Annotated in this window: 62 protein-coding genes and 1 riboswitch (1 of these 63 cut by a window edge); of the genes, 43 read left to right on the top strand and 19 right to left on the bottom strand. The window is 50.8% G+C overall.

The genetic code is table 11. The features are described from left to right. Both FH749_02900 and FH749_02895 read right to left on the bottom strand, forming a co-directional pair. Positions 1 to 248, bottom strand: partial view of a hypothetical protein gene (locus FH749_02900; protein MTI94425.1) — the 5' portion only. It extends 301 nt beyond the left edge of the window; the window shows 248 of its 549 coding nt (coding positions 1-248); its start codon is at positions 246 to 248; its stop codon lies off the left edge, out of view. 32 nt (positions 249 to 280) lie between these two features. After that, on the bottom strand, positions 281 to 526 hold the full coding sequence (locus FH749_02895; protein MTI94424.1) for a nucleotide pyrophosphohydrolase: 246 nt from the start codon (positions 524 to 526) through the stop codon (positions 281 to 283). A gap of 497 nt (positions 527 to 1,023) precedes the next feature. Here FH749_02895 and FH749_02890 point away from each other — a divergent pair, with 497 nt between their 5' ends. The 5 genes from FH749_02890 to FH749_02870 are packed head-to-tail and all read left to right on the top strand — an operon-like array spanning position 1,024 to position 3,857. After that, a complete protein-coding gene (locus tag FH749_02890; protein MTI94423.1) occupies positions 1,024 to 1,482 on the top strand; it encodes a GNAT family N-acetyltransferase in 459 nt (152 codons plus the stop codon). Next, on the top strand, positions 1,479 to 1,973 hold the full coding sequence (locus FH749_02885) for a nucleotide kinase (protein ID MTI94422.1): 495 nt from the start codon (positions 1,479 to 1,481) through the stop codon (positions 1,971 to 1,973). Before FH749_02890 ends, FH749_02885 begins: the two co-directional genes overlap by 4 nt. 19 nt (positions 1,974 to 1,992) lie before the next feature. Further along, the gene (locus FH749_02880) at positions 1,993 to 2,586 is read left to right on the top strand and encodes a GNAT family N-acetyltransferase (GenBank protein MTI94421.1); all 594 of its coding nucleotides are present in this window, start codon (positions 1,993 to 1,995) and stop codon (positions 2,584 to 2,586) included. Between the two features lie 4 nt (positions 2,587 to 2,590). After that, the gene (locus FH749_02875; GenBank protein ID MTI94420.1) at positions 2,591 to 3,364 is read left to right on the top strand and encodes a hypothetical protein; all 774 of its coding nucleotides are present in this window, start codon (positions 2,591 to 2,593) and stop codon (positions 3,362 to 3,364) included. 10 nt (positions 3,365 to 3,374) lie between these two features. Next, positions 3,375 to 3,857 carry a flavodoxin gene (locus FH749_02870; protein MTI94419.1) on the top strand — a complete coding sequence of 161 codons (483 nt, stop codon included), beginning with the start codon at positions 3,375 to 3,377 and terminating at the stop codon, positions 3,855 to 3,857. Positions 3,858 to 3,880: 23 nt separating this feature from the next. Here the strand turns inward: FH749_02870 and FH749_02865 are convergent, their stop codons facing one another. The 3 genes from FH749_02865 to FH749_02855 form a co-directional block, all read right to left on the bottom strand. Then, positions 3,881 to 4,255, bottom strand: coding sequence for a hypothetical protein (locus FH749_02865; GenBank protein MTI94418.1), 375 nt, complete (start codon positions 4,253 to 4,255; stop codon positions 3,881 to 3,883). Between the two features lie 164 nt (positions 4,256 to 4,419). Continuing rightward, positions 4,420 to 4,956 (bottom strand): nucleotidyltransferase domain-containing protein, encoded by a 537-nt coding sequence (locus tag FH749_02860; protein ID MTI94417.1) that lies wholly within the window; start codon positions 4,954 to 4,956, stop codon positions 4,420 to 4,422. Continuing rightward, positions 4,913 to 5,713: a DUF1189 domain-containing protein gene (locus FH749_02855; GenBank protein ID MTI94416.1), complete on the bottom strand. Its 801-nt coding sequence runs from the start codon at positions 5,711 to 5,713 to the stop codon at positions 4,913 to 4,915. The genes FH749_02860 and FH749_02855 overlap by 44 nt, the downstream gene beginning before the upstream one ends. A gap of 120 nt (positions 5,714 to 5,833) precedes the next feature. On the opposite strand from FH749_02855, the gene FH749_02850 reads away from it, so the two are divergent. From FH749_02850 to FH749_02830, 5 genes are all read left to right on the top strand, one after another. Then, positions 5,834 to 7,708, top strand: coding sequence for a PAS domain S-box protein (locus FH749_02850; GenBank protein ID MTI94415.1), 1,875 nt, complete (start codon positions 5,834 to 5,836; stop codon positions 7,706 to 7,708). Between the two features lie 155 nt (positions 7,709 to 7,863). Continuing rightward, positions 7,864 to 9,657 (top strand): aldehyde ferredoxin oxidoreductase, encoded by a 1,794-nt coding sequence (locus FH749_02845; GenBank protein ID MTI94414.1) that lies wholly within the window; start codon positions 7,864 to 7,866, stop codon positions 9,655 to 9,657. A 54-nt stretch (positions 9,658 to 9,711) separates the two neighbouring features. Further along, positions 9,712 to 10,776: a radical SAM protein gene (locus FH749_02840; GenBank protein MTI94413.1), complete on the top strand. Its 1,065-nt coding sequence runs from the start codon at positions 9,712 to 9,714 to the stop codon at positions 10,774 to 10,776. A gap of 11 nt (positions 10,777 to 10,787) precedes the next feature. Continuing rightward, complete coding sequence (locus FH749_02835) at positions 10,788 to 11,012, top strand: MoaD/ThiS family protein (GenBank protein MTI94412.1); 225 nt, start codon at positions 10,788 to 10,790, stop codon at positions 11,010 to 11,012. Beyond that, positions 11,012 to 11,698, top strand: a complete 687-nt coding sequence (locus FH749_02830; GenBank protein ID MTI94411.1) for a HesA/MoeB/ThiF family protein — start codon at positions 11,012 to 11,014, stop codon at positions 11,696 to 11,698. Before FH749_02835 ends, FH749_02830 begins: the two co-directional genes overlap by 1 nt. A gap of 40 nt (positions 11,699 to 11,738) precedes the next feature. Here the strand turns inward: FH749_02830 and namA are convergent, their stop codons facing one another. Then, entirely contained in the window at positions 11,739 to 12,746 is a 1,008-nt protein-coding gene (namA, locus tag FH749_02825) for an NADPH dehydrogenase NamA (GenBank protein ID MTI94410.1), read from the bottom strand. Positions 12,747 to 12,832: 86 nt separating this feature from the next. Between namA and FH749_02820 the strand changes: the two genes are divergently transcribed. The 3 genes from FH749_02820 (at position 12,833) to FH749_02810 (ending at position 15,703) form a co-directional block, all read left to right on the top strand. Further along, positions 12,833 to 14,593 carry a M3 family oligoendopeptidase gene (locus FH749_02820; GenBank protein MTI94409.1) on the top strand — a complete coding sequence of 587 codons (1,761 nt, stop codon included), beginning with the start codon at positions 12,833 to 12,835 and terminating at the stop codon, positions 14,591 to 14,593. Positions 14,594 to 14,676: 83 nt separating this feature from the next. Further along, positions 14,677 to 15,375: a hypothetical protein gene (locus tag FH749_02815; protein ID MTI94408.1), complete on the top strand. Its 699-nt coding sequence runs from the start codon at positions 14,677 to 14,679 to the stop codon at positions 15,373 to 15,375. A gap of 13 nt (positions 15,376 to 15,388) precedes the next feature. Next, positions 15,389 to 15,703: a hypothetical protein gene (locus tag FH749_02810; protein MTI94407.1), complete on the top strand. Its 315-nt coding sequence runs from the start codon at positions 15,389 to 15,391 to the stop codon at positions 15,701 to 15,703. A 31-nt stretch (positions 15,704 to 15,734) separates the two neighbouring features. Here the strand turns inward: FH749_02810 and FH749_02805 are convergent, their stop codons facing one another. Together FH749_02805 and FH749_02800 are read right to left on the bottom strand one after the other, a co-directional pair. Beyond that, entirely contained in the window at positions 15,735 to 15,989 is a 255-nt protein-coding gene (locus tag FH749_02805; protein ID MTI94406.1) for a spore coat protein, read from the bottom strand. Positions 15,990 to 16,000: 11 nt separating this feature from the next. Beyond that, entirely contained in the window at positions 16,001 to 16,186 is a 186-nt protein-coding gene (locus FH749_02800; GenBank protein ID MTI94405.1) for a hypothetical protein, read from the bottom strand. On the opposite strand from FH749_02800, the gene FH749_02795 reads away from it, so the two are divergent. The 3 genes from FH749_02795 (at position 16,130) to FH749_02785 (ending at position 19,401) form a co-directional block, all read left to right on the top strand. Continuing rightward, positions 16,130 to 18,214 carry a hypothetical protein gene (locus FH749_02795; GenBank protein MTI94404.1) on the top strand — a complete coding sequence of 695 codons (2,085 nt, stop codon included), beginning with the start codon at positions 16,130 to 16,132 and terminating at the stop codon, positions 18,212 to 18,214. The genes FH749_02800 and FH749_02795 overlap by 57 nt on opposite strands. Positions 18,215 to 18,360: 146 nt before the next feature. Further along, positions 18,361 to 18,888, top strand: a complete 528-nt coding sequence (locus tag FH749_02790; protein ID MTI94403.1) for a serine hydrolase — start codon at positions 18,361 to 18,363, stop codon at positions 18,886 to 18,888. Between the two features lie 39 nt (positions 18,889 to 18,927). Beyond that, a complete protein-coding gene (locus FH749_02785; protein MTI94402.1) occupies positions 18,928 to 19,401 on the top strand; it encodes a serine hydrolase in 474 nt (157 codons plus the stop codon). A 142-nt stretch (positions 19,402 to 19,543) separates the two neighbouring features. On the opposite strand, the gene FH749_02780 is transcribed toward FH749_02785, so the two are convergent. Beyond that, positions 19,544 to 19,954 carry a hypothetical protein gene (locus FH749_02780; GenBank protein MTI94401.1) on the bottom strand — a complete coding sequence of 137 codons (411 nt, stop codon included), beginning with the start codon at positions 19,952 to 19,954 and terminating at the stop codon, positions 19,544 to 19,546. Positions 19,955 to 20,029: 75 nt separating this feature from the next. Next, positions 20,030 to 20,148, top strand: a riboswitch (molybdenum cofactor riboswitch). A gap of 341 nt (positions 20,149 to 20,489) precedes the next feature. Here FH749_02780 and FH749_02775 point away from each other — a divergent pair. From FH749_02775 to FH749_02730, 10 genes are all read left to right on the top strand, one after another. Beyond that, positions 20,490 to 21,002 carry a hypothetical protein gene (locus FH749_02775; protein MTI94400.1) on the top strand — a complete coding sequence of 171 codons (513 nt, stop codon included), beginning with the start codon at positions 20,490 to 20,492 and terminating at the stop codon, positions 21,000 to 21,002. A gap of 55 nt (positions 21,003 to 21,057) precedes the next feature. After that, on the top strand, positions 21,058 to 21,561 hold the full coding sequence (locus FH749_02770; protein ID MTI94399.1) for a hypothetical protein: 504 nt from the start codon (positions 21,058 to 21,060) through the stop codon (positions 21,559 to 21,561). After that, a complete protein-coding gene (locus FH749_02765; GenBank protein ID MTI94398.1) occupies positions 21,558 to 22,286 on the top strand; it encodes an ABC transporter ATP-binding protein in 729 nt (242 codons plus the stop codon). The genes FH749_02770 and FH749_02765 overlap by 4 nt, the downstream gene beginning before the upstream one ends. A 14-nt stretch (positions 22,287 to 22,300) precedes the next feature. After that, entirely contained in the window at positions 22,301 to 22,954 is a 654-nt protein-coding gene (locus tag FH749_02760; protein MTI94397.1) for an ABC transporter ATP-binding protein, read from the top strand. Further along, complete coding sequence (locus tag FH749_02755) at positions 22,947 to 23,687, top strand: energy-coupling factor transporter transmembrane protein EcfT (GenBank protein MTI94396.1); 741 nt, start codon at positions 22,947 to 22,949, stop codon at positions 23,685 to 23,687. Before FH749_02760 ends, FH749_02755 begins: the two co-directional genes overlap by 8 nt. Continuing rightward, complete coding sequence (locus FH749_02750; protein MTI94395.1) at positions 23,687 to 24,436, top strand: molybdopterin-guanine dinucleotide biosynthesis protein; 750 nt, start codon at positions 23,687 to 23,689, stop codon at positions 24,434 to 24,436. The genes FH749_02755 and FH749_02750 overlap by 1 nt, the downstream gene beginning before the upstream one ends. A 52-nt stretch (positions 24,437 to 24,488) precedes the next feature. Then, positions 24,489 to 24,716: a DUF2892 domain-containing protein gene (locus FH749_02745; GenBank protein MTI94394.1), complete on the top strand. Its 228-nt coding sequence runs from the start codon at positions 24,489 to 24,491 to the stop codon at positions 24,714 to 24,716. A 104-nt stretch (positions 24,717 to 24,820) separates the two neighbouring features. Next, on the top strand, positions 24,821 to 26,041 hold the full coding sequence (locus tag FH749_02740) for an MFS transporter (GenBank protein ID MTI94393.1): 1,221 nt from the start codon (positions 24,821 to 24,823) through the stop codon (positions 26,039 to 26,041). A gap of 15 nt (positions 26,042 to 26,056) precedes the next feature. Further along, positions 26,057 to 26,944, top strand: a complete 888-nt coding sequence (locus tag FH749_02735; protein ID MTI94392.1) for a winged helix-turn-helix transcriptional regulator — start codon at positions 26,057 to 26,059, stop codon at positions 26,942 to 26,944. Further along, on the top strand, positions 26,944 to 28,218 hold the full coding sequence (locus FH749_02730) for an MFS transporter (protein ID MTI94391.1): 1,275 nt from the start codon (positions 26,944 to 26,946) through the stop codon (positions 28,216 to 28,218). Before FH749_02735 ends, FH749_02730 begins: the two co-directional genes overlap by 1 nt. Before the next feature lie 23 nt (positions 28,219 to 28,241). On the opposite strand, the gene FH749_02725 is transcribed toward FH749_02730, so the two are convergent. Further along, positions 28,242 to 30,551 carry a DEAD/DEAH box helicase gene (locus FH749_02725; protein MTI94390.1) on the bottom strand — a complete coding sequence of 770 codons (2,310 nt, stop codon included), beginning with the start codon at positions 30,549 to 30,551 and terminating at the stop codon, positions 28,242 to 28,244. A gap of 112 nt (positions 30,552 to 30,663) precedes the next feature. On the opposite strand from FH749_02725, the gene FH749_02720 reads away from it, so the two are divergent. The 3 genes from FH749_02720 (at position 30,664) to FH749_02710 (ending at position 32,457) form a co-directional block, all read left to right on the top strand. Continuing rightward, entirely contained in the window at positions 30,664 to 31,362 is a 699-nt protein-coding gene (locus FH749_02720) for a M48 family metallopeptidase (GenBank protein ID MTI94389.1), read from the top strand. Beyond that, a complete protein-coding gene (locus tag FH749_02715) occupies positions 31,347 to 31,793 on the top strand; it encodes a hypothetical protein (protein ID MTI94388.1) in 447 nt (148 codons plus the stop codon). The genes FH749_02720 and FH749_02715 overlap by 16 nt, the downstream gene beginning before the upstream one ends. Before the next feature lie 109 nt (positions 31,794 to 31,902). Then, positions 31,903 to 32,457, top strand: coding sequence for a GNAT family N-acetyltransferase (locus FH749_02710; protein ID MTI94387.1), 555 nt, complete (start codon positions 31,903 to 31,905; stop codon positions 32,455 to 32,457). Between the two features lie 38 nt (positions 32,458 to 32,495). On the opposite strand, the gene FH749_02705 is transcribed toward FH749_02710, so the two are convergent. Both FH749_02705 and FH749_02700 read right to left on the bottom strand, forming a co-directional pair. After that, positions 32,496 to 33,080: a hypothetical protein gene (locus tag FH749_02705; GenBank protein MTI94386.1), complete on the bottom strand. Its 585-nt coding sequence runs from the start codon at positions 33,078 to 33,080 to the stop codon at positions 32,496 to 32,498. Between the two features lie 110 nt (positions 33,081 to 33,190). Beyond that, a complete protein-coding gene (locus FH749_02700) occupies positions 33,191 to 34,264 on the bottom strand; it encodes a GNAT family N-acetyltransferase (protein ID MTI94385.1) in 1,074 nt (357 codons plus the stop codon). A gap of 107 nt (positions 34,265 to 34,371) precedes the next feature. Between FH749_02700 and FH749_02695 the strand changes: the two genes are divergently transcribed. The 3 genes from FH749_02695 (at position 34,372) to FH749_02685 (ending at position 36,843) form a co-directional block, all read left to right on the top strand. After that, complete coding sequence (locus FH749_02695; protein ID MTI94384.1) at positions 34,372 to 34,770, top strand: response regulator; 399 nt, start codon at positions 34,372 to 34,374, stop codon at positions 34,768 to 34,770. A gap of 355 nt (positions 34,771 to 35,125) precedes the next feature. Next, a complete protein-coding gene (locus FH749_02690; GenBank protein ID MTI94383.1) occupies positions 35,126 to 36,022 on the top strand; it encodes a hypothetical protein in 897 nt (298 codons plus the stop codon). After that, on the top strand, positions 36,004 to 36,843 hold the full coding sequence (locus tag FH749_02685; GenBank protein ID MTI94382.1) for a hypothetical protein: 840 nt from the start codon (positions 36,004 to 36,006) through the stop codon (positions 36,841 to 36,843). Before FH749_02690 ends, FH749_02685 begins: the two co-directional genes overlap by 19 nt. A 61-nt stretch (positions 36,844 to 36,904) precedes the next feature. Here the strand turns inward: FH749_02685 and trpB are convergent, their stop codons facing one another. Further along, on the bottom strand, positions 36,905 to 38,113 hold the full coding sequence (gene trpB, locus FH749_02680; protein ID MTI94381.1) for a tryptophan synthase subunit beta: 1,209 nt from the start codon (positions 38,111 to 38,113) through the stop codon (positions 36,905 to 36,907). Between the two features lie 721 nt (positions 38,114 to 38,834). On the opposite strand from trpB, the gene rnhA reads away from it, so the two are divergent. The 6 genes from rnhA (at position 38,835) to FH749_02650 (ending at position 44,472) form a co-directional block, all read left to right on the top strand. Beyond that, on the top strand, positions 38,835 to 39,275 hold the full coding sequence (rnhA, locus tag FH749_02675; GenBank protein MTI94380.1) for a ribonuclease HI: 441 nt from the start codon (positions 38,835 to 38,837) through the stop codon (positions 39,273 to 39,275). A gap of 541 nt (positions 39,276 to 39,816) precedes the next feature. Further along, positions 39,817 to 40,734, top strand: coding sequence for a GNAT family N-acetyltransferase (locus FH749_02670; GenBank protein ID MTI94379.1), 918 nt, complete (start codon positions 39,817 to 39,819; stop codon positions 40,732 to 40,734). A gap of 72 nt (positions 40,735 to 40,806) precedes the next feature. Continuing rightward, positions 40,807 to 41,244, top strand: coding sequence for a hypothetical protein (locus FH749_02665; protein ID MTI94378.1), 438 nt, complete (start codon positions 40,807 to 40,809; stop codon positions 41,242 to 41,244). Between the two features lie 57 nt (positions 41,245 to 41,301). Next, positions 41,302 to 41,502, top strand: coding sequence for a cold-shock protein (locus FH749_02660; GenBank protein MTI94377.1), 201 nt, complete (start codon positions 41,302 to 41,304; stop codon positions 41,500 to 41,502). 50 nt (positions 41,503 to 41,552) lie between these two features. Next, entirely contained in the window at positions 41,553 to 42,098 is a 546-nt protein-coding gene (locus tag FH749_02655) for a hypothetical protein (protein MTI94376.1), read from the top strand. A gap of 730 nt (positions 42,099 to 42,828) precedes the next feature. Beyond that, positions 42,829 to 44,472: a methionine--tRNA ligase gene (locus FH749_02650; GenBank protein ID MTI94375.1), complete on the top strand. Its 1,644-nt coding sequence runs from the start codon at positions 42,829 to 42,831 to the stop codon at positions 44,470 to 44,472. 30 nt (positions 44,473 to 44,502) lie between these two features. On the opposite strand, the gene FH749_02645 is transcribed toward FH749_02650, so the two are convergent. From FH749_02645 to FH749_02635, 3 genes are all read right to left on the bottom strand, one after another. Further along, complete coding sequence (locus tag FH749_02645; GenBank protein MTI94374.1) at positions 44,503 to 44,931, bottom strand: hypothetical protein; 429 nt, start codon at positions 44,929 to 44,931, stop codon at positions 44,503 to 44,505. 148 nt (positions 44,932 to 45,079) lie between these two features. Next, positions 45,080 to 45,664, bottom strand: a complete 585-nt coding sequence (locus tag FH749_02640; protein MTI94373.1) for a hypothetical protein — start codon at positions 45,662 to 45,664, stop codon at positions 45,080 to 45,082. Continuing rightward, positions 45,665 to 48,241 (bottom strand): RecQ family ATP-dependent DNA helicase, encoded by a 2,577-nt coding sequence (locus FH749_02635; GenBank protein ID MTI94372.1) that lies wholly within the window; start codon positions 48,239 to 48,241, stop codon positions 45,665 to 45,667. A 195-nt stretch (positions 48,242 to 48,436) separates the two neighbouring features. On the opposite strand from FH749_02635, the gene FH749_02630 reads away from it, so the two are divergent. After that, positions 48,437 to 49,297 carry a hypothetical protein gene (locus FH749_02630; protein MTI94371.1) on the top strand — a complete coding sequence of 287 codons (861 nt, stop codon included), beginning with the start codon at positions 48,437 to 48,439 and terminating at the stop codon, positions 49,295 to 49,297. Positions 49,298 to 49,369: 72 nt separating this feature from the next. Beyond that, entirely contained in the window at positions 49,370 to 50,350 is a 981-nt protein-coding gene (locus tag FH749_02625; protein ID MTI94370.1) for a hypothetical protein, read from the top strand. Positions 50,351 to 50,376: 26 nt separating this feature from the next. Here FH749_02625 and FH749_02620 read toward each other — a convergent pair whose 3' ends face one another. From FH749_02620 to FH749_02610, 3 genes are all read right to left on the bottom strand, one after another. Next, a complete protein-coding gene (locus tag FH749_02620) occupies positions 50,377 to 50,649 on the bottom strand; it encodes a zinc-binding protein (protein ID MTI94369.1) in 273 nt (90 codons plus the stop codon). Positions 50,650 to 50,829: 180 nt separating this feature from the next. Beyond that, positions 50,830 to 52,920 (bottom strand): ATP-binding cassette domain-containing protein, encoded by a 2,091-nt coding sequence (locus tag FH749_02615; GenBank protein ID MTI94368.1) that lies wholly within the window; start codon positions 52,918 to 52,920, stop codon positions 50,830 to 50,832. 772 nt (positions 52,921 to 53,692) lie between these two features. Continuing rightward, a complete protein-coding gene (locus FH749_02610; GenBank protein MTI94367.1) occupies positions 53,693 to 53,980 on the bottom strand; it encodes a hypothetical protein in 288 nt (95 codons plus the stop codon). 129 nt (positions 53,981 to 54,109) lie between these two features. On the opposite strand from FH749_02610, the gene FH749_02605 reads away from it, so the two are divergent. From FH749_02605 to FH749_02595, 3 genes are read left to right on the top strand one after another with little or no spacing between them, the layout of a single operon-like run. After that, positions 54,110 to 54,763 (top strand): 3-oxoacid CoA-transferase subunit A, encoded by a 654-nt coding sequence (locus tag FH749_02605; GenBank protein ID MTI94366.1) that lies wholly within the window; start codon positions 54,110 to 54,112, stop codon positions 54,761 to 54,763. A gap of 1 nt (position 54,764) precedes the next feature. Next, on the top strand, positions 54,765 to 55,427 hold the full coding sequence (locus FH749_02600) for a CoA transferase subunit B (GenBank protein MTI94365.1): 663 nt from the start codon (positions 54,765 to 54,767) through the stop codon (positions 55,425 to 55,427). A gap of 15 nt (positions 55,428 to 55,442) precedes the next feature. Next, a complete protein-coding gene (locus FH749_02595) occupies positions 55,443 to 56,618 on the top strand; it encodes an acetyl-CoA C-acetyltransferase (protein ID MTI94364.1) in 1,176 nt (391 codons plus the stop codon). The last annotated feature ends 155 nt before the right edge of the window (positions 56,619 to 56,773 follow it).

The raw sequence follows: 56,773 nt of genomic DNA, 5'->3' as shown, positions 1-56,773 counted from the left end.
ACCCCGGGGACCTGAATTGTGTCCCAGCCGGAGGCCTCCTCATTGACTGCTTGGTCTTTATCGAAGCCACTCAACCCTCGCAGCCACTTAAAATGCCATTCCCCGTTCAGATTCAGTTTGTTGGACTGCTTGTCCGCTTGTTGCTCCAGTAGGGAATCGTAGCCAATAGCCGGCGTCCGGCCGGCAAGCTTGTTCACGGCAAAAACATTGGGGTTTTCCCATTCGTGCAGATACCGTTTGGTGGCCATCTATTCTCCCCTCCAATGGAAATTATTTGATTCTAGAGCTCTGAGCGCAGTTTGGTCGTGGGTGGAAAGCGTCGCTGATTGCGCTCCATTTTTTCCCCTATCACCTCTGTGATGTCGATATCCAGCTGGTTGGCAAGGGCCAGGCAATAAATCATCACGTCCGCCAACTCATCTTGGACGGCTGCTATGGATTCGCTGTCTTTGACTTTCCAGGCGGTGTCTGTTGTCTGCCACTGAAATACTTCCATCAGCTCAGCTGCCTCGATGGCTATACTCATGACGAGATTTTTGGGACTGTGATGTTGATTCCAGTTGCGCTCATCGACAAATTTGCGCACTTGTGCCTTGAGATTTCCAACAGGGGTTATTGAATCAGTCACGGGCACCACTCCTTATAGACTGATTATACAATATTTTCCGGAGCATGGGGACAATCTTTTGCCTCTGGCCTGGCTTACACGCAATGGGAGCAAAAGAACCGTCCCCATGCTTCCCATGCTTCCATGATTTACAAATGATTCTTAGTTCGTTACAATTACGGTGGGTTGTTATCTGATTGAGCTAGGGGTGTAAGCATGAAAGTAATTCTAGATTTTTGAGATTCGGGTAACAGTATATCGCGGTCGCTTACTTGGCGTGCCAAACGGCCATGCTTTGTTGGTGTACCGATGTTGAGTAACCTGGGCTGAACATGAATACTTAGACATCCTGCAGGGTTAACTGTGGGATTTTTGTGTTTTGGTCGTTGGATTTTTACTGGAATAAGGAGGAGAAAATGTCACATAAATTTACAATCCAACAAGTTGCAAGCGACAATTACCATTTGTTTCGGGATTTGGTGCACTGGCGTGTGACAGGCGAGCGTAAACCTGCAGCTGGCGAGCCAACGGGCCCTGAGTTGGAGTTTCTCAAGTATGAAGATTTCTGGGTCTATGCGGCCCAGATTGGCAATGCCTTTGTCGGTTGGATTAATGCAGTACTGATTCCCAAACCTGATCGACGCCGGGGCCTGCTCTATGTAGATGAATTATGGCTGGCTCCAGAGTACCGGGGGAAGGGCATTGCCGATGCTCTGATGGAAAAGGTGTTTTGCCTGGCCCGGGAAAGGGAGCTTTGGAAGGTGCGGCTTTACGTAGGCGCAGATAACCCCAGCGCCCGGTCTTTTTATCGCCGCATGGGCTTTGTGGAGGATGATGAACTGGCGGTATTTTGTGAGTGGGAAGTGGTAAAATGAAATCATTGCTTATCGTTAATGGCCCGCCAGGAGTGGGGAAAACGGCTGCCTGCGAACGGTTATATCGGCAGATAGAAAACTCAGTCTGGTTGGATGGAGACTGGTGCTGGATGATGAATCCGTTTACGGCAAACGAAGAAAACAAGCGTATGGTAGAGGACAACATCACCCACCTGCTGCGCAACTTCCTTACCAACTCTAAGTTGGAGATGGTGATTTTCAGTTGGGTAATCCCCCGCGCGGAAGTATTTGATATAGTTCTTGGGCCCTTGGCAGACCTGAGCTTTAACCTTCAGCGTATTACTTTGGTTTGCAGTCCTGAAGAGCTGCGTCGACGGATGATAGCTGGTGGCCGGGAAGAGCATAAAGTTCAAAAGAGCACCAGTACTTTGCCTGGATACCTGGATATGGACACATTTCAGTTGGACACAACTGTACTGTCGCCGGATGAAGCAGCGACAGCAATTTTGAAGTTATTAACCGCACAATAAGTTTGACAACCCGTTACTCATACGGAGATTTTTAGCAAGAATTGATTGGAGTGGGGGAGTTAGGGTGTTCCGAGGAATCAAGACAGAGCGTTTGCTGGTGCGTCGGTTTCAGCGCTGGGATGGCAGGGCCTGCTTGCGGATGCTCTCGTCATCCGATGTTATGCGCTATATCCCAGAGGAACCGTATTCCATCCTCGATGTGCAACGGCTGATTGCTTCTGCCCGCAGGGAAGTCTTCCCCAGCCGACTTGCGGTCAGTTTACGGCCAGGGGTGACGCTGGTGGGCGCTTTGATGTTGGCGCCGGCGCGAAAACAACCAGCAACACGGGAGCTTGGTTATATCATCGCACCGGGATACCAGGGGCGAGGATTTGCTACTGAGGCAGTAACGGCAGTTCTTGATTACGGCTTTAGAGAATTGAACCTAGAGCGCGTTATAGCCTGTTGCACTGCTGAGAACACCGCTTCGATTCGGATCCTAGAGAAAGTGGGCTTTCAGCTAACCGAAACCGTTTCCCGGACTAACCAAAAAACAGGGGAGAAGTACGATGAGTGCAAGTACGAACTCCTGCCTCGGAAGCAGGGGAACCGTCCCTATATGGAGAGGAGATAATATTTTGATTAAGGTGCTATTTGAACGCTGGTGGTTTCTATTACTGTTGGTGTTGGTATTCTTTTTGCCCCCCTTGTCCCAGATAGAATTCACCGCTGTTGATACCCCGGCAGTGATTAAGGAGGTTCTGATTGCTCCTTACGTTTACCGTTTCCCGGAGTTGTTTGTTGTTTCCAAGTTGATTTTTATTGGCCTGGCTGTTGGGTTGGCCACTCGACCCCGCTTGTTTTGGCGACCGTTCGCCACCTTTGCAGCTTTGCTCTTGTTAGTTGTAGCAGTGTTTCAAAATATCGCCGATACCGCCAGTTATGGCCTCACTGTTTTGACGGGGAATTTGCTTTTGATGCTTATTGTTGCCGGCCTCTGGGCCTGGGAAGCGATTACACCAGGGAGTCAATTGGCTGCGCCAGACATGAAAAGACAGTTGGTATTGCCTCTGGCAATTCTTGCGTTTTGGATGCCTGTGGACTCGGTTACCGGCTCCCAGAATCTAGTCCTGGCCAAATTCTTGACCAGCGAATCGTTACTGACCTTTTGCATGCTTATCCCGATTCTGTTGGCAGTATTGATTCTCTATTATCCCAACGTTAACCGCACTTTGCTGAGGGGAACAGCTTTTATTGGGATTGTTTTCGGCATAACGAACATGCTTACCTGGTTTGTGTTGGACAGAGGGTTCTTGTGGATGGGGATTGTCCACTTGCCGTTGCTGATAAATTCATTGCTCGGGTTTAATCTCACACGACCAAAAAAGAAAAAAAAGCGGCGTGCCGCTTGATTGAGGGGTAATTGTTGTGGATGATAAATTGGTGGTTTATTTTTCGCTGACTGGCAACACCCGTCGGGCCGCAAAACTGATTGCCGCCCGAACCGGGGCCAAGGTTTTGGAGCTGCAACCGTTGAAGCCCTATTCTGAAGGGTTTTCTACCTATATTACTGGCGGGTTTGGCGCAATGTTTAAAAGACGGCCCCAATTGCGTCCGCTTGCGATTGACCCAGTTGATTTCCAAACCATCTTCATTGGCACACCGGTGTGGGCAGGCCGGATTGCGCCACCGCTGCGCACTTTTCTTAGCACCCATGACTTTAGCGGTAAAAAACTAGCTATGTTTTGCACTTGCCTGGATAATGCCGGCCGGACCTTCGCCAACATCCATGAGTTGCAGCCCGGGATGCTGCCGGCAGGGCAAATTGCCTTAAATATGAAAATGGCGGAAATGAGCCTAAAGAGTCTGGAAGTCTGGGCAGATGAAATCGGTAGCACTGAATAAAATAACAGGCGTTTTGACGCCTATTATTTTGTACCCTTCCATACGGTTTTTACGCTACCTCGGGCCTCACTGACAGTGACCACCAGTGTCCATTCTCCAGGGATTATATCGAATTTTTCCCGCACTCGCAATTTACTATCAGTGTCGCCGGACCAGACATCTTCACCGTTGGGATTGGTGGCCACTAAGCTTGCCTGCCCCTCTTTTATGTCAACGTCGATTTCCAGTTGGAGATCTGTCAAATTTCTCATCGGGTCAGCTTCAAAAACGAAGGATTCCTGAAAGGATTCAGCAGACCCCATGTTCCATTGACTGCGTTTGACGCTTTGGCTGCCGGAACAGGCACTTAGCGTAAACAGACTCAACATAATCGCGACGAATAGAACTCGTTTAAACACAGGTATTCACTCCTAGATGTTTCATTTACGGGTACGGGAGCAGGAGAACCGTCCCCGTGCTCCGCCAGTGCTTCGGAGGCTCGCAACGCCCTTGGGTAAGCTGGGGCCGGTACAGTCTCGCCTCCGGTTCGTAAATATGCCTTAGGACTGTTCCAGATTGCCGCTCATATGGCTGGCCAGGCGCGTGGCCCAGCAAATATCGCCCCGCTGCCACGCGGCTTCGAATTCCAGGATGCAGAAGCTGAACTCATGGAACCATTCTTCAACTTGTCGGGCTGAAACGGAAAAATCCCTTGGGAGCTGAATCTGGCCAGGATATTTTCTGGGTCATACAACACCTTGAATTGACCTTGCCGGGGAAAATTGGTTTCGGTTACGGTATAGAGGTCGAAATGTAGGCCGTCAGCAAAGACGGCTACAATCTGGGGACCGACAAAATTCTGCTCGCTCCAATAAACAACGGGCTTATAGTTCGCAAGAATGGGCAGGCGGTCCTGCAAAAACCCTGCTTGCTTATTTTCGTCGACGAGACAGTAGAAATCCACGTCCGAATACTGGTCTCCGTTGCTGGTGGCCAGCGAGCCCTTGAGGAATACCGCTCGCACCGCCGGATGCTCGCACACTGCGGCCAGGATGGCCGAAATTGCTTGTTTCTGTTTACTCACCGGGCTCAGTTCCCGCCAATTCAGAACCGTCCTCAATTGGTGTTTTGGTTATTTTCAAGAGGGCAAGTACCATATACAGCCCGGCTACACTGAAGAACACTATGTTGAAGTAGAGGCCGGGGATTGTAAATGGCAGCCAGCTGTGGAATACACCGATTATCGCCGGCAAGGTGAGGGCATAGATTGACATTGCCAAGACATTGCCAAAGCCCAGCCCTGCTTTGAGAATTGCTGCTAAAATTACCGCTACCACTGCAACAAGCAACGCCTGGACCAGACGGACGACCAAAGTGATTACAAAGCTGAATATCACCACCAATGGTATCGCCCATTTAAAGAACTGGAAAAAAGTCGCCAGAAACCGTGTGCTCAAGGAAATATTAGGTAGCGCCTGAAAGCTGACCTCTGCGGTTGAATTTCCGTCTTTAATCAACATACGGGTGGCAGTAAACAGGACTGCTTTATCGTAGTCCTCCAGCACAGAAGCGCTCGTTCCTCCGCTTGTATCGATAATTGTTGTGCTGTCTTCATATGTGTGGTAGAAGGGCATATCCACGTTAACACTTAACTCTCCGTTTTGGAGACTGAAATCCAAGGGCGTTTCCTCAAACAGGCCGGCAACCTGATTGATACCCCTGTTAAACTGGATAATTCCCGGCATGATGGCGGCTAACGATAGAATCAGGGTGGCAAGGATAAGGAAGCCGAAGGCACGACCAAAGGGCTCCTTGGCAAATTGTTGATATGCTTTAATGTCTGTAAAACTTTTAAAGAATTTAACAAAAAAGTTCATAGTAACACCCCTCTTATGATATAGGTGAATTATAGCATAATCTGGCTTGTAGGCAGTAAAATGATGCTTTTCACAATCGTTTCAAAATGATACAATGAGGCAAATGCAGGGGGTGAGCAGATGGCCAAAGGTTTTATCGAACGTTCACATCGACGCTGTCGAGAGATGGGTGTGGATTTTACCCGGATTTACAGTTCTCTGGTTCTTGAGGGTGCTGAACTGAGGCGCCGTTTGGAAGATTGCCAGGAGTTGATGGAGATTGCGGCTCCTTTTATGGAGCAGTTGCTGGATTTTGTGCGCGGCTCAAACTTTCTCGTTATCCTTACTGACGCCGAGGGCATAATTTTGAAAATCATCGGCGATGAGGAGATTTTGAACGATGCCCATAACTTGAAAATGATTCCCGGCGCCTCTATGAATGAGCGCCATATTGGCACCAATGCGATGGGTACAGGCTTGGTGGAGGGCAAGCCAATCCAGGTCACCGGCAAGGAGCATTTTGTTAGTGCTTATCATCGCTGGACCTGTTCCGTATCGCCGATCCGCAACCCCCAGGGGAAGATCATCGGTACCTTGGATCTGACCGGCAACATACCTCTCGTCCATTCACATACTTTGGGCATGGTCGTGGCGGCGGCACATGCCATTGAGAGTATGCTGGCTAATAAGCTCGCTCATAACAAATTGTTGGTGGCCAGCAAATATATCCAGACGATCGTCGATTCCATCGATGCGGGAATTTTTACGGTCGGTGCCCGGGGCTATATGAAGACCCTGAGCAAAAAGGCCGAGCAAATGCTGGGCTTTACTCAGCAGGAAGTCGTCGGGATGCGGGTGGAAAATTTTATTGAGGGTTGGGACTCGATCAAAGAGACTCTCACCCGGGAACAAACATATTACGAGGAAGAGGACTTTGTGCGGGGGCGCAGCGGTAAATTGCACTGTACTTTGAGCATTTACTACATTATCGATGACGAGCATGGGCACCATCAGGGCTATGTCTGTGTAATTAAGGATATCCAGAAAATTCGCAAGCTTGTGGACCGTATCTCCGGCAAGCAGAGTTTTTATACCTTCGACAGCATTATCGGCCGGGACAGCAAATTTCTCAAGGCGGTTCGCTTCGCCCGCCAAATTGCCGACGGCCCGTCCACGGTGCTGATTACCGGCGAAAGCGGTACAGGTAAAGAGGTGTTCGCCCAGAGTATCCACAACGCCAGCAGTCGTCGGGACGAGCCATTTGTCGCCGTGAACTGCGGCGCCCTTCCCCGAAACCTTATTGAGTCGGAACTGTTTGGGTATGCGGAAGGGGCGTTTACCGGTGCCAAGCGCGGCGGTAAGCCGGGCAAGTTTGAGTTGGCCGATGGCGGCACTTTGTTTCTGGACGAGATTGGCGAGATGCCCCTGGATATGCAGGCTAATTTGTTGCGGGTTCTGGAAGAGGGGCGCCTCTACCGGGTAGGAGGAAGTAAAGTAATAGAAGTTGATGTCCGGATAATCGCTGCCACCAACAAAGATTTAGTTCGGGAGGTGGAGGCAGGCAACTTCCGGGGCGACCTTTATTACCGCTTGAATGTGCTTGCCTTGCGCCTGCCGCCACTTCGGGAGCGAAAACTAGATATCCCCTTGTTGGCAGATTATTTTGCGCGTTCGAAAGCGGCAAAGCTTAATAAGCGGCCCCTGCAAATCAATGAACAGCTGCGTAGGCGGTTTCTCGATTACAATTGGCCGGGCAATATCCGGGAGTTGGAAAACGTGATTGAAAGTATGTTAAGCTCCCCGGACACAGTGCAGTTTCCGCCCCGCGTCCAGCCGATTGGCGCCAGATGCGCCGAACTGGAAGTGGAGGACTTGGCTACGGCAGAACTAAATCATATTCACCAGGTTCTGGCAAAGTATAATGGCAACATCACTGCAGCTGCCCGGGCATTGGGTATCGGTCGCACGACATTATATCGAAAGCTACAGTTGGATTGTTCCAATATGGAGCAGTGACCCGTTCTGAAACAAACTCTGCTTGTCCACCTGTACCAATTTGATACATTTGCCCCTGTCGGGGCTTTTTTGTTATGTCAGAGTAAATTGTTATCGGCGGCACAATTATTGCATATTAGATGGATGTATCAAATAAATGAGGGGGTAGAGATTGGATGTATGGAAGTAACGGAAAGATTCTGCGGGTTAATCTCACCGAACGGACGGTACAGACAGAGACGCTTGATTCGGAATTGGCAACCAAGTACATCGGGGGCCGCGGCGTGGCCGAAAAGCTTTTACGCGATGAGGTGGGGGCAGGTGTTGATGCCCTAAGTCCGGATAACAAAGTATTTATTGCTACTGGTCCGCTCACCGGCACGCCGACGCCGACGGGTGGTCGCTACATGGTCATTACCAAGTCTCCGCTCACCGGCACCATTGCTTGTTCCAACTCCGGTGGCTTTTGGGGCGCCGAACTTAAGTTTGCGGGCTATGACCTCCTGGTTTTTGAAGGTAAAGCCGAGAAGCCGGTCTATCTGAGCATAGAAGACGATAATGTGGAAATAAAGGATGCCGACCATCTTTGGGGCAAGGTGACTTCCGAAACAACAGATCTTCTGCAGAAGGAATATGGCGATAAGGCTAAAGTGCTGAACATCGGGCCGGCCGGCGAAAAGCTCTCGAAGCTGGCTGCCGTGATGAACGATCGATATCGGGCGGCTGGGCGTTCCGGTGTTGGCGCGGTCTTGGGCTCCAAAAATCTCAAGGCTGTCGTTGTCAAGGGCAGCAAGAAAGTGGCTGTGGCCAATCCGGAGAAGCTCAAAGAAATTACCGGTGCTGCGATTAAGAAAATCCGCGAGCATGGCGTCACCGGACAGGGTTTGCCCGCATACGGCACGGCAGTTTTGGTCAATATCATCAATGAGAACGGCGTCTTTCCCACCAATAACTTCCAAGAAGGCGTGTTTAAGGATGCCGAGGCAATTAGCGGTGAAACCCTGGCTGAGAAGTATCTGACCAAGAAGGACGTCTGTTATCGGTGCCCAATTGGCTGCGGCCGTTACTGCGTTGTCGATGATGTGGAGGGTGGAGGACCCGAATATGAAACAATATGGGCCTTCGGCGCCGATTGTGGGGTCAAAGACCTGGGTTCGGTTATCAAGGCCAATTATTGGTGTAATGAAATGGGCCTGGATACAATTTCCGCCGGCACAACGATTGCCGCTGCGATGGAGCTTTACCAACGAGGCAAGATTAAGGCCGATGAATTGAACGGCGCCGGCTTGGAGTTTGGTGATGCTGACGCGGTTATACACTGGACAAAGGCGATGGGTATGCGGGAAGGTTTTGGCGATAAATTGGCCGAAGGTTCCTACCGGTTGGGCGAGATGTACGGTATGCCAGAGGTGTCGATGAGTGTCAAGAAGCTGGAATTACCGGCCTATGACCCCCGGGGAATTCAGGGAATGGGCCTCCAGTATGCTACTACCAACCGCGGCGGCTGCCATGTCCGGGGCTACCTGATTTCGCCTGAGATTCTCGGTGTGCCCGAAAAACTGGATCGGTTCAGCTTGGAAGGTAAGGCTACCTGGTCCAAGATATTCCAGGACCTGACTGCGGCCATTGATTCCATGGGGCTTTGTCTCTTCACATCCTTTGCTCTGGGCGCTGAAGATTATGCAGAATTGTTGAATGCTGTTACTGGCAGCGAGCACACAGCGGAGAGCTTGCTTACCGCCGGTGAGCGGATCTGGAACGTGGAGCGTTTGTTTAACCTGGAGGCTGGCTTTACCAAGGCAGACGATACACTGCCTAAGCGACTGCTGGAAGAGCCGATGCCTGATGGCCCCGCCAAGGGCAAGGTTCATCAGCTAGCAGAGCTGCTGCCTGAGTATTATGAGCAGCGGGGCTGGGATGCCAATGGTGTACCGACCAGCGCGAAGTTGCAGGAACTAGATATCAGCTAAAAATATGGGAAGAGCTTCTGCAAAGAAGCTCTTCCTGCACTGCAGGTGATGTAGATGGAAAAACCGGGTTATGTGCCCAACTTTATAGATTCTGAACCTCGGCGCCTCTATTTGGAACTTACCAGTCGCTGTAATCTAAATTGCCAAATTTGCTACCGTCGCGCCTGGACAGAAGGAACAGGGGATTTGCCCGGGGAGTTGCTGGAGGCGCTGGCGCAGGAGGCTGCAAGGTTTAGCGAGCATCCAGAGGTGGTGTTGGGTGGAATTGGCGAACCGACCCATGCGCCACTGTTTGACCGTGCTGTAAAGTTGTTTGCTTCCTGTCGACTGACAGTGACCAGCAACGGAATCTCTTTGACCGAAGACCGAATCGCTAAACTAATTGCAGCCCATGTCAATAAATTGGTGATTTCCGTAGATGGCGGCGACGAGGAATATTACCGCATACGCGGCACAGATTTGCAGCAGGTGCGTGCGGGACTTGCAAATCTACGACGCCACTCTGGCGGTCCCACCCTCTGGCTGCAATTTGTCGCTTCCTGTGATAATATTGATTCGCTGCGCTCCGTGATTGATCTCGCTGCCCAAGAAAAAATCCACGGCGTAATCATATCCAATCTTGTACCCCAGACCGAGGAACACAGCGGTAAAATTCTTTATTCCCGATATCAGAATGAAGCAATGCGCAACTTGTTTAACCGGGTTCGCAATCACTCGTTTTTGCGCGGAGTGAATCTAGTTCTTCCTAATTATGAATTGAAGACCATCCGACGCTGCCGGTTTATCGACGAGGCGGCAATGATGATCAACTATCTTGGCGACGTGGTGCCGTGCTATCGTCTGGCCCATAATGGCCGGGAATATGTTTTTGAGCGACCGAAAGAAGTAGTACGTCATTCCTTTGGCTCAATTAAGAAGCAGACGCTTCGAGAGATTTGGAACAGCGAAGCCTACCGACGCTTTCGCTATACAGTGTTTACCAATCAGTACCCCTCTTGTATGGACTGTGAATTGGTGGATGGCTGTGAGATAATTAATTCAACAGTCTGGGACTGCGAAGGCAATATGCCCACTTGCGGGGATTGCTTGTGGGCCCGGAATTTTGTAATCTGTCCCTAGGGGGTGTGCCAATGCAAGTTAACGTACGGTTGTTTGCCACTTTGCGGGAAGGCAGGGGGAAGACTTTGACAATTGAACTCAAAGAGAGTGCGGTTGTGCGAGACGTGCTCGCTGTCCTTGCGATTGCGGAGCAAGATGCTGCAATATTGCTCCGCAATCGCCTCGATGTCACGTTGGATTCAGAACTGGCCCCGCAGGATACTATCTCAATTTTCCCGCCGGTGGGTGGCGGTTGATGGAACGTTATCGTAAAAATATCGGCATGCTCAGCGAAGCGGAAAATCTGCTCTTGCGCGAAAAAAAGGCCGCAGTTATCGGCTGCGGCGGGCTCGGCGGTTATATTTTAGAGATGCTAGCACGCCTGGGGGTAGGCGCCCTTACTGTTGTGGACGGTGATGTGTTTGCGGAATCCAACCTCAATCGGCAACTGTTGTGCCGGGTAGATAACCTGGGAAAGAGTAAAGCGTTGGAGGCGGCTGAACATATCCGCCAAATTAATCCCCATGTTCAGGTCACGACGATGGATATCTGGCTTTCCTCTGAGAATGCCCAGGGAGTGCTGCAGGGCCACGATGTAGTTGTCGATGCCTTGGATAATGTCTCCGGACGCAAACTATTGCAAGCGGAATGCGCCCGGCTCGGTATCCCTATGGTTCACGGCGCGATTGCCGGTTGGTATGGCCAGGTGGCGACAATTCTTCCCGGCGATGATACCTTGGACCGAATCTATACCGGGGAGCGGAATATGGGCTTGGAGGAGAAATTGGGCAATCCATCCTTTACTCCCGCCCTGGTGGCCAGCCTGCAAGTGGCAGAGGTGACCAAGCTGCTGATTGGCCGGGGAGATTTACTCTCCGGCGGAACGATGCTGTTTGTCGATACTTTATCCCAGGAATTTTACCGGTTACCTGGAGAGAGGTAAAGGGCCAGATCCCCGCTTACGCCGGACCTGGCCCCATCGTTCACCAGCCCCGCTGATATTGGCGGGGTATTTTTATTTCAGCGCCCAGTTCTCTGGCTGCATAGATCGGCCAGTTAGGATTCCGTAACAGCTCCCTGCCCAGCAATACCAGGTCGGCACGCCCATTTTGGAGAATTTCCTCCGCATGCAGAGGGGAGATAATCAGACCAACGGCGCCGGTGGCAATGCCGAACTCCCGGCGAAAGCGCTCTGCATAGGGCACCTGGTAACCGGGATAATGGGGGACCCGCGCCGGGTGCACGCCGCCGCTGGAGCAGTCAATCATGTCCACTCCCAGGGCCTGCAGGCACTCTACGTTGTAGGCAGTCTCATCGGGGCCGTTTCCTTCGCTATGGTACTCTTCCACCGAGAGCCGCACCATTAGCGGGCCGTCCCAGACTGCCTGGACAGCTTCTGTTATCTGCGCCAGTAGCCTGAAGCGTTTCTCCGGAGTGCTGCCGTACTCATCAGTTCGTCTGTTGGTCAGGGGCGATAGGAATTGATTCAACAGGTAGCCATGAGCGCCGTGGAGCTCGATAACATCGAATCCCGCTGATTTTGCTCGCCTGGCCGCTGCCTGGAACTGTCCGATTATCGTCTCTATTTGGTCGATGTTCAGCTCCTCCGGCCGAGGATAGTCCGTGCTGAACGCCAGGGGGGAGGGGGCAAGCCCCGGTTCACCGACCACGGCTTTGCGGCCGGCGTGGTTTAGTTGTACCGCAGCAACGCAGTTTTCGCTGTGGATTGTCGCGACCAGCTCCTGCATGCCGGAAATCTGACTATCATCCCACAGGCCCAGGTCATTGACGCTGATCCGTCCCCGTGGCGTGACTGCGGTTGCCTCGACAATGATCATTCCCGGCTGGCCGATTGCCCGGCTGCCGTAATGAACCAGATGCCAGGGAGCCACTTTCCCGTCTTCGGTCATGCAGGAATAGGTGCACATCGGCGCCATTACAATCCGGTTCTTGAGGGTTATACCTTTTAGCTGGTAAGGGGAAAATAACATGGTCATCTAACCACCTCTTTCTGCAGGTATTTTCTGTCAGGTGTCGAAACACTTACATAACCATTATATAACAAGGAGTGAAGCTAATGCTAACAAACCTCAAGCATGTCTGGGATCTGGAATCTATATTCCCCGGTGGCAGCGAGTCACCACAGTTGGCGGCTTACATAGAAGAAATTTCCCGGGATATCGATAAGTTGGCAAAGGATGTACAGGCTAAAATTGATGATTGGCCTGCCTTTGTGGAGCGGATGCAGAATCTCGGCGGTCGCCTCAGTGAAGCTGGCGCCTTTATTGGCTGTCTTAATGCCCAGAACGTAAAGGATACGCAAGCAAAATTGCTGGCCGGCAAGCTCCAGCAATTACGTGCGGCCTACGGCTCAGTACAAACTTCTGTAGACCGTCAGCTGTTGGCAATTCCTAATCAAGAATGGCAGGAACTATTGAAAGATCTCGCCCCGCTGGCCTTCAACCTGGAGGAGCGGCGCCAATGGGCCGCCGATGAAATGCCTGAAGCTCAGGAAAAGCTGGCAAATGATTTGGCTGTGGACGGCTACCACGGCTGGAGTGATTTGTACAACATCATAACCGGCCGGATGCAGATTCCCTTTAAGAAAGACGGCAAGGATCAAGAGCTTTCTGTTGGCCAGGCTCAGAACGTGTTCTCTGATGCCGACCCGGAAGTACGTCATGCCATGGCGGAAAAGTGGGAACAGGCCTGGAGTAAGGAGGCCGAACTCTGCGCCGGCGCCCTCAACCATCTGGCTGGATTCCGTCTCAACCTCTACCGGCACCGGGGCTGGGACAAAGTTCTTAAAGAGCCCTTGGAATACAACCGTATGTCCAACGCTACCCTTGATGCTATGTGGAGTACTATCGATGCAAACAAGGATATTTTTGTCAAATACTTGGAACGCAAGGGCAAACTGTTGGGGCTAGAAAAGCTGGGGTGGTTTGATTTGCATGCCCCTGTTGGGAAAAGTGCCAAAACATATAGTTATGATGAAGGTGCCACCTTTGTAATGGAGCAGTTCGGCAAAGTCAGCCCCAAGATGGCTGCATTCGCCGAAAAGGCCTTCCGCAACAGTTGGGTTGAGGTGGAGGACCGTTCCGGCAAGCGCCAGGGCGCTTTTTGCACTAGCTTACCCATGAGTGGCCAGACCCGGGTGTTTATGACCTATTCGGGGAGCGCCAATTCTGTGTCTACCTTGGCTCATGAACTTGGCCACGCTTTCCACCAGTCTGTGATGACCGACTTGCCCCTGATGTGTCAGCGCTATGCCATGAATGTGGCAGAAACTGCCTCTACTTTTGCGGAAATGGTGGTTGCCGATGCTGCCGTTCAGAACGCAACCTCAAAGGATGAAAAAATTGCCCTGCTTGGCGGCAAGGTTGGCAACAGCATTTCCTTCTTCATGGATATCCACAGCCGCTTTCTATTTGAAACCAGCTTCTACGAGGCACGGCGCCGTGGCCCGGTTAGCGTGGATCAGCTCAACGATCTGATGCTCACTGCCCAGAAGCAGGCCTTCCGGGATAGCCTTAACACCTGGCATCCCCACTTCTGGTGTTCCAAACTTCATTTCTACATCACAGCCGTTCCCTTCTACAACTTCCCTTATACCTTTGGTTATCTGTTCAGCGCCGGTGTATACGCCATGGCCCGACAGGAAGGGAAGAACTTTGAGCAAAAATATGTCGATTTGCTCCGGGATACCGGCCGGATGCGGGTGGAAGATCTGGCCCAGCGTCATCTCGGTGTGGACCTGACCAAAGCGGACTTTTGGCAGCAGGCGGTTGACCTGGCGGTTGCCGATGCCCAGGAGTTTTTGGACCTTACCGAATAAAATTTAGCCCCGCCTACGCGGGGCTAATTTCGTAAAGGAAAAAATTGCTTTAAAGCGAATATATCTAGCAAAGAGGTGAGTTTATGTTCAATGTCTCGACGCCCGCAGGGCAGCACATTGGGTTTATCGCCGGGTCCTTCCGCGGTGTGCTATTGGTGGCACTTACCGAAAGCAATTTGGAAACTAGCTGGCTCGACTGGCAGTCTATGGAGCAGGCGGTTGCAGACTATTTGGGCTGCTATGGATTCCTTGGCGGGATAAACCGAGACAAGTTGGAGCTTAAATTACGTGAAATATGGCAGCAAGAAAATATCTACAGTACAGATGATATGTGGGATCGGGAATTGCTTTTGCGCAAGCTGTACTTAGAGTGCTGTCCCAAGTCAAGGTTTGTTAACCTTGATTCTGTTGCTTACACTGGCTATGTCTTGATGTATAGAGAGGATTTGGAATTTCAAGATGAGCAGACAGTAATTCTGGATACAACACTGAATTATATAGCACCGGAGCAGGAAGTTTTGGGCCAGCCGCCAATTTATTTTGAAGTTATCGATTATCCTAATGTAGATATTTCCCGGTGGCAATCGAGCGTCAGTATAGAAGAAGTTAAGTACGCGACGCATCTACAAATTCGCTCAGGAAATGTAGTCAGGGATATATCCTTCGCTGTCCCTTTGACATGTAAAATGGGAGACAGTCTGCTTCTCTATCCTAAAGGCGACCAGTTCCGCGCATTGGTTACTGCCGGTATCGTCTATAATTTCCTTGACCAGGAGGTGTAGTTGTTGCCATTTAATGTATGCGACGCAAAGGGCCGGCATTTGGCTGCTAATCCGGCTTTTATTTGTCCGTAAGGCACAAACTATTGCTGAGGCGCTCATTATCTCCAAGGTTATTGAATATCATGGTTATATCTGTATGGACAAGAACAAGTTGTCCTTAAATCAAGATGGGCGTCTTATGGTCAGGGAAAACTTGGATTACCTGGAAACAGATGTCCGACTGGCTGGTAAAACACCACTATTTGCCAAGATTACTGAGCCGTCGGTAATCTATATGGAAACAATGGGTGTGGCCGAGGGACTAATACTGGGGGCGACTTTTAATTAAAAAGTGAACCCCTAAAGGGTTCACTTGGCAGTTATGACATGCCGCCGCCAACCTGCGATTTAACCTGTTGAATATCCTGCTGGTTAGCTTGTTGTGCTGGCTGGTAATAGCCCTTTTGCTCAGCAACCTGATAGAGTTGGAACTGGAACTGCTCATCAGAATTTCGCATTTGCTGGATTGTCTGCCGCAATTGCTGGTTGGAGCATTGAGAAATTACATTGGCGTAGCCGGTCAGGCTGCTGTTAATCATCGACAGGACATCATTTACCATGTCTTTTTCTTGCATTAATTTCCCTCCTAACTAAGGAATGAAACGAGCTTTTGTTTTGCGCTTCTAGCAGACTGGGCCGACTGTTGGAACATCTGTTTGATTTGCGGATCGTTACAAGACTGGGCATACGCTTCTAATTTTTGCGCAGCTGTGTCATGGGATCCAATCAAATGCCTGAGGTTTTGCAATTCCAGCTGATTCAGTTGGGACATTATGACCCTCCTTTAAAAAATCTTGTGCCATCAGTATTTTTTGATTGTGGCTTAAAATATATTCAACCCAATCACGGCAAAAACGTCAGGAGGTGGAAAGGAATAATGCGGAAATTTTTAATTTTAATTTTAATTTTTGGCATGTTTATACCCGGATGTAGTGGCGATTCATTTCCGACTCCCAGTGAAGTTTTGAGTCGATTTGTCGCATTATGGGAGGCGGGCGGCTACGATCAAATGTACGACATGCTTACAGAAACCGCGAGACAACGGACGGACAGAGATACATTTGTTGAGCGTTACAGACTGATTAGTGAGGGAATTGGTCTGGAAAGCCTCGGCGTGGCGGAGGTGGCTGGTGACGAGGACGGGGAGAGGCGTGAACTTACATACACACTGGCATTTACCACCAGCACTGTGCCTGAATTCACCCAGACTTACAGCGTGTTCATGGAGCAAGGGGAGGAGTCATGGCTTTTGGACTGGGACCATGAGCACATATTTCCTGTCCTCACCGCCGACTTACGGGTGCGAGTGGAAAGAGTGCGTCCGGAGCGTGGTAGTATCTATGACCGCAACGGTATGCCCTTAGCCTATAATGGGGAAGTGGTCCGGATAGGTTTGGAGCCCAGGTTCCTTAATGACGAAGACCTTCCCCGTCTGTCAGAGCTTGTGGGGCCCAGCGTTGACTCAATAGAACGCAGCTTGTCTGAGGGCTGGGTGCAGCCAGACAGTTTTGTGCCCATACGTACGATGCGGAAAGAATTAGCTGAGGAAATCAGGGACGAACTTGCAAGTATCCCCGGGGTGCATGTGCGTGCCAGCACGGGTCGGCTTTATGACATACCTGAGTCTTTGGCGACAACAATCGGATATATGGCGCCCCTGACTGCGGAACGATTGGCGCAGCTGGAACAGTATGGCTATCGCAGTTCCGACCAGGCAGGGATGCTGGGATTGGAGTATGTTTTTGAGCGGGAACTGGCCGGGGAGTTTGGTTACCGTATCTTTCTGGTCGATCCCAATGGCCGTGATATTGGCACAATTGTCGAGTTGCCTGTTGTCGGAGGTAAGGATATTCAAACAACCCTGGATATTGATCTTCAACTGATTCTGGACGAACAAATGGCGGGCCAACAGGGTAGTGCATTGGCGATGAATTATGCCAACGGCGAAATAATTGCCGTTGTGAGCAATCCTGGTTTTGACAGCAATCTATTTTCCCTTGGTATCAGCAGCGCCGAGTATAATGCTATTGTCGAGCAGGACTCTCCATTTTTAAACAGGACCTTTAATGGGATTTATGCCCCTGGTTCCACGTTTAAACCATTTACTGCCCTGATGGGGCTTGCTGCCGGCAGTTTGGATCCCACAGAGGCGTGGGATACACCAAGGGAATGGCAAACCATCAGGCGGGTTGAGCGCCCTGCCGGCGAAGTTGATCTCCGTGCTGCAATGAAATACTCGGATAATGTCTATTTTGCCAACGCAGTCGATGCAATTGGGTGGGATAAGTTTTTGCAGTACAGTGAAGAATTAGGATTTGGGATCGATTTTTCTTTTGCCCTTAATAGCCGCAGTTCCCAGATTAAGGCCGACGACCGCTCTCAGCGCCATCTCCGTGACTTGAGTTATGGACAGGGCCAAATGCTGGTTACCCCGTTGCATCTGAGCACGATGTACGCCCTGATTGCCCGTCAGGATGGCGCACTTCCGGCGCCGGTGATAATCCAGGGGGCCGTCTCGGAGCCATGGCTGACAACTGATTTTGCTGTGGAAGATCTTGCGCTTCTAGACGAAGTGTTGTTGGCGGCAGCTGCAGACCCCCAAGCTCTGGCCTGGGCCGGAAGCGAGGGTGTGCGGGGCAAAACCGGAACAGCGGAAGTAAGCGCCACCCGTCAATTGGGTTGGTATGTCAGTTATTTTGACGAACTTGTGCTCACAATTTGCCTGGAAGGGGAGCCACCTCTGGGCAGCCAGGAAGCGGTGTCTATCGCCCGGGGTATCATCGCCGAAATGAGAAATTAATCTGATTATAAACAGCATTGAGCGCCCTGATAACCGGGCGCTCTTTAAAATATCGATTCGGTGTATTCAACTCTTGACAGTTCCCATTCAGACAACACGGCAGTGGGCAGAAAATCTCCTCTGCTCGGTCCTTGGAAGTTGTAGCTTTGACGATGTTTATATATAATAAAAATATTAATACTATTTTGGAGGTTATTGTGAAACGACTAATTTTTGTTATATTTATTGTCCTCTTGTTGATTAATGGCTGTGCAGAAAAGGGTCCTGCAAAAATGAGTTATTGGCCGACAGAGCAATGGCAAGAAGCGACAGCGGTCTCTCAGGGGTTTGATGTCGAGCTACTGGAAGAAATGGAGGCAGATACAGACAATTACCGAATCACAAATATTATGATTGTGCGCAATGGGTTTAAGGTCTATCATTATTTCCAGCATGAGGACTATATGTTAGGGGCATACGATAATATTGTGCCAATATATTCGATTACCAAAAGTGTGATTTCGGCATTGACCGGTATTGCTGTTGACCAGGGTTATTTTGAACTTGATCAGCCCGTCTCTGAATTTTTTCCGGAATGGGACAACCTAGCCCCTGATGAGCGCCGGGATTCGATGACAATCAGACATTTGCTGGAGCTGACCACAGGTTGGGACTGGCCGGAGTTTACCACTTAGCAGGGGCGCCTCAATGAATTTAGGGACAGTGAAAACTGGGTGGAGTTCGTGCTCGGCAGAAGATTACTAGAGGAGCCTGGTGCAAGTTTCAATTATAATACAGGCGCATCCCATCTTCTTTCTGTGATTATTACCCGGGCAACTGGCCAAGATACATATTCATTCGCCCGGGAAAATCTGTTTAGCCCGATTGGAATTGGGGAAGTGGAGTGGAGAACTGACCCCCAGGGGTATTATGCCGGCGGAACTGATTTATGGATGTGCGCTGAGGACCTTGCCCGCTTTGGATTGCTCTATCTGCACAACGGGCGTTGGGATGAAGAACAGATAATTCCCGCTGATTGGGTAGAGCTGTCAACGACAAGTCATTCAAAAGGTTCCCGGATCGGAGGCGGTCAGTATGGTTTCCAGTGGTGGACGACAAGTCTTTTGGTTGGTACAGAGTTTGTAGAATGTTTCTACGGTTGGGCTTTGCGGGCCAGTATCTCTACGTGGTTCCCGAATATGATTTAGTGGTTGCGGCTACAAGCCAAAATATTGAGCTCCCAAACATAATTACAATTTATATGCAGAGCTATATTCTCAAACCGCTAGTTTAAACCAAAAACTCACCCTTGCAGGTCAGCCGGCAGACCAGTCTTTTGCTTCAAGTTTGCTAGCGCATTCGCGACACGCCCGTTGGGGAACGGCGTACACTGCCATCTTCGTTCCGGGCTACCCGTTCACTGTTTAGACGAACACTGCATAGCGGGCAGTGCGAATTAGGGAGTTCACCACTTAGGTTCTTTTCGTCCTGGATGTTTCTTTGAGTGAGGGTAGATCCATACTTTACAATCCATTCGTACAGGTCGTCATCCTGTCCAGCAATACTGTCAGCAAAGGTATGGATAAACTGGCTGTAATCATAAAATTCCTCTTTGGTTTCTGGGCAACGGCCTGTTTCAAGAAAGTAAAGATAGTCATTAAGCAATTTCCAGCCTAAGCCAAATGCCTTCTTTTTACCCCCGGCAATTTGCTCGACATCATAATGGCGTATCCAGTTTTTCACCAATTGCGTTTTATCCATCTTCCACCCCTCCTAAGTTTACCAGGTAAAAATACTTGTTTTTGCAGGAGAAACGAGAGTCTGTAGCGAAATAAAGCACTAACTCAACTCCGACCCCGAAAGGCTACAGCGATGGCCAGGCTGCTCGGGGCGACAGGGTGCGTTTGGAAACGGACGTGCCTCCCGGCGTGGAAAGGAGCCTGTCTGCTTGTTTAATGCTGCCATTCCATGGGAATGGTATTTTTTTATCCCGGTTGCTTTGCTAGGATAATGATATTTGTCAGGACAGCGGAATATGACTAAAATTAAGTGCTTTTGGGGTTTTAATTATCATTTGATTATTAGTATTAACTACTGATTTAATATAATCTTATCATAGCACGGGTATCACTAAAACTTTGAACTGTCAGCCGGCATATGTGCTTTGAGAAAGTAATACTAAGTGAGATTAAGAAGTATTGGAGCCGCTGCCATCCTGGCAGAGTGTTTCTAATGAGAGGTGATAATATTGTCCTTACTTAAGCGATTCTCGCTGCTTGATCTAGTTATAATTACAATGATGGCCGCCCTGGGTATCGCAATTAAGCCAATCGTTACTCCGCTGGCACAGATCATTACCGGCCCGCTTTTTATTCCGGGAGGAGTTGTCGCTGGTGGTTTCTACATGCTGTGGATTGTGTTGGGGTATGGACTCACCGGCAACAAGCCGGGGTCGGCAACACTGATTGCGCTTGTTCAGGCGTTAATGGTTTTAGTTTCCCCTTTCGGCAACCACGGCGCCTTCAGTCTTGTAAGTTACACCCTGCCCGGGATTGCTGTTGACCTGTTGTACTTGCTTGTGCGCCCCGGACCTACGTCGCCGCCCCGCGCTTTCGCTGGCGGTGTTGTCGCCAACTTTGCTGGCAGTTTACCGGTGCTGACAGTTGTAATGCGGGTGCCAATATTAGATGCACCCCTAGTGTTTTTGGCGCTCTTAACTGCCGTCCTTTCTTTGGCTGGTGGGCTTGGTGGATTGGTGGCTTTTGGACTTTTGAAGCAGTTGCGCAGATTTAAAATTGGCGTCGAGTGATAAGATGTTTTGCTGGATATAATAATTCGTTTTCTTATGGGAGGTAGATTGATTTATGGGTAACAAATTGTTAATCGCTGTGATAGTGCTGCTGGTCGTTCTGGTTGGTGTGCTGGCATATATCAACCGGCCGGATGTCGAGGGTTACGAAGACGCAAACTTCACTGTGACATACGGCGACGAAACCACAACGCTGGATTTGGCGGCGCTGCAGCAGCTCAATCAGTCCCAGTTTACAAAAACCCTGCGCTCCAGTGGCAAGGAGCCGGTGGACAACACCTATACAGGTGTTCCGTTGTCTACGGTGCTTCAGGCAACAGATGCGGATATACTCCAGGGCGTGGAGGTAGTCACCGTCAAAGCGATTGATGGTTACACGGTAGCGTTTCCTGTGGAAGAAGTTCTGCGTGAAGAGCATCTGTACCTGGTCTGGGAACGGGACGGTGAGCCGCTGGGCACCAAAGATTCGGGCGGCAGCGGACCTTTGTTGGTAATCCCCCGCCAGGATGAGTTCGGTCAGCGCTGGTGTAAATTCGCTGTCGAGGCCGAGGTGCGGTGACGGACGCACTTACCGTCAGGAACTTGTCTTACCGCTATTCCCCTGATGCATCACAGGTATTAAGAGATGTCAGCTTTTCACTGTCTGCGGGGGAAATGCTTGGGGTGGTTGGCCCTAGCGGTTGCGGGAAAAGCACTTTATGTTTATGTCTCAGCGGCATTATTCCCCACCAGCAAGGTGGTGACATGTCCGGGGAGGTCTTGCTGTTTGGCAAGGATACCCGGGAGATTACTTTGCCTGCTATTGCCACTCAGGTGGGGATTGTGTTTCAGGATCCGGAAAGTCAGTTGTTTTTGCCAGTGATTCGCAACGAGCTCGCTTTTGGCCCGGAAAACCTATGCCGCGAACCGGCGGATATTGCCCGGGTAATTGAAACGGTGGCAGCGCGAACAGGAATCTCCGCCCTATTACCCAATAATCCCAACCAGGTTTCCGGCGGCCAGCAGCAGATTGTGGCCCTGGCAGCGGTGTTGGCCATGGAGCCGAAGATTCTAATACTCGATGAGGTTACTTCGCAGCTGGATGCAGCCGGGGCGGAACGCATTCAGGCAATAATCGCCGATGTGCGACGCCGGGGAACGGCGGTAGTAATGGTTGAACACAATCTTGAACAGTTGCGCCAGGCTGACCGGGTGATCGCCATTAGTTCCGGCAGTATTGAAGTAGCGGCAAGTTACAATGAAGTGTTGAGTGCTTTGGAGCGCTACTATCGGCCCAGGCAATAAACGGAGTGAATGATATGGAGTTTTTAAGCTTAAATAAAGTTAATTTTTCCTGGCCTGGTGGCCGGCAAGTGCTTACAGACATTAGTTTGGCAATCCATCCCGGTGAAACTGTTGCCCTGGTCGGCGCCAACGGAAGCGGCAAGACAACGTTGGGTAAGATTATGGTTGGAATTCTGCAGCCTGCCAATGGCCAGGTGCACTTAGCGGGCAAACCATTGGGCCAATATTCTTTGGCCGAGGTGGGCCGGCGCATCGGCTATATATTTCAAAATCCGGAAAAACAGCTGTTTACCCCCTCGGTGAGGGAGGAAATTGGGTTCGGCCTTCGCCACCGACAGGTTGCTGATGGGGAGATCAAGCGCAGGGTTCAGGCGATGTTGGAGTTGTTCGAGCTGGAATATTGTGCTGATAGTTTCCCTTTTAATCTCAGCCAGGGTGAAAAGCAGCGTTTGGCGTTGGCCAGCGTCCTGATTTTGGAGCCGGAATTTGTGATCTTCGATGAGCCCACCACAGGCATGGATTGGTTTCGCAAACAGAGCTTTCGCGAGTTGTTGACGTTGGTTCGAAAAAGGGGCTGCGGTTATGTCCTGATAAGCCATGACCCCGATTTGAGCCAGGACAGCTGCTCTCGAATCCTCCGTCTGGAAGGGGGGCGTCTCCATGTTTAATCAGGAGCTTGATCCCCGTTCTGTTCTGACCTTTGTTCTGGTTGTTACAAGTCTGGCTATTTATCTGAATCAGGTTTTTTGGCTGGGGGGCTTGTTTTTATTTGTGTTGATATTGTTGGCCCTCGGCCGGGTGCAGTACATGCGGCTGCTTAGGCGCGCGCGCCGGTTCGCGCCGCTATTATTGGGTTTACTGGTAATCCAAAGCCTGGCTCATTCCGGCGGCAGCGTCCTTGTGCAGATTGGCGATTTCCGTTTGCTCACTGTAGAAGGTGTTTGGGCTGCATTTTCAGTGCTATTGCGCCTTTTGATTATTGTCGGCGCGGTGATGCTCTTAAATCGCAAAGACCCGCAGCAGATAGCCATGGGGCTAATCAAGTGGAAAGTCCCCTATGAGTTGGCCTTCATGGTCTTGCTGGCAATGCGTTTTCTGCCGGTCCTCACCGAGGAATTTCAGGACGCTCTCACCGCAGTGCAGCTCAGGGGCGTGGAGCTTGCCAACATTCCCCTGGGGCAGAAACTGCGTATATATAACTATATATTACTGCCGGTGGTTGCCGGGGCTGTGCTCCGGGCACGTCGGGTAGCCACAGCTATGGAAGCGCGGGCATTTCGCGCCTATCCCCGGCGCACCTACTTGGAACCACCGATTTTGCGAACTGTGGATTACCTAATAATTTTCGGCTCGTTACTTGGAGGTTTGACACTGATGTCAATTTACAGGGGGTGGCTGTAATGAGGGTGATTTCTGTAACCGGAATCACGGGCTCAGGCAAGACGACAACTGTGGAAACGATAATTTCCGGGCTGCGCCGGCAGAGATACAGCGTGGGCTCGGTGAAGGATATTCACTTTGAGAAGTTTGCTATTGATACCCCGGGGTCCAACACCGATCGCCACCGGTCAGCCGGCGCCCAGCTGGTAACGGCCCGGGGCATGCAGGAGACTGATGTTTTGTTCCCAGGCAAACTACCGATTCAGAAAATACTCAGCTTTTATGAACATGACTGGGTAGTGCTGGAGGGCGTACGTGACGCCAATGTGCCGCGGATAATCTGCGCTCATGATGAAGAGGGTATCGAGCAGCAGCTGGATGCTTATGTCATTGGGATTGCCGGTGTAATTGCCAACAGGATTGACAGCGAGTATAAGGGGCTGCCGGTATTTAATGTCCTCAGGGAATCTGAGCAACTGCTTAAGTTTGTCGAGGCAAAAGTGCCAAAGCTCTTGCCTGACTTCACCGCTGAGTGTTGCGGTCTCTGTGGGATGTCCTGTCGTGACCTCTTGGGGCAGATTAACCGCGGCCAGGCAAGCCGAGAAGACTGTGTCCTGGAGCAGCGGGTGCGCCTGAAAGTAGGCGAACAGGATATAACGATGGTGCCCTTTGTTCAAGAAGTGTTGGCAAAAACCTTAATTGGCCTGGTTTCGACCTTAGACGGTTACCAGGCGCATAAACCAATTGAAATTAAGATTAACAATGACTAAGGGCAGCGATTTTGCTTCAAACTAACAATACCACTACAGGGGAGCGATATGTTTGCGGCGAAATCTTGGTTACCGTGATCGGGTACTGCACATGGTTGGCGGAGGCATGTTGGCTGGCTATGCCCTGGCGCGGCGAGGCAACCCGAAGGTCAATGACTTGCTTTTTGCAACCGGCGTGATGGGCGTGATGGAGGGCTTGCATGGTTTTTCCGTCATGTACGACATGTTGGGTTGGTCATCAGACAACCCAAAACAAACAATTGAACTGGGTGAAAGCTAAAAAAGCTTTCATCTTTTTTTATTTTGTATTGCTTTTCCGGAGGGTTCGATTATTATAGAACTAGATACGTAGTTCGATAATATGCGAACGCTGGAGGGATTAAAATGAGTGACTTATTCAAAAACCGTTCGTTTGTTTTTATTTGGTTGGGGCAGGCAGTGGCCGGTTTGGGCGGCACGTTTTTTGCCTTCGTCATGTCCTGGTTGCTCCTGGAGCTGACAGGATCGATGGTGGCCATGGGCACGGCCTGGCTGTTGTTTTGGCTGCCAAGCCTTGCCGTTCAACTCTGGTCCGGTCCCTGGCTGGATCGCTGGGATCGCCGCAACGTGCTGGCCTTTAGCCAGTTTGCCTGCGCGACGATGCTTGTGGCGCCAATGATCTTGTTTTTTTCTGGTCATCTGCAGGCGTGGCATATCTACGCCGTGACCTTTGGCAACGGTCTGATGGAGCCCCTGTTCCGGCCGGCTAGCATGGCTGTTGTTGCTTCAGTCTTGCCCCGCAATCGCCTGGTAAAGGGGAACTCTTTGCTGGAAGGGACTCAGCAGATTATGTACCTGGTCGGGCCACCCCTGGGCGGAGGGCTGATCCGCTATCTGGGGGCAGGGCCAGTTCTGGTTCTGATGGTGGTGCTTACCGCAGTCGCCGCTACATTGCTGACAATGCTTCCGTCCTGCCGTTCCGGGAGCACTGGCCGTGAACCCTGGCTGACCCAGTTTCGTCAGGGGCTGGTGTTTTTCCGCCAAAATCCCGCTCTCTTCTGGGTGGGTATTTTCCTGGCCATTTCCAACACCTGTGCTTCAGCCACCAGCCCGATGCTATTGCCGCTGATTACCGAGCGCCTTGCCGGCGATGCCTTTCACTATGGCTTGTTTACCGGCGCTGGTTCCCTGGGTATGATTGCGGCCACCGTTTGGACCGGTTTAAGCCGGGAGCCTGGTGACCGTCGCTTGGTAATGATGGGCTTTCAGGTGGCCGGTGGCCTTATCTTGGCCCTAATTGGCCTGGTCACAAATCTCTGGGTGGCGATTATTTTAAACAGCATCTATGGTTTTACAATGATAATATTTAACATCCACAACAACACGATTTACCAGAAGCGGGTACCTGCAGACTTAATGGGGCGGGTCTTTGCTGTCCGCATTCTGCTTGCCCAGCTGGGCATGCCCGTGGGCGGCTTTGTCGGCGGCGTGGTGGCCGAGTTTTGGGGTTTACCACTGCTCTTCATTATAGCCGGCGGGATGGTTGCATTGGTGGCCCTGATTGCCCTGGTGTCCCCTGTGTTTCTGAATCTAAACGATGACAACATGGCAGAAGCAAGCATGTGATGGAGGTGTAAGCAGATGCAAGTAGAATACGATCCCCGTCCTTGTTATGAGCTGGTCATCAGTTTGCTCGCTTTCCTCGATAACAAAGGGAATAAAATTACGGATTTGGGACCGAAGTGGCTTAAATCAGTAACTAAGCAGGTACCGGACGGATATGGGGAGCGTTATCGCAAACTGTCTCCGTTGCCCCTGGTGTTGTGCCGCCTATCCCCGGCTCGGACAGCCGAGGACTTCTTGACTTGGTTCGCCGGCCTCAGTAAACAGGAGATAATTACACTATTGTTGCCCCGGGATGAGAAGGGACAGCTTTCTCGCCTAGATGTTGATGAACTCCACCAGCAGTGGTTAGAAGGGCTGAATATTTGGCAGCGAGTGTATTTCAGCAAAGTGGACCCTGAAATACTGGCACAGCTGACGGCAGATGCCCAGGAACGCTCTCGGCAGGATTGGACGTCTGAAGAGCAAATCGAGCGCGCCACCAACGGCGTCACATTGGAGTGGCCCGGGCTGGAGCGGGTTGTCCTCGTTCCTCAATATCACTACAGTCCGTGGAACTTGAACGACTGGGGGGCAGGAGAATACTGTATTTATTACCCCGTGGATGTCGCATCCACGGATTTGGCGAGTCCGGCACCGGCCTTGCTGCGGGGTGGGCGGGCGTTGGCGGATGAAAACCGCCTGCGGATTTTGCGGTTTTTGGGCGCTGGCACCCGTACCTTTACCGATGTGGTTAAATTTATTGGTCTCGCCAAAAGTACAGTTCATCATCACATGGTTATCTTGCGGGCCTCTGGGCTGGTCCGGGCGCATGTGACCCCAGACAACGACCGCTACAGTCTCCGCCCCGGGGGAATGCTTCGCCTTGCAGAGCAGTTCGAACGCTTTTTTGAAGGGGACTCATAATGCAAGCAGCTGAAAAAGTCCTGTCCCTGGAAGGGCCAGAGTTTGAGCGCCGGGCCCAGGCGAATATGGCATTGATGCTGGCAGGTAAACTAGTTTCCACCTTTGGCACTTTGATCTATAACTTCGCAATCGGCCTCTATGTCCTGCAGGTCACTGGTTCTGGGATGAGCTTCGCCACCACGTTATTGCTCAGTGTGCTGCCTCGGATCATCATCGGTCCGTTTGCCGGTGTCATCGCCGACCGATTGCCACGAAAATTAATGGTTGTTAGCATGGACCTGCTCAGCGGCGCCGTGGTTACGGGCTTGTTCATTCTATCCGGGTTCTGGGGCTTGCATTTATCCTATATTTATGTCGCAACAGTGCTGTTGTCACTGGTGAATACACTGTTTACAGTTACCCTCGATGCCGCCACCCCTGGTCTTGTCGATGATAAGCGCCTGATGCGAATAAACTCCCTTAGTCACAGTATTTTTTCGCTGGCGGAGATTGTTGCTCCGGCAGTCGGGGGAATGATTTTTGTTCTGGTGGACATCCGCATCTTTATGATTATCACCGGTATTGCCTTTCTTCTCTCGGGGATTACCGAACTATTTATCGATTTTCATCTAAACGTCAAGGGCGCAAAGAGCGAAGCCAAGAGTGTGCTGGCGGATTTGGCAGCGGGGCTGGGATTCCTCCGACGCCATGAGTTTTTATACGCCATCTGCTGCTATGCGGTGTTTATCAATTTCTTCACCGCCATGGGGTTTAGCGTGGCGCTGCCGTTCATCCTCAATAACGTAATTGGTTTCAGTGAGGCCCAGTATGGGCTGGCGATGGCGATTTTCCCGGCCGGGATCTTTATCAGTTCGCTGGTGCTCTCCATCAGGCCCGAGGCGAAAAGCAAATATCGGATGCTGATTATCGGCGCGCTGGTTCTTTCACTAGGGCAGCTTGCGCTGGGGATCCCGGCGCTTCCGGCGTTTTTGCCCCTGGATATCCGTGTGCTTCTGACGATATACATTGGCTTGCTTCTTGTTTCCGGCGTTACCAAGCCGATTATCAATGTACCGATTTTTGTCCTCATGCAAAGGGAAACCCCTGAAGAGTACCGGGGACGAGTGTTCGGCCTGCTGCAAACCGCGGCGATATCGATCTCGCCGGTGGGCTTCGTGCTCGCCGGGTTACTGATTGAAATCTGGCCAGCGTGGAGCATCCCCGTGCTCTCGGGACTCGGAATGTTGGGAATTGTGGTGTTGATGAAGCGCAATGACGTCCTAAAAAGTATCTAAAAAAAGGAGCCGTGGCTCCTTTTTTATCTGGACCAAAATTCTTCGATACGGCTTGGCCAGGCAGATGCAAACAGCCCTTCTGCCAGCCAGCTTTCCGGAAGCAGTTGCCGATAGCCCTCGCTGCGGAAGCGGTCGTCCATCAGGACAACAATTCCTCTGTCCTCCGGTGTGCGCAGCACCCGGCCGGCCGATTGAATCACCCGCAGGAGACCGGGAATCAGGTAGGCGTAGAGGAAACCACTTCCTTCTTCACTTTGGTCAAAATAGTCCCGAATCAGTTGTTGTTGTGCTGAGACCATTGGCAGACCGGGACCGACAATGATGGTGCCAATCAGCTGCTCGCCGGGCATGTCCACCCCCTCGCCAAACAGGCCGCCCATCACAGCCATGCCCAGATTGGCGCCGGCGCCGGTGAGGGCCGCCAGCAACTCCTGGCGGGCAGCAATGTCCATGCCTGCCTGCTGACAATGCAGCTTGAAGCCCGAGGGCAGGTATTCCGGCAGGTAAGCCGCAACCGCTTGCAGGTAGGTGTAGGAAGGGAAGTAGGCGATGTAATTGCCTGGGTTGAAACTTACCACCCTGGCGATGTTACGGGCCACCGCGGGGTAATATCTGTCCCGCACCACAAAGCGGGTTTGAATGCCCGGGATGTGGGCATAGAGTCTATTTTCCCGGGGAAAGGGCGAGGGCAGGTTCACATCCAGATATTGCTCCCGACAGCCCAACAACTCCCGGTAGTAAGGGCCGGGGTTGAGGGTCGCGGAAAAAAATATTGCTCTGTTTTGCCCCCGTTGTTGTTTTAGCAGCGGGCCGGGGTTAAGGCAAAATATCTGAAGCAAGGTGTCGCCCCCCTGCCGGGATACATAAACGGCGTGTTCCGGGCTTAGGTGTTGGCAGATGCGGTTGAAGCGGAGCAGGCGCTTGCTGAAATCGGCCAGTTCTACCGATTCTGATTCCATAAGCGCGATGGTTTCCGACATGCGCTCCAGTTTGGCGCGCATGCCCCAGGGCAGTTTGTCTAAGAGCAGCATCCCGCCCCCCTGGGCTTTAAGTTCTTTGTTCCATTGAATAAAGGATTTGTTCAGATCTCCAAACTGATCGGCCAGTTGGGGATTTTCAGTTTTCAGTGCCCGTTGCAGGTCAAGAATCTGCTTCTTTGCAAGCGTCGCGGAGAACATTTCTCGCCCCCGGCTCACCAGATTATGGGCTTCATCCACCAACAGGGCCGCCGGGACATTTTGCCCCGGACCGAAAAAACGTTTGAGCTGGACTAGGGGGTCAAAAACATAATTGTAATCTGCCACCACCAAATCTGCCAGGGAGGCGGCCTCAAGACCCAGTTCAAAAGGGCAAAGTTTGGCCGTGTCTGCCTGTTCCCGGATCAGGTCGACGCTGAGAATTTGCCGGTTCAATAACCCGGGCAGTAGCTTTGTCGCCCGGGGGTAAAAGTCCCGGCCCAATTCGCAGGTGTCACAATCGCCCTCAGGATGGCGGCAGCTGCGTTCTTTGGCTTCGATAAACACCGCCCGCAGTTTTAGCCCCGGCAGGCGATGCAGGGTTTCCTCCACTATTGCCCGCCCCGAGGTTTTTGCTGTAAGGAAGAATAACTTTGCCTCGGGTGGAGCAGTTGCCAGCCACTGAAGGGCGGGATAGAGGATTGCGGCTGTTTTGCCAATACCGGTGGCCGCCTCGACCATCAGGTCCTGGTCTTGCTCCAGGGCCAGCTGGGTTGTTGCCACCAGCTCCTGTTGACCGGGGCGATAGCTGGCAAAGGGAAAGGCGAGGGTTCGTAAGCTGGCGTTTCTCCCCGCCAGCCACTGTTGCTGGCGTTGTTCCTGGTTGATGTAATCGCGAACCAATTCGGCCAACAGTTTACCGCTGTTGGCAATTTGCTCCGCTGTGAGGTCAATGGAGCGCTCCTCTTCTTGTTCCAAGTGCCACCAGGTGAGGCGGGCCCGAATTGTCCGTCCGGGGCTTTGGTCCTGCACAATCCAGGCATAGACGCCGAGCTGGGCCAGATAAAATTGGTTGTGCTGCGGATCCAGGCGCTCAGGAGGGAGCCAGGTTGTTTTGATTTCTTCCACCAATATGTAATCACCGGTGTCCTGGTAGCCGTCAATGCGACCGCGGACAGTGAGCTGCCAGTTCTCGCTCTGCCAGTCGTAAAAAACGGAAACTTCTCGTTTATACTCCGCTGGGCGGGTGGCGGTAACGGCGCTGTGGCCCTGGATTCCCTGCTGGAGTCGTAGTGGATGAACATAAGCGCGGCTGATATCCCGGGGACCAAAGCGTAGGGTCAAAAGATCGCGGACGCTGATTGTCAGTTTAGGCATAAACTTCCCCCGCCTTAAGTAAGGATAATTTTAGTATAACATTTCTGGAACATATGTTCCATGAAAAAAATTAATGTTAGAATAGAGACATCTATTTTTCAGGAGGACAGGAATGAAAAAGAGCATCCTCACCATCAATGGCCAACAACTGACGCTGGAACATTCGCCCCGGCTGAAAAAAATCCATATTACCATGAATCCCCAGGATGGCATCATCGTGCGGGTGCCGGTGGGGTGCCCTCGCAAGCGTGCTGAGGCAGTTGTTAAGGAACACTGGTCGCAGTTAAGTACGAATCTTGCTCGGATTCGGAAAAAATGTCCCCGGCGTGAATATAATAGTGGTCAGCAAATACCGCTTTTGGATGAGCAACTGAGTTTGCAATTCGGAGCGGGTGATGCTTTTCAGGCTACCCTGCGAGACAGAACTATTTTTATTACTCCCCGTAAAGCGGAGCGGGAGATTGTTCGCGAGTTAGTAGCAGGGATATATCGGCAGATTGCCCAGGATTACATGCCCCGGCGGGTGGCATATCTAAACCAACGGCACTTTCAATTTCATTACAATCAGGTGAAGGTTCGTGATCAGCAAAGTATTTTGGGCAGTTGTTCTGGCGGCAGGAATCTAAATATTAATTTCCGGCTGCTTTTGGCGCCGGTAGCGGTTGTGGACTATGTTTTGTTACATGAGCTGGCTCATTTACAGGAGATGAACCATTCACCCCGGTTTTGGGGGCTGGTGGAAGGGGCTTGCCCCAATTACCGAGAACATTTGCATTGGCTCAAGGAAAATGGCATGTGTTTGTATATTTAGGAAAGATTATAACCAAGATGAAATCAAGGGGGGACATTATGCCAGCGGTAATTGTGCTTGGAATGCGCAAGCTTGCCCTGGAGTTGGTAACAGCTGCCGAGCAGGTGCTTGGTCGTCAGCAAGGGGTCTATGCCTTGGGTTTACAACCTGGCGATACCGAGGATAACTTGCGACGGGAACTGGAGTTATTGGTGAGAAACTGCCCTGGGCCTGTGTTAATCTTGGTGGATTCACGGCAGGGAGTATGTGGCCAAGTGGCCGCCGACTTCACAAACCGGGCTAAGGTTGTCTATGGGGCCAATCTACCAATGCTGATGGCTGTGCTGAAGAGCCGTTCAGAGCTCAGTTTTATCCAGCTTTTAGAGCTGGCGGTTTCTGCCGGCAAAGAAGGTATTTTGATGGCGAAAAGCTCAACTTCGCCCTGGGGTTGAGCTTCTATACTAAAAAGCATCTTCATGATGTTTTCAAAGCCTTGAAAAAGCGGTAGACTAATGCTAATAGTTTTAGTTTGGTATTGCAGTAAGATTGGAAAAGAGGTGTATAATGGTAAACATTACCGATTTTGTCGCAGGTACTGAGCAAGTCAAGCAGGTTGCTGAGCTTTTACATCAGGCTTTTCCCTGTCCTGACGGGTGGCCGACACTGGCCGCTGCCAGAGACGAGGTGGAGGAATTATTGGCCACCGACCGGATTGCCCGAATTGCCGTTGAAGGAAATCTGGTTTTGGGCATGATTGGCGCTCTGCCTGCTTATAATGGCATGTGTTGGGAGCTGCACCCCCTGATGGTGCGGGAGGGCTATCGCGGCCAGGGCTTGGGCGCGGCTCTAGTGGCTGACCTGGAAGCCGAAATCAGCGTTCGCGGAGGCGGCACAATTTATATTGGCAGCGATGACACCAAGGGCGAGACAAGTATCGGCAATTGTGAGCTTTTCCCCGGCGTGCTGAAAAAACTTCAACATATAGAAAATTTCCATGGCCACCCCTACGAATTTTACATAAAGCAAGGGTATGAAATTGTCGGCGTTATTCCCGACGCCAACGGAGCTGGCAAACCGGATATTATGCTGGCCAAACATATTCGCCGGGAAAAGTAAAAGCGCCCCAAGGGTGATGACCCCAAGTGGCGCATACTTTAAATTTGGTTTGCTGTCCGACCCTGATGCCAAACGTAAATTTTATCAACGATACCGGATAGTTTCCTTTGGACATCTCCGGCCAAAATAAGGTCTGGAGTGAGGGAGGATTGTTGGTGCTCCCGAGGCTCTACCTGCATATACGCTGTTTTGGCTGCACCCCAGTCTGCCACCGTGGCTTCAATAATCTTGGGAGTGTGTTCTTTGCTGGTAGCGCCCGCCGCATTGGCTAGCACAACTCCTACAAGAAACTGACGCGGATTTTGCCGTTTCCAATCCATGCTTTGGCGCCTTTGCATCAGCGCTACCCAGGTTGCCGGCGGCAACCCACCATATGTAGGTACAAACAGCGCAGTGATATCTGACGAATAAAGTTTTGAGAGGATGGCATCTGCTTCATCATCATAAGGACAGCTACCGGAAAAACAGCGGTATTCACAATTGCCGCAGGGTGTAATTGCCGCAGTTGCCAGCTGGATATGGTGACTGGTGGTGGCAAATCCGGTAAGTTGCTGTAGAAAGTAATCGGCCAGGGCAGCGCTGTTGCCCTGGGGGCGGCCACAGCTAAGAGCAGTTATTTGCATTCGGTCAACCTCCCGGAAAGATTATCCATATTATAAATTATGATAGCTCAAGTAGCCACTGTCAATGGATAAAAAAACTGCACCGCGTGAATGCCACACGGCGCAGTCTTCTAGAAGCCTGCATCGAGATCGAACTCGCTGTCTCCATAGGAAAAAAACCAGTTTTCTTCAGATCCCAGGATTTTGGAATCCAATTTTTCGTTAAGGCGCAGAGCAATGAAGTGATTGTTTTGCAAAGGGCGCCCGAGATCTCTAAAGCCTAGGGTTTTTAGCTCCGCTCTGAAATACGGACCAGTACTTTCCAACATCAAATTGGCTCCGTTATTCCTTGCTTGAATCAGGGCCTGATTTGCCAGAGCAACAATGAGATCTTTGCTACGGGGGCCGACATAGTCCACTAAAAGCGCCGAGCCGTTTTTAAGCATTCGCCAGATCAAGAGGCCGGCCGGTTCTGCGCCTTGGTATGCGGTGATAAACTTGTACTTGTGGTTAGGCCTTTGGTTGTAGCGCCAGTCACAATATTTGTGATGTCGTGCTACCATGATTGGTGCAAAGTTATGCATTTTTGCCCATAAACTATCAGTTTCCGGCGGCGCTTGTGTTGAGTTGGTAAAACGAAACCAACCGGTATGTCGATGGGAGTTGGCCTGTAACTTTCTGTGGTCATAGCGCCGATATCCCTCATTGGCCAGCTTGGCCAGCCCCGGCAGACGAAGCTTTTTTGTCAGGGCTTTTTCTAGATTCAGTGGTCGGTAACTGGCGGTGCGCTCAAACAGCACTTCCCAGCCAAATTTGACGTACCCCGGGTAGGAATTGTTGTTGGCAAAGCCAAGAATTAGATCAATTCCCTGCCTGCGAGCAGCTTCAATATTGTGATTTGTCAGGGCCCGGAAAATTCCCCGGCGTTGATACTCAGGGTCCGTCATTGTCCGAATTGACCAGGCGGCATTATACTGGTTGCCATTGATTATGACTGGCACAGGAAGCAGACAGTCAGAGGCAACAACCTTGGCGCCATCTTTGGCCACGTGCAGGAAATGGCCTTCACGATTAAAAACATTTTTGACAAACAGCCATTCATACATGCTTCGGCATGGCTCTTTGCCATCATAGATGACCTTAAACAGACGGCTGAACTCAGGAAAATCCTTTTGAAAATCTAATGCCTCTATTGGATACGACATGCTCACTCCCCCCTACTAGTTACTAGATAAATTATAGTTTATTTTCTCACGGTTTACCACAACAAAGTGCGGTTTTTTTTTTGGAATTAGCAGGGATTTTGCTGTTAATGTTGAATAAAATAAAAAACGGCAGGAGGGAGAAGCCGATGTTTAAAACAGCGATTATTGCCGACGATGATCCCATTTCCCGCGCGCGCGTTGAGGAATTGGCCAGGGAACAAAATTATAAAATTGTTGCATCAGTAGATAATGGCGCCGATGCCGTTGAACGGATACTGCATCATCGTCCTGATAAGATTTTTCTTGATGTAATCATGCCCAAACTGGATGGGCTGGGAGTTTTGGAAGAACTTGTTCAATACGAAGATTATAAGCCGGAAATTACGATGGTGACTTCTTATAGGCGCCGTGAAATAATTGAGCACGCCCTGAAGCTGGGGGCCAGTGATTACTTAATTAAGACCCCTGCCGGTCTGCAAAAAGGAGATAACCTCCTATTTGACTAAAATTAATATTAAATGGCACCTAAGGTGCCATTTTTTAGTGACGGACACTGGGACGGGCGGTGTCCAGCAGACCCAGCACGATATGGGCAAGACCAAAGCCCAAAATACCTGAGCCAAGATTGCCGCCAATAAACCAACCGATCAGTGAAACCACGATACCCAAGCCAACAATAATCCAACTGGTTGCGATACCACTGCTGCTCATTTTATCGCCTCCTTACTGGGTTCAAATCTATTTTTCCCAGCAGCCATAGAGTCGATACAGTGTTTTGCTGCATAAAATTGGTTATTTTCAGAGGAAAATTATTTTAAATATAGAATAATACACTTAGGAACAAGCAAGGGAGTGGTGGGCGTGTCCATCATTATCGAGTTGGGGTCAGTTAAATCCCTGACAGAACCCAGACCCGCTGATTTTACGTCTAACCAAGGATTTAATATTTACTGGCAACAAGCTGGAATTAATCCCGATGAAGTGGCGCGGGCGATTTCCGACGGCAATTCGGCTGGCTTTGAGGGCGCACGGGAGCTGGCTGCTTCGGTGACAACCGCAGCTCAGGATGCCGGTTGGTCCGATATCTTAAATATTTTGGGCCGGGTGTCCAGTGTGTCGCTGGAGCAATTGTTGATCAGGCATTTACCCGAACAGGTAGAAACTGACGCAGAAGTTTTTTTTGTGCCTGGTGCCTGCCGGCCGGTGGTTTTTCAGGGGAAACAGCTGGCAATAAATGTGTTTTCCTTAGAGCAGCGGAAACGCAAGCTTTTTGTCGAGGATACGCCGCTTTTGTCCTTGCTGTGTCATTTTGTGCATCGAATTTGTACGCAAAAATTTGCCAAACAAGCGGGAAATTCCCGTGAGCAGGTCGTCTCGTCATTTTTAAGCAAATTATTTTTGGAAGGGGCGGCCACTCTATTCTTCACCTTGCCCACCAGCGGTGTTGTCTCGCAACAGTGGGCAGCAGCAGAGAAACGGCGGGAACATGATTTTGCCAAACTAAGAGAAAAATGCAAAGACGAGAGCAGTAATCCTGAACAGCTTCGTGCGGATTTGGAACGGCAGTTTGCTCTGACAGCGGCTTCTGCGCTGACGGCCAGATATCCAATCGGCACCTATATGTGTCAGGTGATTGAAAGCGCCTTTGGCCGTAATCATCTAGTTCAATTGCTGTCGCAGCCGTCTCGGTTCGCCGAAGAATACGAGCAGGCGCGGAAGAAGTTCGCTCTTCCTGACAAATATTCCCTGGATCTATAGGAGGAAAAATTGTGGGTGGTTGGATTCAACAAATACACACCAGAAAATCTGTGCGTCAGTATCAGCAGCAACTAAATTCGCAGCTGACGGGGCAGGTGATGCATTGTTTGCAAAGCCCTTCGCTTCTCAACGAAAACCAGTTACGTTTGCGGCTTTTGCCAGGCGAAGAAGTTCATCCCCATCTCTCCGGCTTTATCGGCAGCTACGGCAAAATACGAGCGCCTTTGTACATAGCTGCCATCTGCGATGGCAAACACCAGTCGCTACTTAACCTGGGTTTTGCTGTAGAGAGGATAGTGCTTGAGCTCACCGCAATGGGTTTGGGAACCTGTTGGATTGGCGGTTTTTTTGATAAAAACCAGCTCAGTGAAGAGTTGGAGCTTACTGGCGCGGATACTGTTCATGCCCTGATAGCCTTGGGCCAGACTGCATCCCAGACCTGGAACCGGGCTTTGAAGGCTGCCGCCGGTATGAGCCGGCGGTTGCCAGTAGAGCGATTGCTGCCTAAGAATTTTCCCCTGGACTCTTGGTTGCATTCGAACCCGGGTTGGGAACATATCCTGTCGGCTTTGCGCCGGGCTCCTTCAGCAGTCAATCGGCAGCCCTGGCGGTTGTATCCCGATAACAATGTGATACACGTGTACAGCGCGCGACCAAAATTGAAGAATTTGACCGGTAGGTTTACACCGATTGATATTGGCATCGCCCTCTGCCACCTGCGTTTGGCGGCAGAAGACGTGGGTGTCAATTGCGACTTTTTCCAGGCCGAAGAACCACCGACGACTGAATGGGATTACCAGTTGTCTGCGCGCTGGAACTGATAACCGTCCTAAACGGGCTGTTCCCTCAATCAGGGGCAGCCCGTTTTTTGATTGTTCTGCTTTATACTTGGCTGAGCGGGACGGTATTGTCCAGTTTACTCACCTGGGCCACATCCTTGTCACCGCGCCCTGAGAGGTTGACAATAAGCGCCTGCTCTTTCGCCAAGGTGGGCGCCAGTTTTAACGCATAGGCCACAGCATGGGCGCTCTCCAGAGCGGGGATTATCCCCTCGGTGCGCGATAGCACATTGAAGGCCGCCAGGGCCTCGCGGTCGGTGACTGCAACATAGTTGGCGCGACCGGTTTCTTTCAAATGGCTGTGCTCTGGGCCGACGCCGGGGTAATCCAGGCCTGCGGCCAGCGAATGGGTGGGCCGCGAGTTGCCGGCTTTATCGCCCAACATATGACATTTAAAGCCGTGGATGACTCCAGGTTTTCCCTTGCAAAGCGGAGCGGCGTGTTTTCCTGAGTTTAGACCATGACCAGCTGGTTCGACACCGATAATTTTGGTGTTTAAATCGTTGAGGAAGCCGGAAAAAAGACCGATGGCATTGCTGCCACCGCCAACACATGCAAGAACATAATCTGGCAGCCGGTTCTGTTGGTGAAGGATTTGCTCTCTGGCTTCGCGACCAATTACTGCCTGGAAATGGCGGACTATCGCCGGATAAGGGTGGGGGCCTACCGCCGAACCCAGCAGGTAATAGGTGGTGTCGTAATGGGCCATCAGATCTTCCAAAGCGGCGTCAACTGCGTCCTTCAAGGTCCCGGCCCCGGCTTCAACCTTGTGGACCCGAGTGCCCAGCAACTCCATGCGATAAACATTCAGGGCCTGGCGGCGCATATCCTCGGCACCCATATAAATTGTGCAGGGCAGGCCAAACATTGCGGCGGCGGTCGCAGTGGCCACACCATGCTGTCCGGCACCCGTCTCGGCGATTATCCGTTTAGCACCCATTTGCCGGGCCAGAAGCGCCTGTCCGATGGCGTTGTTAATTTTATGGGAGCCGGTATGGTTTAGGTCTTCTCGTTTTAAAAATATTTGGGCACCACCCAGATTCTCAGTTAGACGTTCGGCAAAATAGAGCGGATTAGGACGTCCTATCGCCTGTTGGTACATCTTGTCCAGTTCTCGGGTGAAGGCCGGGTCGTTAATCGATTCAGTATACCTGGTTTCCAGGATATCTAATACCACTTGTAATTCCTCGGGAACAAAGCTGCCACCAAATTGTCCGTAAAACCCCCGCTTTGTTTTATAGGCGTTTTGCATTTTTCAGACCCCTTTCTAGAGTATTTTGTAGTTTTTCATTCAAACATCCGGCATGATGAACCGTGCCGGAAAGCTTTGGTTGTCTGAATCTGGTATGCCTTCACAGCATTGTCATCACCTCCAAAATAAAAAACCGTCCTCAAAAAAGGACGGGGGTAAGCCGCGGTGCCACCTTAGTTGACCTGTAACCAGGTCCGCTCTTTTGCCGGTAACGGCGGCTGCCGGCCGGGGTACTTAATTCCCCCGGGCGCTCCTGGGTCCATTCCCTGACCAGACGCTGCCGGCTTACACCATCCCGGCTCGCTGGAAAGCCCCTGTTTGTCAGGTACTACTCCCAATCATCACTTTCCATTGTTTTTATTTGGATATAAAAAACCGTCCTCTGATTTAAGGACGGAAATCTCCGCGGTGCCACCTTAGTTGACCGTAAACAGGTCCCCTCAAAGCCGATAACGGTGGCTGCCGTTCCGGGATACTTGTTTCCCCCGGACGCTCACGGGTCCATTCGCTGCAAGAACGACGCCGGCTCCCACCGCCCCGGCTCGCTGCGGTCGTAATAACTGCAGGTACTAATCCCGCTCAACGCTTTACCTTGATGCCAAGTTGAAACAAATATAGCACGCGGGCGCAGGTCTGTCAAATGTTTTTTTTGTCTCGGGGAAGGATTGATGTGTAAAAAGAGAGAATACTGTTGAAGCAGTGTTATCAGGAGGACGAGATGATGATAAGAGAACTAAAGGCTGTTACGCTATATACCGATGGCGCATGTTCTGGCAACCCCGGGCCTGGAGGCTGGGCCGCTATTCTCATGTTTGGTGCCCATAAAAAGGAACTCAGCGGGTTTGAGGAGCAAACCACAAATAACCGGATGGAGATGCGGGCAGTGATTGAAGGATTTCGTGCCCTGAAAGAACCATGTCGGGTCACCGTCTATAGTGATTCTGAACTTATTATTAATGCATTCAACAAAGGCTGGCTGGAAAGCTGGCAGCGAAATAATTTTAAACAGGGCAAGGTTAAGAATATCGACCTTTGGCAACAATTGTTGCAGCTGATTCAGGGACATGACATTACCTGGGTCTGGGTTAAGGGCCACGCTGATAACGAGTTCAACAATCGCTGTGATGAATTGGCTAGAGAGCAGATTACAATCAATAAATGAGGCCGTAGCGGTCTCATTTTGTCATATGAACGTACCCGCCTGTCAGCAGGGAAAAACTGGTCGGACGTCGAATTTCAATGAGAACTGATTGTACAGGCGGTGATTTTGTGGAACTGTTGATGCTCGGTACACCCTATTTACTCTTACTGCTTGTTACCGGCGCCAAATACCGGTTGGTTGCTTTAGGTTGGCGGCAGTGGGTTGAGCTTGCCAGCGGCAGACTTGCGGGCAGGTTGCATTGGGCAGGCAGCCGGCACATATATTGGTACCATTGGTGGGCCCGGGAAGGCAAAGATTGGTTATTGGGTGGTTGCTTTGGTTACTGGGGAATCAAGTATATGATTACCCTGTATCCCGCAACCTTAGTTTGGCTCAGCGGACTCATTACTGTTGTTTTGACTCTGCAGATTATTGCAGCTCTAATTCTATGTTTTTCGTTATTGGAGTATCGACTGCCGGATTGGCTGCAGCGTCTGGCCTTGCGCTCGTCCCTGCCCGATACAAAGCCGGGTAATCGCGGCCGAGCTTTACTTTGGGGATTATGGTTGCTAATTATCAGTGCTTTTTCCCTTGTAGCCTGGTTGACATATGGTGGTTTACACTTGGTGGCTGCCGGATTCCTCAGTTGTTTCCTGGGATTTCTATCGGTTATGCAATTCTTTTGGCCGACCGAGACCACCAAACATTCTTTGGAGGTGGATTGATGCTGAAAAGACTATTAGAGCATAATGCCGGTTACTTTGGCATAATCAGTAACCGGGAAGACCGTGCCTGGGGGACGTTATTTTGGAATCCGGATAATCCCGAACATCACGATTCCAATCACGCCCAGGACATCAACGTTACCGCCGGTAAAGTTGCTGATACAATCGCGGAGATTGAAGATTTTTACCGTAGTCGGGGTTTGATCCCCCGTATTTATTGCGACCAGTTTACAAAACCGCCAGGCCTCGTGGAGTATTTGGCAGAGCAAGGTTACCAGATACAAGAAGATATTTTTACAGTGATGCTATGGGATTCACTGCCTGTTGAACCGCCTCTGCGACCGGGGATAACTGTCGAAAAAGTGGAAGAGCATAATCGGGCCGAAGCGCAGATTATTGTCACCGGTGAGCAGGCCTGGGGGACCCCGGAGATGATTGAGACGGTGTTTGCCCGGGAATTTGCCAATCCTGATGTCCAGTACTACCTGGTTCGGGTTAACGGTACTCCGGCAGCCACCGGATATTTATTTTATCAGGGCTCTCTGGCCCGGGTGGAGAACTTCCGCACTCTATCGGAATTTCGCCGTCAGGGGTGCGCGATTGCCTTGATGCAGCATATGCAGCAGGAGTTTACCCGCAGGGGAGGAGAAGGCCTTTACCTGCTTGTGGACAATGATATTGCCCGCAAATTGTATTTACAAAGCGGATTCCAGGATATCGGCGAGGTTAGAAATATTGTCGCTTGGCAGGAATGAAAGGGGCTTAAAATTAAGTGAAATTAATGGCCGTGTGGGTGGCGCTATTGGCGGATTGACATCCGGTGTGCCGTGACGGAAACGACGGTTGACGGCCGGGTTGGCGGCTTGCTTCGAGGAGGAGACGTCCGGATTCAACTTTCCGATTCTCAAATCACCGGGCGACTCGGGGGCGGTGTTTTTGGTAAAGATGTTGTTCTGACACGGAGTGCAACAGAAATTAGTGGTCGGTTTGGTGGCGCGGTTGACGGACAGAGCATCACTCTGCGGAGCAGCGAAGGAAAATTTACCGGACGGGTCGGCGGCGAAGTGCTGGGCTTTGATATAAATCTCAGCATCGAAAATCAAAACCTGAGCGGCCGACTGGGCGGAGATGTTATCGGCCACTCTGTGGATATCCATATTGGAGAAGGAGTTGAACCAATTATTGCCGCCCTTTTGGCGTGTATTACGCATTATTATTATAAAGTAACTGCCCGGAATGGTAATGCCGGTTCTCGTGGACATTGAGGTTATTTGACTGGGTCTTGGGTATACTAAGTATGAAAATACTTAGGAGGTCAAGTTTTGAAGCAAGGTAAAGTTAAGTGGTTCAGCAATGAGAAGGGCTATGGCTTTATTCAGGTGGATGGCGAGCCCGATGTGTTTGTGCATTTCAGCGCAATCCAGGGTGATGGCTTTAAGAGTCTGGATGAAGGTCAGCAAGTCAGCTTTGAAGTAACCGAGGGTTCCAATGGTCCCCAAGCGGTAAATGTTGAAAAGATGTAAATAAAAAACCTGCCGCGGCAGGTTTTTTATTTAGCTGAATGGAGGTACTCATGGATAGGAATCAACAATTTATCGAGCTGGAACGCTATCTTGAATATGTTGACGATTACCTTAATAAAAGGGGAAAGCGGGCAAAGGCTGAATCTGAACAGTGGGAATTTGAGGCGTATTTCCCCTATCTTCTGCACACTACGGTATTCTTGACCATGTATGCTTTGTTGGAAACCGGGATGAATGATGTCTGTTATCAGCTGCAAATGGACCACAACTATGAAAAGGGTTTGGAAGATATAAAAGGGACTGGGATTCAGCGCGCTGCCAGCTATCTGAAAGAGGTCTGCAAACTGAATTTTCCCGAAACCGGTGAATTGTGGCGACGCCTAAAGGCCTATAATCATTTGCGCAACGTGCTCATGCATGCACTGGGCAAGCCGGATGCAGATGACCATCAGGCCCGGGACCTGGTCCAGTCCAGTCCCCATTTAAGGTTTGAAGATGGGGGCAAAATTGTCTTGAGCAAAGAGTTTTGCCGGGAGGCCCTGAGCGATGCCCGGGAATTATTCAAGGTTCTCGACGAATTAACTAGTGGAGAATGACGACGGCCTGTCGTCTGCTGCTTATCCTCATGTGCCACCGCGGCGGACGAAATCCCAGAAAACCATGCCCAGGCCAATTATTGATAGGATATGCCCGGCGTTGGGGCTGCCGATATCCAAGCGTGTGATCATCGTTCCGCCGATGGCCAGCAAAACTCCAAGCCAAAAGACCCAACCTCGATTCATGCAAACACCCCTTTATAGCGAATTTCTCTTAGAGTATACCCTGCAGTGAGCGGTATAGCAATTGGTTAGGTGGGGAGAATAGCCAATAAAGGGGGAACGGACATGCGCAACGAATCCAAAGAGCCATCTACGGCTTTAATCCGGCATGGCGCTTATTTGCTGGCGCTGCTGGCAATCCTGTACTTCCTTGGGCGCTTTGTTTTGCCGATTATTTGGGCGCTTATAAACCGCTTATAAAAGTTTGACAACTTCAGTGGCAGCGCTTATAATTGTGATTATCCATAAATTAACGCAATGACGGGAAGAGTAGGTCTGTCAATCTGTTTGCAGAGAGTCGGCATTGGTGGGAACCGACAACGGATTTCTGACCGAAGATGGTCCCTGAGCAGCACGGTCGAACCTTCGGGCAAGGCCGGGCCGGGAGCGCCCGATACAGCGCGCCAAGCGGTTGTCTTAAGACAACAAGCGGGGTGGTACCGCGGGTTCTTACCCGTCCCGGCCGATGGCTGGGGCGGGTTTTTAGTTATTTTTTGGAGGTGTCAAGATGAAAAATGTTTTGATTTGTTCTGCCTGGCCATATGCCAATGGTTCATTGCACTTGGGCCACATAGCCGGTCTTTTGCCGGCGGACATTCTTGCCCGTTATTTTCGGTTGCGGGGGGATAAGGTGCTGTTTGTTTCCGGCAGCGACTGTCATGGGACGCCAATCGCCGTTCGGGCGGGAGAAGAAGGGCGGAAGCCCGGAGATGTGGCCAGACAGTTCCACCAGGAGTTTGTGGAGAGCTTCGACAAGCTGGGCTTTAGTTATGATCTGTACACTGCGACTATCGATTCCCAGCATCAGGAGCAGGTGCAAGCGATTATTGAAGACCTTTACGCCCGGGACTGGCTGTATACCAAGACAATGCTCCAGACCTGGTGCGATAACTGCAGCAAATTCCTGCCCGACCGCTATGTAGAGGGCGTTTGCCCCCGGTGTCAATCCAAAGAGGCCCGGGGAGACCAGTGCGACGCCTGCGGCGCCTTATTGGACCCGGAAGAGTTGGAAGAGCGGCGCTGTAAGCTCTGCGGCCAGGAACCGGGACGCCGGGAGACTCAGCACTTGTTCTTTAAACTGTCCGGTTTGCAGCACGAGTTGGAACAGCTGCTGGAGACAAACGGCAGCGGCTGGCGCCTAAATGCCCGGGAAATGACCCGCCGCTATCTGCGGGAAGGGCTGCATGACCGCGCAATCAGCCGGGATATCGACTGGGGAATTCCACTGACCATCGAGGGCTTTACAGATAAGCGCGTCTATGTTTGGTTTGAAGCGGTATTGGGCTACTTCACCACCAGCCGCCGTTGGGCCGAACAACGGGGAGATGCCAATCTATGGCGAGAGTTCTGGAGCAAGGACGCGGTCAGTTATTACGTCCATGGCAAGGACAACATCCCCTTCCACACAGTTATCTTCCCAGGGCTTCTTCTGGCCATGAATCCCGAGTATAATCTTCCCAACCACGTTGTTTCCAGTGAGTTTTTGACAATTGAGGGGAAAAAGCTCTCCACCAGCCGCAATTGGGCGGTATGGATTCCCGAGTTTTTGGAGAGCTACTCTGCCGATGCCCTGCGCTATTTTATGACCGTCAACGGTCCTGAATCCCGGGATGCAGATTTCTCCTGGCGGGAATTTGTCGAACGTAACAATGGCGAACTGGCTGGCGCCTGGGGCAATCTAGTCAACCGAACAGTAAGTTTTGTGCACAAATATTTTGATGGTGTTGTTCCGGGAGGCAGCAACCCGGAAGGAGAGCAGCTGTTAGCGGAGATAGATACCGTCTTTACCACTGCCGGCAATGCAATTGAGGAGGGCCGCTTCAAAGAAGCCCTGAAACAAATTTTTGAGCAAGTGCGTCGCAGCAATAAATATTTCGACAGTCAGGCGCCGTGGCAGACGATTAAATCTGAAGTTGATCAATGCGCCGCAACAATCACTGTCTGCCTGAAGGCAATCGCCAGCCTAGCAGTACTGACAGCGCCTTTCCTGCCCTTTGCCAGTGAAAAAGTCTTTGCGGCCCTGGAGTTAGACAATCCACAGTGGGAGCGGGTAAATTTAAGCCCCAAATCACCAGTGCATAAACCGGGCATTCTCTTCCCCAATCTGGACAAGGAAATTATCGATATCGAACTAGCCAAACTTGGCAAATAAAAATAGGGGCATCGTCAGATGCCCGTTTTATTATCGATCTTGGAATTCGGTTGTAAAGGTTTCAGCCGCCTCTTCATTATCAATTGTCAGGCTCAGGGTAGCATTTTCCGGCCTGTCCAGCAAACTTCCCTGAAACTGGAGATAGGCCTTATTAATTAGTCCGGGCGTGGTTTCATCATCATATCCCGTCATTTCTAAAATATATCCTCCGTCGTGGCGTTTGTAGCTTGTGAGCTGCAGTTTCATGTCTCCAACACTTGCAGTCCCGACAACTGTTCTGCGTCCAAAAAGCAGTCTCGTCATGGCGCCGTCAATGAGTAATAACTCTCCGTCGTGGCGATAAAAACTCTCGTCTCCCTGCAACTCTAAGGTAATAGCGAACTCCTCACGGTCAAGTGGAATCGAAGGCGTAAGGACTGCCCCAACTAACAATGCAACAATACCCAGTATAATTAACATTCCCCGTATCAAAGTGATTCCCCTTTCCACAGTTGTATGTTAACACTTTATCATATTTTCACTGGTTTTTTAACACCTTATTGCGAATAGGCGGAATTAAACCTGTGTTTCCAACCAATCAATTGCCGCTGGGCTCGGTAAAGTTTCTTTATGCCAGGCCAATTAGGATCAATATGAGCCAAGTTGCGACGAGAGATGTAGCCAGGATTAACATTCTCCGGTTGCTGTTTTTTTGATTCCTGCCGATTTCGCTAAGAGAATCAGCGATTTCCGTCAGCTCCTCGTTAAGATTTTCCCGCAAGTCCGTCAAGGCCTGCTCTTGAAGTTGGGAGTTGCGCTGAATCTGCTCTAAGCTGCGCAAGCGTATCAATTCCAGGCGGTCGCTACACGAGTTATGCATATTCTTATATTCACGGCGCATGTCCTTTAGGGTATCGGCAATATTTTCCTCCAGCAGGTTCAGACCATCGACAGCCGCTGCCATTTCCTCGGTATAGCGTTCTTCCAGGGCCTGGAGCTGGTGCTTCAGGTCATTTCGGTATTGCTTGAAAGTAGCCAGGTGTGTATCCAACTCACCTTCCAGCGCCTGGAAACGGTCAGCGGCTTCCAGAGCCGACTCTGCCCGTGACAGCAACAGTTCTGCCTGGTTTTTTTGTTTCCTGAGCTTGTCTGCTGTTTCAACAAATTCAGCTAAGGCCGCTTCTACCCGTGCATATAGTTGGGTTGTATCCACTTACCCCACCTCCCGCTTAATCATGGCACTTACTTGTTCCAATTGACCGACACCGACAATCAGATGCAGATCGGTATACCGAGCTGGCGGCTGCAGACAGCCGGCCAGTCGCCGCAGCACTGAGGGGGGGAGACGGTTGGCCCGGCGGCAGATTAGGCGCTCGGCAGCGGCCGGAGAACGATGGACTGCCTCGGTAAGTACGGCCTCGGTGAGCGTTTCCTGCGGCGACACCGCCTCAAGACCCTGCCAGAGATAGCGGAGGCCCGAGGCCAGCAATTGTTCCTCCCCCAGGGAATACAAGCCGGCCAGAAGAGCCGCTACCGTGTTATCCGGTTGTTCCTCCAGGATACGCATCGCTCGAATCCGGACCGAGGCCTCCTGGTCGGCCGGTATTGCTTCCAGACATCGGGGGATTACCTGGGGGTCATTTTCCTTCAACATTTGCTCCAGGGACTCCAGCAGTTGCGTCCTGGACAGCATAGCATCGGAACGGGCTGAACTCAGATCGATGCCGTCAATGTCACAAAAATTGCACCGCGTGTAGCCGACCGGGTCGCCGAAGTAATCCATCAGAAAACTGCGGCGACAGCTGCTTGTCTTTATGTATGCGTGCACACTGTCCAGCATGTTTAATTTCTGTTGTTTGTGGAGGCGGATACGTTCCACAACCTTATTTGTCAAGAACCAGTGGTTATGTAGGCTCTCCGGTGAAGACAGAGCTACGGCCAAAAGCAGGTTAAATTGTTTTTTGCCGGCATGGCGGTATTCCAGAACCCGGAAGTCAGCGACGGCGCCTAATTCATGGAGATGGTGCAGGTAGCGCAGATCTTCAGCGCTGCGGCGGGCGGGCGAAAGATACGTGAATTCAGCCTCCCCCTGGGCGTACTGTTCAAGGTTTTTCAGGTACTCCTGGAAGCGCTGGGAGATTTCTGCATTGGCGGGGTAATCATTTGCCAGCATCCCGGCCTGGATGCCATAATCGCATTTTGGTGCGCCGGTGATGGTGCACCGCCAACCGTTGTGGCAGGAAGGCAGTAGCTCATCGGGAGTATGACTGCTTTGGTCGATGCATTTTTGTAGCCTGGGTCTGGTAATTATCAGGGAGTGGGCATGTTCCCGGTCTCGTCCAGCCCGGCCCGCTTCCTGGTAATAAGCCTCCAGAGATGGCGGCGCACAGGCGTGAATAATATAGTCAATGTTAGCTTTGTCAATGCCCATGCCATAGCCCTTTGTTGAGACCAAGAGGGGAAACTTGTCAGATTTAAAATCGTCCTGAACCCGGCGTCGGGTTTCATCGCCCAGGCGTGAGTGATAAATACGACATGTGAGTTGTTTTTCTGTGAGATATTCGGCAATGCTGACTGTGCCAAAGGCACGGGTATTTTCCCCTTGGGGATTGGCGTACGGGGCAAACACGACACCAGCGCCCTGCTTGTGCACGGCAGCGAGATCGGGTTTTTGCAATATCGACGGGATTTGTTCTTCTAGTGCTTCGGCAACTGCCTGTCGGCTATCACCGTCTATTGTCAGGACTTGAAAACTTATTTCTGGGCGGTCAAGGGTCTGGGGCGTGATAACATCCTCATCACTTAGGCCCAGGAGGCGGATGATATCTTCTCTGACTGTTTGGGAGGCGGTGGCGGTGAGGGCGCAGATTGGTGGCGAGCCAATCGTAGTGGCAAAGTGACGCAGCCTCAAATAGGCAGGCCGGAAGTCGTGGCCCCACTCAGAAATACAATGGGCTTCATCAATGGTCAGCAAGCTGACGGGGCAGGTCTGCATCGCCCGCTTCAGTTCTTGTTGAAAGCTATCAATCTGAAGGCGTTCCGGGGATATATAGAGCAGTTTAAGTTGGCCGTTATGGAGCTGATTGAAGATTAGCCGTTTCTCCTGCCCTGTTTTCGCGCTGTCAATGTATTCAACTCCGGAAATTCCGTCCTGCACCAAATTGGTGTATTGATCACGCATCAGGGATACCAGGGGACTTACAACCAATGTAACCCCAGGCAAGAGCTGGGCAGCCAGTTGGAAACACAGGGACTTGCCGGCGCCGGTAGGCATAATTCCCAGGCAGTTTCGGCGGCTGAATATCCGTTCGATTATTGCATACTGCCCTTCCCGCAATTCCTGATGCCCCCAGATTCGCCGGGCGAAATAAGTGGCCAGTTCGGGAGTCATATGGTAGTGTGCGCTGGGGAATGAACTGCTGCACCGCCGTGGTGGCCTGGCAGACGGCTCCGGGCAGGTCATGCCGGAGGGAAGGATTGTGATATTCCCCCGGCCACTCCGGATATGTAGCCAGGAACATTCGGGCCCCGGGAGCGCTACAGAGGTGGGCAGGTCCAGGGTTAAGTTGGTATTTTTACCGGTGTAGAGTCGGTTCAGGGCTCCCAGTAGCTGAAAAAAATCCACCGTCGGATCCAACAGGGTCAGGGCCTCCCCCTCCAGGGTCAAGGCCGGCTCTTTGCCACCTAGGGCCGCCAGATTGCGGGTCAGCTGCTGCACGGATTTGGCATCTAATTTATCCAAGGCAAAGCCAGCGATATGACTGGCTAGCATGGTCAGAATCACATCCATGTACAACTCCCCCTTTAGCTCGTTGCTGATAAAATACGCCAAAATACAAAAAATTCCTGCTTCCAGCGTGCGGTTATATTGAAAATTGGTTAATTCCAGCGACGTATGGAAAAATATTTAATTGTGCACCTCGGTTGGAAGGGATGGCGGCCACCGGGGGCGAACTATGTAGGTGACCCAAAGGAGGAAGAGTGTATGGAAACGAATTCAAAGTCAGTTACAGACTGGACGCGCCTAGGCTATGCGTTGGTGGCGTTTATTGCTGTTCTTATGTACCTGGAATTATTTTTGCCGGGGGTTGCCCAGTTCAATAGTCACTTAGAGCAGACCCATGCCCAGGTCGGCTATATAGCCGCTATTCGCGGGCAGGCACTGTTGCTCTGGGTTTTGGCTGCCTTGGCCATGGTTTCGTTGTTCCGGGTGGGAGTGCCCATCGGCCCTGTGGCATGGATTGTTCAGTTGGCGCGTCTCGGTTATTTGCACGCTGATCCCTGGTATGAAGTTGGCAACAGCTTGTTTTTTGTATCTCCGGGGTTAAACTTCTTGTTAATGGCGTTAGTGCCTCCCGCTTTGTCGTTTGTTATCTGGTGGAGTTTTGGGCAGCTGGCCCGGGGCAGGCTTGCGCGTGTTCTCGACCTGTGTACAATTCCCGGATTATGGCTGACAATTGTGCTCCTGGTCAGTGTCGGCAATCTGTTTTTCTGGCATTGGTCACCAATCTTTGCCGTAAATCTCTGGCCAACGGCCTTGGGTGTTGTGCTCCTTGTTGCCGGCCTGCCTTTGGTTACGCTGGGATCCGTTATGCGGCCTGTGACAGCTCTGCTGGTATATTGGGCAGGACTCTTGTTTCCGGTTCTGCTTGGCTGGACGTTTTGGGGGGTCTACGACGGTACTTTTATCGGACTTTTGACATTGCTGCCGGCCCTGGGGACACAATCCTTTGGAATGGTGTGGCTTGAATTAGTACTGCTATTTGCTGTGCCGCTTTTGGCTGTAGTACTGTTATGGCAAGTTCGCAATTGGCGTCAAGGAAAAAAATTTTTGCAAATTTGGTAAACCATGCAGGAGAAAATGTTACGGTGTTGAAATACTATTGTAATATTTTTGTAATGGTGGTGAGGTGTCATGGTGCAATTTATTCCTTTTAGCAAGGAGTATCTACCCCACATTATCCGGCTTCTGGAGCCAGGTGTTGAGAATGTAGACAACCTGCTACCCTTTTACAGTGAACAGTTTGCTGCTTACTCTGGTCCGGGGGATGCTTGTCTTTTGCTAAAAAGTGAAGAGCAGCTGCTGGTCTGTGTGCATCTGATTGCCGGAGGTGAGGGCCGCTATATTTTACGTCTTGGCAAGGCAGATGATCTGGATGAATCTTACTGGCATAATGTTTGGCACCAGTGCTGCGCCACCATTGGAGAGTTGGTCTCTGCACCTGTAACTGTCCAGACGCTGATTGAGGCCGAAAGTCCTCTAGCAGGCAAACTGAATGAAATCGGATTCAGTCAGGTCCGTGAACTGGTGGAGATGAGCTATTCCCTGGACAAATTACCCGCAACTACAACTCAGATGGAAGGGTTTAGCATGGTTTCCCTTAAACAGGCGCCGGAGCTGGCGCCGAAATGGATTGAGCTCTTCAATCAGGGTATGTCGGGTGTGTATGGGATTCCTCCTTGGGATCATGCTCAGTTTGAACGCCGTCGTCAGGCACCAGGTTTTAAGCCGGAACGCTGGCAATTGGGCTATAGCAACGGTCAGCCGCTTGTGGCCCTTTATCACGAGCCCAGGGATGTGGAGATAGGAGATGCACGGTTATACCTGACAACCATCAACAGAAGTAAGAGCTTCACCCGTAAAGTGCTGTACGATGTGTTGGCTGTGCTTAAGGAGCAGCAACTCTCGCAGGTGAACATGCTCTTTGACACCCAGAACCAGGCTACAAATCTTATGTTTAAGCTGGCCGGATTTGAGCCCAGGCGGAAATATTATCTTTTAGAGGCTGCAGCCACGGCTTCGCAGGCGGCTGCTACAAGCGATACAGATGCGGATCTGCCTGAGATAGACGGGTTTTATGGCCGGTCGTTTCACAACTTTTCTTCACAAAAAAAATAAGCCAGGCAAGCCTGGCTTATTAATTTTTAGCGGTTGGAAAAACAGCTCTGGCAGTATACAGGTCTGCCATTGGTGGGCTTGAAGGGAACCTGGGTCTCGGCACCGCATTCGGCGCAGGTTGCTTCGTGCATTTCCCGCTGGCCACTACGCATTTGGGTGCGGCGCTTGCCACGGCAATCTTGGCAGCGTCCCGGTTCGTTGGTGAATCCTTTTTCGGCGTAAAATTCCTGCTCACCCACGGTGAACACGAAGTCGTTACCGCAGTCGCGGCATTGCAGGGTCTTGTCAGTAAAGCTCACAAAAAAACCTCCTTGAATGGTATATCCCCGTTGGTCTGGTTCAGGGGACCTAAACCTCAGACAAGGAGTTGATCTTTCCAGGCCCAGCCAACAAAAAGGATTGCGTGTCAATTATACTATTTCCGGCAAAAATTTGCAATAAAATTTTTATTTGGTTACAGATTAGCGAGTTTGCAGGCATTAATTCCTCATTATACTGTCGGGCTTGTATTTGTTAATCACGACAACAGAAATTATTGTCGGCACAAACACGGATAATAACGAAACCAGCAAGTTAATTGCAAATATACCTGCCCCAACGCTGACCATTGTATAGCTGAACAAGAGATTTACTGCAGCAACCAGGCTGATGGAAACGACACTTGCCAGTACTGTAACAATAACAATATGCCTGGCCGATTCTACCATAATAAGTTTCAGCAAATCCAATCTCGTTAACCCATTCGCCTTTAGTTGTGCAATCTCATATTTACGTCCCAACACATAGTTCATGTGAATAATTGACATCAGCAAGAAAATGATGACCAGGACAGCCAGCACTATCGAAAAGGCGATTTCCCTGACGTTAGTAATCATAGCGTTCATTGTTTCTATGTCCTGATACTCGCTCACCGAAGCGAAGTTAGGGTTGACGAAAGATACTCTTTCCATTATTGTCTCGACCTGGTTGTAATGTTTGGCAAATAAAACGTAGGAGCTGGAAGACCATTCCTGATCTTCTTCTGCATATTGCGCTTGGGTTTCTTCCAGGATTTCTTGCATAGATGAGTATGGTACATAAATTACATTCGGGCCTCGGCCAGAATAGCGGTTGACTACGTTAGCATTCAAAATTCCCGCGACTCTAAACTCCAGTTCCACCATCGCAGATACATCGATTAGAATATCATATGTGCCGCCGCCAGCTGTGCCGCCGCCGACAGTCATTTCCGTTTCCTCCACGCCAACCGGCACACAAGCCTGCAATTGGATTAAAACAGGTTCTTCCAAATCATCGATGTCCAGCGCGTGCGCCAGATGGGCAGACAAATAAACGCCGTCTTCGGCTCCTTCAGGCGATTCGATATTTACCCGTTTTTCTAATCCCTGTTCGGGATAGTACGAAATGAGACTAAACATGTTATAAGGAGGCGGGTCACTACCATCAAATTCATAGTTCTGTTCGGTTTGATTGATTAGAACCTTTATATTGGATTTGGAAATTGGCCGCATATTAGAACCAGTTCCTTCGATTCCATCTGAGCGGAACTCAAGGAAAGGGTATATTGTGTCCACATTGCTTATTTGGGCCAGCGCGGCAGCCTCCGGGGCTGTAATCGGGTCGTTATCTATATGATGTAAGGCCTGGCCCGGCGTTGTCATGTTTACGACAAAAATTTCCCGGTTCGATAGTTCATCCATCAGCTGTTCTTGTTGCTCAAAGAATGCATCGCCAAAATTGTAGACTACGGCGCTAAAGGCAATTGCCACTGCGCAAAGAATAGTCATCAGCAACTTTTGCTTACGGCTTTTTCTGGCTATTTTTTTTGCATAATTATAGTAAAACCCGGGCTTTAGCTTGTAGTTACTATGTGTATATAGCTTTTGTTCGTCAATTGTTTCAGTTAATAATGCTTGTCCCTTCTTGACGTCAATTCTTTTATCTCTGAGTTCATAAATAACGTCGGCCAGAGTATAGACCTTTTCGTTATGAGAGGCAATTACTACTTTCTTCTTGAATTCATAAGCGATTTTTTTAAATATCCCCATGATAATCTCTGTATTGGTTTGATCCAGAGAAGATGTCGGTTCATCGGCAATGATTAAGTCCGGTTGCTTGGCAAGTACGCTGGCCAAGGCTGCTCGCTGACGCTCTCCGCCAGACAGTTGTCTTGGATATTGATTTTCGTTCAATGCTGACAGTTCAACGGTGTCCAGGTAATCCCGGATACTTTCATCGGTAATTTGAATGCCGGCGATGGTTGCAGATAACCGTATATTTTCCTTAACAGTTAAATCTTCAATCAGATTATTATCCTGAAATATGTAGCCTATTTTCGTCTTCCTGATTCCGCTTAGTTCTGTATCATTACTTAAATTAATCTCATTGTTATTGTACAAATATTGATATTGATTATTGGAGGTGATTAAGCCAAGGTGGTACAGAAGTGTTGACTTCCCGCACCCGCTTTCACCGATAATAGCCGTAATCTTTCCATCAAGGATTGTTAGCGATCCGTTATTGATCAATTCCCGGTCAAATTTAATATTAATATTCTTCAACTCTAACAAAACATCTACCCCCCAATTTAAGCAAAGTTGGTCAACATCCCTGACACTTAGCCAGGGATGTTGACCAGATTAACTACTACCAATCGTGAATTATTGTATGTGTTTGTTTATTCCAGGACATCCAATCTCCCCATAAACTGGACTGTGTTGTATATCTTCCTTCAGCTCTTCCCCATCCTGAAAACTGGTAGATTCTTACATGGTCGACTTTCACGCTGTTAGGGTAATGTACATTCCAATCAAACCACGCATCGGCTATTTGACCAGTAACTGAATTCCGTGACTGTTAAACCTCACCCACATACAGGGACTCCCATGTCAAAGGCAATCATAATTATGTCTTGTTTGTCGTGTTTGCCACTGGGCATCAGCAGAATTAATAATTCCCCCTAGAAGTAGCACCAATAAAAACATGATTGTCATCAATGTTAACTTTCTTTTCATGTTAAATCTCCTATCCCTAAATAGCTGTTGCATATAGGTAATATGTAAAATATTAACCAGGCAAGATGTAATCACTCCTCTCATAGCCTATTGGATTAGGTCTTTGTACCCGTCCATGCCAGGATAAATGATAAATTCAATGAGTCTGAAAAATATTGTATCGAGACGAACAAAGAACTGGATTAAAAACATTCTTAACAGTTCATTATCATGCAACATTATAACATTTATGAATAGGAGGATGTTAAACTTCCGGTGAAAGTGTCATTTTAGCCGGTGAAAATGCAAATCATGCAAGTTATCGGTGTCAAAATTGACAATAACTTCGTTAAAGGACAAATCCGTCTGTAGTCAGAATGCGCTTTAAGTCGGGCGACAGTGGCTCGCCGCCACCGATTATTGCGTCCACAGAGTGTCGGGGCAGGACAAGTAGAGATTTTACTTCGACGAGCGTCGGATATTGCTTTTTCAACTCAGCAGGCACTGGCCTGTTCACAATAATAGTGGTATCCCAGCGATGGCGGTGAATATAACTTAATAATTGGTTCAGGGGTTCGTCTTCGAGCATAGCCAACACTATCAGTCCGTCGAGATTTAGGTCAGCGGGTATTTTCATGGCAATCCTCCTGGTACAATTATTGTTTGTTGACTTTTATGTGTCAGAGCTTGTGAATGAAGGAACCCAGCCTGTGCTTGGAGAATATAACCCTTATCTGAGTAGTAACAGGCAATGGAGGTGTGTTGTTTGAAACCAATTATAAGTTGTAGCGAGGCCGCAAGCAAGATTAAAGCTGGCAGTAGTATAATGATTGGCGGCTTCCTGGCTGTTGGTTCTCCCCACGGAATCATTGATGCTCTAATCGCAACTGGAACCGATGACCTTACTGTTATCGCCAATGATACCGGTTTTCCCGATCGTGGCATTGGCCGCTTGATTGTCAATCGTCAGGTCGCCAAGGCTGTCGCATCTCATATCGGTACCAATCCGCCGACGGGTGAGCAGATGAATGCCAACGAGTTAATTGTAGACCTAGTTCCCCAGGGGACCTTGGCAGAGCAGGTCCGGGCCGCTGGCGCTGGACTGGGCGGAGTGCTGACCCCTACCGGGCTGGGCACAGTCGCTCAGGAGGGTAAAGAAGTGCTCACTGTGGCTGGCACAGATTATATTCTGGCGATGCCAATCAAAGCGGATGTGGCCCTGATCAAGGCCCATAAGGCAGACCGGGCCGGCAACCTTGTTTACCGCCGTTCTGCCCGCAATTTCAACCCGCTGATGGCAATGGCCGCTGATCTGGTCCTGGCTGAAGTGGAAGAGATTGTCGAAGTGGGCGAGCTTGACCCCGATCTGGTGGTAACCCCCGGTATCTTTGTCGATTACCTGGTACGGGAGGGCGAATAGAATGGATAAAAAGCAGAAGCGGGCAATGATTGCCAAGCGCATCGCCCGGGAGTTTCGGGACGGCGATGTGGTGAACTTGGGCATCGGTCTGCCAACTTTAGTTGCAAATTATATTCCCTCTGGCGTCAATGTCATCCTCCAATCGGAAAACGGTTTTCTTGGAGTTGGACCGGCCCCGGATCCGGAGTCTATAGACCCCGATGTTGCCAATGCCGGTGGCCAGCCGGTGACTATACTGCCTGGCGGCTGCTGTTTTGACAGCGCCACATCGTTTGCGATTATCCGCGGTGGCCATGTCGATGCCACGGTCCTGGGCGCCTTGGAGGTCGATGCCTGCGGCAATCTTGCCAACTGGATGATACCTGGCAAGATGGTGCCCGGGATGGGCGGTGCCATGGACCTGGTGGTGGGGGCAAAGAAAGTGATTGTAGCCACCGAACACCTGGCCAAGGACGGTTCGTCAAAGATTCTCGGCGAGTGTCGCCTGCCCTTGACGGCGAAAGCGGAGGTCGATCTAATTGTCACCGATATGGCAGTAATTGAAGTTACCGCTGATGGTCTGGTGTTGCGGGAAGTTGCTCCGGACCAGACCGTCGAGTCAGTTACAGCCAATACCGACGCGACCCTGATAATCCCCGAAACTGTGGGGACCATGGAAATATAAGCTGGAGGTGTTAGCATGGAAAAAGTTGTTATCGCTTCGGCGGTGCGGACCGCCATCGGAAACTATGGTGGCGCCCTCAAAGATTTCAGCGCCGCCGACTTGGGATCAATTGTCATCAAAGAGGCACTGAAGCGGGCAGAGATTGAGTCCAAACTGGTGGATGAAGTGGTTATGGGGAATATCCTGCAAGCAGGTCAGGGTATGAACCCCGCCCGGCAGGCGGCAATTAAAGCAGGGATTCCCGTAGAGGCAACCGCCATGACCATCAATATGGTCTGCGGGTCCGGTTTGCGGGCTGTGGCCATGGCCGCTCAGGCGATTGCCATGGGCGATGCTGATGTTGTCGTCGCCGGTGGCACCGAGAGCATGAGCCGTGCCCCCTATTATCTGGCTGGCGGCCGCTGGGGACATCGCATGGGCCATGGCACCGTCGATGATGCCATGATTAAAGACGGGCTTTGGTGTTCTCTGGAGGATGTGCACATGGGTATAACTGCCGAAAACCTGGCCGAGCAATACCAGATTGGCCGTGAAGAGCAAGACCAGTTTGCCGCCGAGAGTCAGCGTAAGGCCCAGGAGGCCCTGGCCGCCGAGCGCTTTGCCGAGGAGATTGTGCCGGTGGAGATTCCCCAGCGCAAAGGCGACCCGATTGTGTTTGCCAAGGATGAATTCCCCCGGGCAGTGACAGCGGAAAAGCTGGCGAAACTTCGCCCCGCCTTCAAAAAAGACGGAACAGTAACCGCGGGCAACGCTTCTGGGATCAATGACGGCGCCGCTGCATTGGTGCTGATGTCGGAAAGTAAGGCCCAGGAGCTGGGCCTTACCCCCTTGGCCACCTTTGTCGCTGCCGCTAGTAGCGGTGTTGAGCCCCGGGTGATGGGGATTGGCCCTGTGAGCGCTGTCCAGAAACTAATGACCAAGGTCGGCCTCACCATCGATGACCTGGATTTGGTGGAGGCAAACGAGGCCTTTGCCGTCCAGGCCCTGAGTGTTAACAAGGAACTGGGCCTCAATCCTGATATCGTCAATGTCAACGGCGGCGCCATTGCCCTCGGCCACCCGATTGGCGCCAGCGGCGCCCGTATTCTCGTGACCTTGCTTTATGAGATGCAGCGTCGGGATGTGCAGACCGGGCTTGCCACCCTCTGTATTGGCGGCGGCCAGGGTATCGCGGCCATCGTTCAACGTTAATGACCTCCCCGCCTGGTGGCGGGGTTTTTATGTGCGACGGGCAGTCGCGCCGCTGTAGACACACTACAGCAAGCTGGTTATGAACGACAGCGGTCAAGTTACCATATGTAACAACTGGTCGAGAGTCGGGAAAATCAGTAGAATCTCGAAGGTGC

Source organism: Bacillota bacterium (genome assembly GCA_009711825.1).
Classification (GTDB): domain Bacteria; phylum Bacillota; class Proteinivoracia; order UBA4975; family VEMY01; genus VEMY01.
The sequence above is the reverse complement of the archived record's forward strand: the minus strand, read 5'-3'. Positions and strand labels throughout refer to the sequence as shown.

Coding starts and splice junctions, on each gene's coding strand:
- FH749_02760 (MTI94397.1), top strand. CDS start 22,301: ATGGAGTTTTTAAGCTTAAATAAAGTTAATTTTTCCTGGCCTGGTGGC.
- FH749_02770 (MTI94399.1), top strand. CDS start 21,058: ATGGGTAACAAATTGTTAATCGCTGTGATAGTGCTGCTGGTCGTTCTG.
- FH749_02855 (MTI94416.1), bottom strand. CDS start 5,713: ATGAACTTTTTTGTTAAATTCTTTAAAAGTTTTACAGACATTAAAGCA.
- FH749_02720 (MTI94389.1), top strand. CDS start 30,664: ATGAAAAAGAGCATCCTCACCATCAATGGCCAACAACTGACGCTGGAA.
- FH749_02830 (MTI94411.1), top strand. CDS start 11,012: ATGGAACGTTATCGTAAAAATATCGGCATGCTCAGCGAAGCGGAAAAT.
- FH749_02810 (MTI94407.1), top strand. CDS start 15,389: ATGTATGCGACGCAAAGGGCCGGCATTTGGCTGCTAATCCGGCTTTTA.
- FH749_02775 (MTI94400.1), top strand. CDS start 20,490: ATGATGGCCGCCCTGGGTATCGCAATTAAGCCAATCGTTACTCCGCTG.
- FH749_02655 (MTI94376.1), top strand. CDS start 41,553: ATGGATAGGAATCAACAATTTATCGAGCTGGAACGCTATCTTGAATAT.
- FH749_02600 (MTI94365.1), top strand. CDS start 54,765: ATGGATAAAAAGCAGAAGCGGGCAATGATTGCCAAGCGCATCGCCCGG.
- FH749_02610 (MTI94367.1), bottom strand. CDS start 53,980: ATGAAAATACCCGCTGACCTAAATCTCGACGGACTGATAGTGTTGGCT.
- FH749_02725 (MTI94390.1), bottom strand. CDS start 30,551: ATGCCTAAACTGACAATCAGCGTCCGCGATCTTTTGACCCTACGCTTT.
- FH749_02650 (MTI94375.1), top strand. CDS start 42,829: ATGAAAAATGTTTTGATTTGTTCTGCCTGGCCATATGCCAATGGTTCA.
- FH749_02740 (MTI94393.1), top strand. CDS start 24,821: ATGAGTGACTTATTCAAAAACCGTTCGTTTGTTTTTATTTGGTTGGGG.
- FH749_02635 (MTI94372.1), bottom strand. CDS start 48,241: ATGGATGTGATTCTGACCATGCTAGCCAGTCATATCGCTGGCTTTGCC.
- FH749_02805 (MTI94406.1), bottom strand. CDS start 15,989: ATGCAAGAAAAAGACATGGTAAATGATGTCCTGTCGATGATTAACAGC.
- FH749_02755 (MTI94396.1), top strand. CDS start 22,947: ATGTTTAATCAGGAGCTTGATCCCCGTTCTGTTCTGACCTTTGTTCTG.
- FH749_02730 (MTI94391.1), top strand. CDS start 26,944: ATGCAAGCAGCTGAAAAAGTCCTGTCCCTGGAAGGGCCAGAGTTTGAG.
- trpB (MTI94381.1), bottom strand. CDS start 38,113: ATGCAAAACGCCTATAAAACAAAGCGGGGGTTTTACGGACAATTTGGT.
- FH749_02885 (MTI94422.1), top strand. CDS start 1,479: ATGAAATCATTGCTTATCGTTAATGGCCCGCCAGGAGTGGGGAAAACG.
- FH749_02795 (MTI94404.1), top strand. CDS start 16,130: ATGGGATCCAATCAAATGCCTGAGGTTTTGCAATTCCAGCTGATTCAG.
- FH749_02820 (MTI94409.1), top strand. CDS start 12,833: ATGCTAACAAACCTCAAGCATGTCTGGGATCTGGAATCTATATTCCCC.
- FH749_02850 (MTI94415.1), top strand. CDS start 5,834: ATGGCCAAAGGTTTTATCGAACGTTCACATCGACGCTGTCGAGAGATG.
- FH749_02700 (MTI94385.1), bottom strand. CDS start 34,264: ATGTCGTATCCAATAGAGGCATTAGATTTTCAAAAGGATTTTCCTGAG.
- namA (MTI94410.1), bottom strand. CDS start 12,746: ATGTTATTTTCCCCTTACCAGCTAAAAGGTATAACCCTCAAGAACCGG.
- FH749_02800 (MTI94405.1), bottom strand. CDS start 16,186: ATGTCCCAACTGAATCAGCTGGAATTGCAAAACCTCAGGCATTTGATT.
- FH749_02780 (MTI94401.1), bottom strand. CDS start 19,954: ATGGATAAAACGCAATTGGTGAAAAACTGGATACGCCATTATGATGTC.
- rnhA (MTI94380.1), top strand. CDS start 38,835: ATGATAAGAGAACTAAAGGCTGTTACGCTATATACCGATGGCGCATGT.
- FH749_02815 (MTI94408.1), top strand. CDS start 14,677: ATGTTCAATGTCTCGACGCCCGCAGGGCAGCACATTGGGTTTATCGCC.
- FH749_02670 (MTI94379.1), top strand. CDS start 39,817: ATGGTTGCTAATTATCAGTGCTTTTTCCCTTGTAGCCTGGTTGACATA.
- FH749_02845 (MTI94414.1), top strand. CDS start 7,864: ATGTATGGAAGTAACGGAAAGATTCTGCGGGTTAATCTCACCGAACGG.
- FH749_02595 (MTI94364.1), top strand. CDS start 55,443: ATGGAAAAAGTTGTTATCGCTTCGGCGGTGCGGACCGCCATCGGAAAC.
- FH749_02890 (MTI94423.1), top strand. CDS start 1,024: ATGTCACATAAATTTACAATCCAACAAGTTGCAAGCGACAATTACCAT.
- FH749_02630 (MTI94371.1), top strand. CDS start 48,437: ATGGAAACGAATTCAAAGTCAGTTACAGACTGGACGCGCCTAGGCTAT.
- FH749_02840 (MTI94413.1), top strand. CDS start 9,712: ATGGAAAAACCGGGTTATGTGCCCAACTTTATAGATTCTGAACCTCGG.
- FH749_02645 (MTI94374.1), bottom strand. CDS start 44,931: ATGTTAATTATACTGGGTATTGTTGCATTGTTAGTTGGGGCAGTCCTT.
- FH749_02750 (MTI94395.1), top strand. CDS start 23,687: ATGAGGGTGATTTCTGTAACCGGAATCACGGGCTCAGGCAAGACGACA.
- FH749_02895 (MTI94424.1), bottom strand. CDS start 526: ATGAGTATAGCCATCGAGGCAGCTGAGCTGATGGAAGTATTTCAGTGG.
- FH749_02705 (MTI94386.1), bottom strand. CDS start 33,080: ATGCAAATAACTGCTCTTAGCTGTGGCCGCCCCCAGGGCAACAGCGCT.
- FH749_02835 (MTI94412.1), top strand. CDS start 10,788: ATGCAAGTTAACGTACGGTTGTTTGCCACTTTGCGGGAAGGCAGGGGG.
- FH749_02735 (MTI94392.1), top strand. CDS start 26,057: ATGCAAGTAGAATACGATCCCCGTCCTTGTTATGAGCTGGTCATCAGT.
- FH749_02695 (MTI94384.1), top strand. CDS start 34,372: ATGTTGAATAAAATAAAAAACGGCAGGAGGGAGAAGCCGATGTTTAAA.